The organism is Promicromonospora sp. NPDC110617 (assembly GCF_055598465.1).
Genome location: NZ_JBVKBM010000009.1, coordinates 1 through 55,973 on the forward strand (window position 1 = coordinate 1; position 55,973 = coordinate 55,973).

The 55,973-nt window shown below is 73.5% G+C and carries 50 protein-coding genes; 32 read left to right on the plus strand and 18 right to left on the minus strand.

The annotated features are described in order from the left end of the window. On the plus strand, window positions 1-100 hold a 100-nt coding region (locus tag ACZ7LE_RS27920), incomplete at its 5' end, for an integrase core domain-containing protein (protein WP_470406561.1). 132 nt (window positions 101-232) lie between these two features. Here ACZ7LE_RS27920 and ACZ7LE_RS27925 read toward each other — a convergent pair. The 5 genes from ACZ7LE_RS27925 to ACZ7LE_RS27945 form a co-directional block, all read right to left on the minus strand. Beyond that, entirely contained in the window at window positions 233-1,216 is a 984-nt protein-coding gene (locus ACZ7LE_RS27925) for an amino acid ABC transporter ATP-binding protein (protein WP_470406464.1), read from the minus strand. Next, entirely contained in the window at window positions 1,203-1,862 is a 660-nt protein-coding gene (locus ACZ7LE_RS27930; protein ID WP_470406465.1) for an amino acid ABC transporter permease, read from the minus strand. Before ACZ7LE_RS27930 ends, ACZ7LE_RS27925 begins: the two co-directional genes overlap by 14 nt. Before the next feature lie 53 nt (window positions 1,863-1,915). Beyond that, window positions 1,916-2,710, minus strand: coding sequence for an amino acid ABC transporter substrate-binding protein (locus tag ACZ7LE_RS27935; protein WP_470406466.1), 795 nt, complete (start codon window positions 2,708-2,710; stop codon window positions 1,916-1,918). An 80-nt stretch (window positions 2,711-2,790) separates the two neighbouring features. Further along, window positions 2,791-3,765 (minus strand): helix-turn-helix transcriptional regulator, encoded by a 975-nt coding sequence (locus tag ACZ7LE_RS27940; protein WP_470406562.1) that lies wholly within the window; start codon window positions 3,763-3,765, stop codon window positions 2,791-2,793. A 13-nt stretch (window positions 3,766-3,778) separates the two neighbouring features. Then, window positions 3,779-4,702 carry a cation diffusion facilitator family transporter gene (locus ACZ7LE_RS27945; protein ID WP_470406467.1) on the minus strand — a complete coding sequence of 308 codons (924 nt, stop codon included), beginning with the start codon at window positions 4,700-4,702 and terminating at the stop codon, window positions 3,779-3,781. A 150-nt stretch (window positions 4,703-4,852) separates the two neighbouring features. Here ACZ7LE_RS27945 and ACZ7LE_RS27950 point away from each other — a divergent pair, with 150 nt between their 5' ends. Continuing rightward, window positions 4,853-5,704: a class I SAM-dependent methyltransferase gene (locus tag ACZ7LE_RS27950; protein WP_470406468.1), complete on the plus strand. Its 852-nt coding sequence runs from the start codon at window positions 4,853-4,855 to the stop codon at window positions 5,702-5,704. 36 nt (window positions 5,705-5,740) lie between these two features. Here the strand turns inward: ACZ7LE_RS27950 and ACZ7LE_RS27955 are convergent, their stop codons facing one another. Beyond that, window positions 5,741-9,169, minus strand: a complete 3,429-nt coding sequence (locus ACZ7LE_RS27955; protein WP_470406469.1) for a S41 family peptidase — start codon at window positions 9,167-9,169, stop codon at window positions 5,741-5,743. Window positions 9,170-9,547: 378 nt separating this feature from the next. Here ACZ7LE_RS27955 and ACZ7LE_RS27960 point away from each other — a divergent pair, with 378 nt between their 5' ends. The 7 genes from ACZ7LE_RS27960 to ACZ7LE_RS27990 all read left to right on the plus strand — a co-directional run bounded on the left by ACZ7LE_RS27960 (window position 9,548) and on the right by ACZ7LE_RS27990 (window position 16,939). Continuing rightward, complete coding sequence (locus ACZ7LE_RS27960; protein WP_470406470.1) at window positions 9,548-10,435, plus strand: ABC transporter ATP-binding protein; 888 nt, start codon at window positions 9,548-9,550, stop codon at window positions 10,433-10,435. Window positions 10,436-10,532: 97 nt separating this feature from the next. Further along, window positions 10,533-11,561: an aliphatic sulfonate ABC transporter substrate-binding protein gene (locus tag ACZ7LE_RS27965; protein WP_470406471.1), complete on the plus strand. Its 1,029-nt coding sequence runs from the start codon at window positions 10,533-10,535 to the stop codon at window positions 11,559-11,561. Next, window positions 11,554-12,387, plus strand: coding sequence for an ABC transporter permease (locus ACZ7LE_RS27970; protein WP_470406472.1), 834 nt, complete (start codon window positions 11,554-11,556; stop codon window positions 12,385-12,387). The genes ACZ7LE_RS27965 and ACZ7LE_RS27970 overlap by 8 nt, the downstream gene beginning before the upstream one ends. 2 nt (window positions 12,388-12,389) lie before the next feature. Next, entirely contained in the window at window positions 12,390-14,486 is a 2,097-nt protein-coding gene (acs, locus tag ACZ7LE_RS27975; RefSeq protein ID WP_470406563.1) for an acetate--CoA ligase, read from the plus strand. After that, window positions 14,483-15,805 carry an O-acetylhomoserine aminocarboxypropyltransferase/cysteine synthase family protein gene (locus tag ACZ7LE_RS27980; RefSeq protein ID WP_470406473.1) on the plus strand — a complete coding sequence of 441 codons (1,323 nt, stop codon included), beginning with the start codon at window positions 14,483-14,485 and terminating at the stop codon, window positions 15,803-15,805. Before acs ends, ACZ7LE_RS27980 begins: the two co-directional genes overlap by 4 nt. Beyond that, window positions 15,802-16,293, plus strand: a complete 492-nt coding sequence (locus ACZ7LE_RS27985; protein WP_470406474.1) for a CoA-binding protein — start codon at window positions 15,802-15,804, stop codon at window positions 16,291-16,293. The genes ACZ7LE_RS27980 and ACZ7LE_RS27985 overlap by 4 nt, the downstream gene beginning before the upstream one ends. Before the next feature lie 40 nt (window positions 16,294-16,333). After that, window positions 16,334-16,939, plus strand: a complete 606-nt coding sequence (locus tag ACZ7LE_RS27990; protein WP_470406475.1) for a nucleoside/nucleotide kinase family protein — start codon at window positions 16,334-16,336, stop codon at window positions 16,937-16,939. Between the two features lie 36 nt (window positions 16,940-16,975). On the opposite strand, the gene ACZ7LE_RS27995 is transcribed toward ACZ7LE_RS27990, so the two are convergent. Then, the gene (locus ACZ7LE_RS27995; RefSeq protein ID WP_470406476.1) at window positions 16,976-17,926 is read right to left on the minus strand and encodes a sulfotransferase family protein; all 951 of its coding nucleotides are present in this window, start codon (window positions 17,924-17,926) and stop codon (window positions 16,976-16,978) included. 87 nt (window positions 17,927-18,013) lie between these two features. Then, window positions 18,014-18,766, minus strand: coding sequence for a VOC family protein (locus ACZ7LE_RS28000; protein ID WP_470406477.1), 753 nt, complete (start codon window positions 18,764-18,766; stop codon window positions 18,014-18,016). A 224-nt stretch (window positions 18,767-18,990) separates the two neighbouring features. On the opposite strand from ACZ7LE_RS28000, the gene ACZ7LE_RS28005 reads away from it, so the two are divergent. Next, window positions 18,991-20,088, plus strand: coding sequence for a hypothetical protein (locus ACZ7LE_RS28005; RefSeq protein WP_470406478.1), 1,098 nt, complete (start codon window positions 18,991-18,993; stop codon window positions 20,086-20,088). Here ACZ7LE_RS28005 and ACZ7LE_RS28010 read toward each other — a convergent pair. Further along, complete coding sequence (locus ACZ7LE_RS28010) at window positions 20,070-21,263, minus strand: arsenate-mycothiol transferase ArsC (protein ID WP_470406479.1); 1,194 nt, start codon at window positions 21,261-21,263, stop codon at window positions 20,070-20,072. The genes ACZ7LE_RS28005 and ACZ7LE_RS28010 overlap by 19 nt on opposite strands. A 135-nt stretch (window positions 21,264-21,398) precedes the next feature. Further along, complete coding sequence (locus ACZ7LE_RS28015) at window positions 21,399-22,766, minus strand: NAD(P)/FAD-dependent oxidoreductase (protein ID WP_470406480.1); 1,368 nt, start codon at window positions 22,764-22,766, stop codon at window positions 21,399-21,401. A 40-nt stretch (window positions 22,767-22,806) separates the two neighbouring features. On the opposite strand from ACZ7LE_RS28015, the gene ACZ7LE_RS28020 reads away from it, so the two are divergent. The 3 genes from ACZ7LE_RS28020 (at window position 22,807) to ACZ7LE_RS28030 (ending at window position 26,234) form a co-directional block, all read left to right on the plus strand. Then, window positions 22,807-24,210, plus strand: coding sequence for an amino acid permease (locus tag ACZ7LE_RS28020; protein WP_470406481.1), 1,404 nt, complete (start codon window positions 22,807-22,809; stop codon window positions 24,208-24,210). Between the two features lie 75 nt (window positions 24,211-24,285). Continuing rightward, window positions 24,286-25,461 carry a metallophosphoesterase family protein gene (locus tag ACZ7LE_RS28025; RefSeq protein ID WP_470406482.1) on the plus strand — a complete coding sequence of 392 codons (1,176 nt, stop codon included), beginning with the start codon at window positions 24,286-24,288 and terminating at the stop codon, window positions 25,459-25,461. Window positions 25,462-25,505: 44 nt separating this feature from the next. Further along, the gene (locus tag ACZ7LE_RS28030) at window positions 25,506-26,234 is read left to right on the plus strand and encodes an MOSC domain-containing protein (RefSeq protein ID WP_470406483.1); all 729 of its coding nucleotides are present in this window, start codon (window positions 25,506-25,508) and stop codon (window positions 26,232-26,234) included. A gap of 158 nt (window positions 26,235-26,392) precedes the next feature. On the opposite strand, the gene ACZ7LE_RS28035 is transcribed toward ACZ7LE_RS28030, so the two are convergent. Beyond that, window positions 26,393-26,854, minus strand: a complete 462-nt coding sequence (locus ACZ7LE_RS28035) for a DUF6194 family protein (RefSeq protein ID WP_470406484.1) — start codon at window positions 26,852-26,854, stop codon at window positions 26,393-26,395. 42 nt (window positions 26,855-26,896) lie between these two features. Between ACZ7LE_RS28035 and ACZ7LE_RS28040 the strand changes: the two genes are divergently transcribed. Then, window positions 26,897-27,700: a MerR family transcriptional regulator gene (locus tag ACZ7LE_RS28040; protein ID WP_470406485.1), complete on the plus strand. Its 804-nt coding sequence runs from the start codon at window positions 26,897-26,899 to the stop codon at window positions 27,698-27,700. A gap of 69 nt (window positions 27,701-27,769) precedes the next feature. Here the strand turns inward: ACZ7LE_RS28040 and ACZ7LE_RS28045 are convergent, their stop codons facing one another. Next, on the minus strand, window positions 27,770-28,261 hold the full coding sequence (locus ACZ7LE_RS28045) for a PH domain-containing protein (RefSeq protein ID WP_470406486.1): 492 nt from the start codon (window positions 28,259-28,261) through the stop codon (window positions 27,770-27,772). A 46-nt stretch (window positions 28,262-28,307) separates the two neighbouring features. Beyond that, window positions 28,308-29,009 carry a histidine phosphatase family protein gene (locus tag ACZ7LE_RS28050; protein WP_470406487.1) on the minus strand — a complete coding sequence of 234 codons (702 nt, stop codon included), beginning with the start codon at window positions 29,007-29,009 and terminating at the stop codon, window positions 28,308-28,310. Between the two features lie 145 nt (window positions 29,010-29,154). Between ACZ7LE_RS28050 and ACZ7LE_RS28055 the strand changes: the two genes are divergently transcribed. The 10 genes from ACZ7LE_RS28055 (at window position 29,155) to ACZ7LE_RS28100 (ending at window position 40,121) form a co-directional block, all read left to right on the plus strand. Beyond that, window positions 29,155-30,144: an AraC family transcriptional regulator gene (locus tag ACZ7LE_RS28055; RefSeq protein WP_470406488.1), complete on the plus strand. Its 990-nt coding sequence runs from the start codon at window positions 29,155-29,157 to the stop codon at window positions 30,142-30,144. A gap of 82 nt (window positions 30,145-30,226) precedes the next feature. Further along, window positions 30,227-32,062, plus strand: coding sequence for an FAD-dependent oxidoreductase (locus tag ACZ7LE_RS28060; RefSeq protein WP_470406489.1), 1,836 nt, complete (start codon window positions 30,227-30,229; stop codon window positions 32,060-32,062). Continuing rightward, entirely contained in the window at window positions 32,055-32,936 is an 882-nt protein-coding gene (locus ACZ7LE_RS28065; protein ID WP_470406490.1) for a dioxygenase family protein, read from the plus strand. The genes ACZ7LE_RS28060 and ACZ7LE_RS28065 overlap by 8 nt, the downstream gene beginning before the upstream one ends. A gap of 151 nt (window positions 32,937-33,087) precedes the next feature. Continuing rightward, window positions 33,088-34,395, plus strand: a complete 1,308-nt coding sequence (locus ACZ7LE_RS28070; protein WP_470406491.1) for an ABC transporter substrate-binding protein — start codon at window positions 33,088-33,090, stop codon at window positions 34,393-34,395. Then, a complete protein-coding gene (locus tag ACZ7LE_RS28075) occupies window positions 34,392-35,177 on the plus strand; it encodes an ABC transporter ATP-binding protein (protein WP_470406492.1) in 786 nt (261 codons plus the stop codon). Before ACZ7LE_RS28070 ends, ACZ7LE_RS28075 begins: the two co-directional genes overlap by 4 nt. Beyond that, on the plus strand, window positions 35,174-35,935 hold the full coding sequence (locus ACZ7LE_RS28080) for an ABC transporter ATP-binding protein (protein WP_470406493.1): 762 nt from the start codon (window positions 35,174-35,176) through the stop codon (window positions 35,933-35,935). The genes ACZ7LE_RS28075 and ACZ7LE_RS28080 overlap by 4 nt, the downstream gene beginning before the upstream one ends. Next, on the plus strand, window positions 35,935-36,843 hold the full coding sequence (locus ACZ7LE_RS28085; protein ID WP_470406494.1) for a branched-chain amino acid ABC transporter permease: 909 nt from the start codon (window positions 35,935-35,937) through the stop codon (window positions 36,841-36,843). The genes ACZ7LE_RS28080 and ACZ7LE_RS28085 overlap by 1 nt, the downstream gene beginning before the upstream one ends. Then, a complete protein-coding gene (locus tag ACZ7LE_RS28090; RefSeq protein WP_470406495.1) occupies window positions 36,840-37,841 on the plus strand; it encodes a branched-chain amino acid ABC transporter permease in 1,002 nt (333 codons plus the stop codon). Before ACZ7LE_RS28085 ends, ACZ7LE_RS28090 begins: the two co-directional genes overlap by 4 nt. Window positions 37,842-37,972: 131 nt before the next feature. After that, window positions 37,973-38,113, plus strand: a complete 141-nt coding sequence (locus ACZ7LE_RS28095) for a hypothetical protein (RefSeq protein ID WP_377228178.1) — start codon at window positions 37,973-37,975, stop codon at window positions 38,111-38,113. A gap of 481 nt (window positions 38,114-38,594) precedes the next feature. Next, window positions 38,595-40,121: a class-II fumarase/aspartase family protein gene (locus ACZ7LE_RS28100; RefSeq protein WP_470406496.1), complete on the plus strand. Its 1,527-nt coding sequence runs from the start codon at window positions 38,595-38,597 to the stop codon at window positions 40,119-40,121. Between the two features lie 14 nt (window positions 40,122-40,135). On the opposite strand, the gene ACZ7LE_RS28105 is transcribed toward ACZ7LE_RS28100, so the two are convergent. Continuing rightward, window positions 40,136-40,744, minus strand: coding sequence for a ribonuclease H family protein (locus tag ACZ7LE_RS28105; RefSeq protein WP_470406497.1), 609 nt, complete (start codon window positions 40,742-40,744; stop codon window positions 40,136-40,138). A 130-nt stretch (window positions 40,745-40,874) separates the two neighbouring features. On the opposite strand from ACZ7LE_RS28105, the gene ACZ7LE_RS28110 reads away from it, so the two are divergent. The 4 genes from ACZ7LE_RS28110 (at window position 40,875) to ACZ7LE_RS28125 (ending at window position 46,839) form a co-directional block, all read left to right on the plus strand. Beyond that, on the plus strand, window positions 40,875-42,059 hold the full coding sequence (locus tag ACZ7LE_RS28110; protein WP_470406498.1) for a VIT1/CCC1 transporter family protein: 1,185 nt from the start codon (window positions 40,875-40,877) through the stop codon (window positions 42,057-42,059). A gap of 225 nt (window positions 42,060-42,284) precedes the next feature. After that, entirely contained in the window at window positions 42,285-43,808 is a 1,524-nt protein-coding gene (locus tag ACZ7LE_RS28115) for a hypothetical protein (RefSeq protein WP_470406499.1), read from the plus strand. An 81-nt stretch (window positions 43,809-43,889) separates the two neighbouring features. Next, on the plus strand, window positions 43,890-45,119 hold the full coding sequence (locus ACZ7LE_RS28120; RefSeq protein WP_470406500.1) for a hypothetical protein: 1,230 nt from the start codon (window positions 43,890-43,892) through the stop codon (window positions 45,117-45,119). A gap of 412 nt (window positions 45,120-45,531) precedes the next feature. Continuing rightward, entirely contained in the window at window positions 45,532-46,839 is a 1,308-nt protein-coding gene (locus ACZ7LE_RS28125; protein ID WP_470406501.1) for an MFS transporter, read from the plus strand. 69 nt (window positions 46,840-46,908) lie between these two features. Here the strand turns inward: ACZ7LE_RS28125 and ACZ7LE_RS28130 are convergent, their stop codons facing one another. The 3 genes from ACZ7LE_RS28130 to ACZ7LE_RS28140 all read right to left on the minus strand — a co-directional run bounded on the left by ACZ7LE_RS28130 (window position 46,909) and on the right by ACZ7LE_RS28140 (window position 50,274). Further along, window positions 46,909-48,381 carry a flotillin family protein gene (locus ACZ7LE_RS28130; protein WP_470406502.1) on the minus strand — a complete coding sequence of 491 codons (1,473 nt, stop codon included), beginning with the start codon at window positions 48,379-48,381 and terminating at the stop codon, window positions 46,909-46,911. 100 nt (window positions 48,382-48,481) lie between these two features. Further along, window positions 48,482-48,943 carry an NfeD family protein gene (locus ACZ7LE_RS28135; protein WP_470406503.1) on the minus strand — a complete coding sequence of 154 codons (462 nt, stop codon included), beginning with the start codon at window positions 48,941-48,943 and terminating at the stop codon, window positions 48,482-48,484. Between the two features lie 107 nt (window positions 48,944-49,050). Next, entirely contained in the window at window positions 49,051-50,274 is a 1,224-nt protein-coding gene (locus ACZ7LE_RS28140) for an MFS transporter (protein ID WP_470406504.1), read from the minus strand. A gap of 118 nt (window positions 50,275-50,392) precedes the next feature. Between ACZ7LE_RS28140 and ACZ7LE_RS28145 the strand changes: the two genes are divergently transcribed. Both ACZ7LE_RS28145 and ACZ7LE_RS28150 read left to right on the plus strand, forming a co-directional pair. Beyond that, window positions 50,393-50,704, plus strand: coding sequence for a GNAT family N-acetyltransferase (locus ACZ7LE_RS28145; protein WP_470406505.1), 312 nt, complete (start codon window positions 50,393-50,395; stop codon window positions 50,702-50,704). A 282-nt stretch (window positions 50,705-50,986) separates the two neighbouring features. Next, a complete protein-coding gene (locus ACZ7LE_RS28150; protein ID WP_470406506.1) occupies window positions 50,987-52,600 on the plus strand; it encodes a glycoside hydrolase family 10-like protein in 1,614 nt (537 codons plus the stop codon). A 19-nt stretch (window positions 52,601-52,619) separates the two neighbouring features. Here the strand turns inward: ACZ7LE_RS28150 and ACZ7LE_RS28155 are convergent, their stop codons facing one another. Continuing rightward, complete coding sequence (locus tag ACZ7LE_RS28155; protein ID WP_470406507.1) at window positions 52,620-52,955, minus strand: rhodanese-like domain-containing protein; 336 nt, start codon at window positions 52,953-52,955, stop codon at window positions 52,620-52,622. Window positions 52,956-53,072: 117 nt separating this feature from the next. Here ACZ7LE_RS28155 and pgm point away from each other — a divergent pair, with 117 nt between their 5' ends. Both pgm and ACZ7LE_RS28165 read left to right on the plus strand, forming a co-directional pair. Next, complete coding sequence (gene pgm, locus ACZ7LE_RS28160; RefSeq protein ID WP_470406508.1) at window positions 53,073-54,758, plus strand: phosphoglucomutase (alpha-D-glucose-1,6-bisphosphate-dependent); 1,686 nt, start codon at window positions 53,073-53,075, stop codon at window positions 54,756-54,758. 185 nt (window positions 54,759-54,943) lie between these two features. Next, window positions 54,944-55,954, plus strand: a complete 1,011-nt coding sequence (locus ACZ7LE_RS28165) for a glycoside hydrolase family 6 protein (protein ID WP_470406509.1) — start codon at window positions 54,944-54,946, stop codon at window positions 55,952-55,954. The last annotated feature ends 19 nt before the right edge of the window (window positions 55,955-55,973 follow it).

Consider the following 55,973-nt stretch of genomic DNA (forward strand, 5'->3'; position numbering starts at 1 on the left):
CACATGGCTACACCACTACAACCATCACCGACCACACACCGGCATCGGCGGCCAGACCCCAGCTCAACGCGTTCACAACCTCACGGGGAACTACACCTAGAAGGCGCCCCTCTCATCCCCTTCGAGGCCCGGGTTTCTTCGCTTTGAGGTTGCTCAAAGCGAAGAAACCCGGGCCTCAAAGGGGAGGGGGAACATCGCAGGGGCGGCCCGTCCGTCCGAGGCGTCGGTCCGGTCAGTCCAGGGGGTGCAGGACCCGGTTGAGGAACTGGCGGGTGCGCTCCTCGGCCGGCTTCGTGAAGATCTGCGCGGGCGCGCCGCGCTCGACCACCACGCCGCCGTCGAGGAACAGCACCTGGGACGCGACCTGGCGCGCGAACTGCAGCTCGTGGGTGACCACCACCATGGTCCAGCCCTCCTCGGCGAGCTCCTTCATCACCGTCAGCACCTCGCCCACGAGCTCGGGGTCGAGGGCCGACGTCGGCTCGTCGAACAGCAGCAGGTCCGGCTGGAGCGCGAGCGCGCGCACGATGCCGACGCGCTGCTGCTGGCCGCCGGACAGCTCGTGCGGGTACGCGTCGCGCTTCTCGGCCAGCCCGACCCGGGCCAGCAGCTCCTCGGCCCGGGCGACCGCGGTCTCCCGCGGGACGCGCTGCACCTGGGTGGGGCCCTCGATCACGTTCTCCAGCACCGTGCGGTGCGGGAACAGGTTGTGGTGCTGGAACACCATCGCGGAGCGGTCGCGCAGGGCGGCCCGGTCGGCCTTGGCCTGACGGCGCGCGGCGCGGCGCACCGACCACCCGGACCGGGCGGCGGCCCGGTCGGCCGCGACGTCGTCGGTCGCGGATCCCTCGGCCGCGGTCTCGTCGGCCGGCACGTCGTCCGCCGGCGCGTCCTCGATCGGGGCCTCGTCCGCCCGCGCGTCATCGGCCAGCACGTCGACGGCGCCCGTCCGGCGTCCGAGGGCCGCGGCCTGGGCGCCGAAGTCGACGGCGGGGCCGCCGTCGAACTCCAGCACCCCGGCGTCGGGCGTCTCCAGGCCGTTGAGCGAGCGGAGCACCGTCGTCTTGCCGCTGCCGGAGGCGCCGATCAGCGCGACCACCTCGCCGCGCCGCACGTCCAGGTCGACGCCGCGCAGCACGTGGTTGGTGCCGAACGACTTCTCGATGCCCCGGGCGGTCAGCAGGGTGCCGGCGGGGCGGTCCTCAGTGTGCGACATACCGGTCCAGCCTCTTCTCGAGCGCGTTCTGCCCCGCGGACAGCACCGTGCAGAACAACCAGTAGATGAAGGCCGCCTCGATGTAGATGGTGAGGAACTCGCTCGAGAACGCCGCGATCTCCTGCGCCTTGCGGAACATCTCGGTCACCAGGATGAGCGACGCGAGCGACGTGTCCTTGACCAGCGAGATGAAGGTGTTCGACAGCGGCGGCACCGACACCCGCGCGGCCTGCGGCAGGATGATCCGGCCCAGCGACCGGACCGGCGACATGCCCACGGTCCAGGCCGCCTCCCACTGGCCCTTGGGCACGGACAGGATCGCCGCACGCACCACCTCGGCCGCGTAGCCGCCCACGTTCAGGGAGAACGCGATGATGGCGCTCGGCCACGGGTCCAGGCGGATACCGATCTCCGGCATGCCGTAGAAGATCACGAACAGCTGCACCAGCAGCGGGGTGCCGCGGATCACCGAGACGTACGCCCGGCCGATCCACGACAGCACCGGGTTCGGCGAGAGCCGCAGCAGCGCCACGAGCAGGGCGAGCACCAGCCCGATCGCGAACGACGCCAGGGCGAGCGGGATGGTGCCGGTGAGGCCGCCCTGCAGGAGCGGCCAGAACGAGTCGGCGACGAGCTGCCAGTCCATGTCTCCCTCTCGGCGCCGTCAGCGGTGCCCGGCGGGGAGCGTCACGCGGTACGTCACTCCGAGACGTCCTCGCCGAAGTACTTCTCGCCGAGCTCCGCGAGCGTACCGTCGGCGCGCAGGTCCTCCAGGGCGCCGTCGATCGCCGTGGCGAGCGCCTCGTTCTCCGGCGTCACCACGAAGGCCGACTGCGACTGCTCGTCCGTCTCCGCGGCGACCTTGATGCCGGAGGCGTCCTCGGTGTTCGCGTAGTCGAGGTAGGTGAGGCTGTCGTTGATCGTGGCGTCCACGCGGCCCTGCTCCAGCAGCGCCACGGCCTGCGCCCAGCCCTCGACGGCCTCGACCGTGGCGCCGCTCTCCTTGGCGAGGTCGTTCCAGTTGCTCGTGAGCGACTGGGCGCTGGTCTTGCCGTCCAGGTCGGCGAAGCTGGTGATGTCGTTGTTGTCCGCGGCCACCACGAGCACACCGGTCGACACGGTGTACGGCGTCGAGAAGACGTAGTCGGCCTCGCGCTCCGGGGTGATCGTCACCTGGTTCGCGATGGTGTCGAAGCGGCCCGCGTCCAGGCCTGCGAAGATCGCGTCCCACTGGGTCTCCTGGAACTCGACCTCCACGCCCAGGTTCTCGGCGACCGCCTCGGCGACCTCGACGTCGTACCCGACCAGTTCGTCCGTCTCGTCGTGGTAGCTGAACGGCCGGTACGTGCCCTCGGTCGCGACGACCAGCTTGCCCCCGGACAGCCCGAGCTCGTCGCCCGCGCCACCCGACTCGTCCGAGCTGCCGCAGGCGGTCAGGGCCAGCAGGGCAGCCGAGGCCGCGGTGACCGTGAGGAGGGCGCGGTTGCGAGACATGGTGAGGGCTCCGTTCGACGAGTGGCACACATCAGTCGTGCCGATGCGTGCCCCAAAACTAGCCGATGGCAGTCCTGAACTCACGCACGAGTCCAGGACCGTTCGTTCCGTCGCCACCGGTCCGGCGTGATCCCGTACCGGTCCTTGAACCGGCGGACCAGGTACGTGGCGTCGCGCAGTCCCGTGCGTGCGGCAACGACGGCGAGCGGCAGGTCGGTGTCCCGCAGCATCCGGCGCACCTCGGTCATGCGGCGCTCGGTGATCCACTCCAGCAGGGTGCGCCCCGTGCGCTCGCGGACCGCCGTGGTCAGGTAGCCGGGCGTGTAGCCCAGCGCGCGGGCGACGTCGGCCGCGGAGACCGGGTCCCGGAACGTCGCCTCGATCTCGTCGAAGACGCGCGTCACGAGCGGGTTGGGCGGCGCGGGGGCCGCCGGCGCCAGGCGTCCCGCCGCGATGAGGATCCGCGTCAGCAGGGCGGACGCCGCGTCCCGCGCGCCGAGCCGGCCCGGTGCCGCCAGCTCCTCCGCCAGCTCCGTCAGCCACGCCGACCAGCGCGGGCGCTCGCCCGCCGGGACGTTCGTGGTCGGAGCCGGCGGACGGTCGGCCGGCCCCGGCCCCGGCCCCGCGGGTTCGGCCTCGAACAGCGCCAGGAGCGGGTGGTGCGCCCAGGCCAGCGGCGAGACGGAGGCGAGCGAGGGGACGGCGTCGGGCGTGAACGCCAGCGTCCAGGCCCGCGCGCCGGCGAAGCCCCGGACCGTCCCGGAGTCGATCGTCCGGCCGGGCGGGACGGCGTACAGGTCGCCGTCGTGCGGGACGCCGCCCTCCGGCCCGGAGCCGCGCTCGATGAGCACCAGCACGTAGAAGTCGTGGGCGTGCCGGTGCTCGGGCGGGAGGTGCGGGTGCTCGTCCGCGCCGTCGTGCAGGTCGACGTTCACCGGCGGCATGCCGAGGCGCGGCTGGTACCGGTACACCGGGGTGCCGTCCGGGCGCACCGTGCGGACGCTCGACGGGGTGCGCAGCGGGGGCGGGGCGTCGCCCGCGGGCCGGGGCGCCATCACCGGTCGCACCTCACCGGTCGCCCGGGACCGCGAGCGTGAGCACGGCGTCGACGATCTGCGGCGCGCGTTCGAGCTGCCGCTCCAGGGCGCGCAGGCGCACGGCGACGTGGGACTCGGAGTCGTCGCCCGGCAGGTCGATGCTCGCGACCAGCAGGAGCTGCCGGGGACCGACGAACTCGAGCCGGAGGTAGCCCACGTGGTCCACGCCGGGCAGCGCCTCGACCCGTGCCCGGACCGCCTGGTGGATCTGCTCGTCGGCCACCTCGCCGGTGAGGAACCGCCGGTTGCGGTCGAAGAGCACCCACGCCACCACGCACAGGAGCAGCCCCACGAGCACCGAGCCGGCCGCGTCGTACCGCGCGTCGCCGGTGACCTGGTGCAGCACCATGCCGCCCGCCGCGATCACCAGGCCGACCAGGGCCGCCGAGTCCTCGGCGAGCACCGCGCGCAGGGTCGGGTCGGACGTGCCCAGCGCGTGGTCGAGCAGGTCCCGGCCGAGCGTGCGCGCCTCGGCCCGGGTGCGCCGGTAGGCCTGCACGAACGAGAAGCCTTCCAGGAGGAAGGCCACGGCAAGCACCGCGTAGCCGACGCCGTAGTCGGTGGCCTCCTCGGCCTGACCGAACGCGTGGATGCCGTGGTAGACCGACACCACGCCGCCCGCGACGAAGAGGCCGAGCGCGGCCAGCATCGACCACACGTACGCCTCGCGGCCGTAGCCGAGCGGCCGGTCCTGGTCCGGCGGACGCGCCGCCTTGCGCTCGGCGACCAGCAGGAACACCTCGTTGCCGGTGTCGGCCCAGGAGTGGGCGGCCTCGGCCACCATCGAGGCCGAACCCGTCAGCACCGCCGCGACCGACTTGGCCGCCGCCACCGCGAAGTTGGCGCCGAACGCGATCACCACCGTCAATGCCGAGCCGCTGCGCTCCCGTGCCATGCGTCCCCCTCCGTCGCGACGCCCCCGACGCTACCGACGTTCCGCCCGCCGTGCCGGACGCGCGCCCGCCGTGTTCTGATCGCACGGCCCGACCGAGGATCGTGCGATCGGCACCGACTTCCGTCCTGTCCGCGGCCCGCAGGATGTCCGATGCTGGACGAGCGGCCGGCACGGCCGCCCCGGCGCGTCACGGGCGCGGGCACCACGACGGAAGGCACCCGGATGAACGACAGCACCGTGCGGATCCTCGACCACCGCACCCCGGAGGAACGCGGGCGCGAGTTCCTGCCCGGCATGGGCCGGCCCTGGCTGCTCCCGCTCTACGACACGTTCACCCGGTTCTCCCGCGTGCGGCCCCTGCACGACCGCGCGGCGGCGCTCGCGGACGTCGCCCCGGGCGAGTCCGTGCTGGACCTCGGCTGCGGCACCGCGAACCTCTCGCTCGCCGTGCTGCGCGCGCAGCCGGCCGCGCGGGTCACCGGCCTGGACCCGGACGCCGCGGCGCTGCGCATCGCGGCCCGCAAGGCCGCCCGCCGCCGCGTCCCGCTCACGCTCGTCCAGGGCTTCGCCGACCGGCTCCCCGTCGACGACGGCTCGCTCGACCACGTGGTCTCCGCCCTCGCCCTGCACCATGTGCCCGACGACGCGCGGGTGCAGTTCGGGCACGAGGCGTTCCGCGCGCTCCGGCCGGGCGGGCGGGTGACGATCGTCGACTTCGGCAGTGCGGACGGCTCCGGCGCCGAGCACGGGCACGAGCACGGCGCTGAGCACGGCCAGGGCCGCGGACCCCGGCGCGGCCCCGGCAGCACGGGCGCGTACGGCCGGGTGCGGGGGCACGGCCGCGGGCACGCCGCCGTCGCCGGGAACCCGCACACCGCCCGGAACCTGGAGGGCGGCCTGCTCCGCCTCCTCGCGGACGCCGGGTTCGCCGACGTCCGCGAGGTGGCGCACGTGGAGCACCGCTACGGCCCGATCACGTTCGTGCAGGCGACGCGCCGCTGAGCGGCGCGCCCTCGCGACCGGGCCGGGCGGCACGCGTCACGAGCGGGGGCGCACCCGCGGCTCCGGCAGGGCCGGGGCAGCGGCCGCCGGGGTCTCCTCCAGCAGCCGGAACGCCTCGGCCATGCCCGCCTCGAGCTGCGGGTCCACGTCGGAGAAGTAGTCCGCCGGGGTGTGCCGCACCTCGATGTCGGGGTCCACGCCGTAGTTCTCGACGTCGAAGCCCTTGCCCTCGAGCCACAGCCCGTACCGCGGCTGGGTGATCCCGGTGCCGTCCACGAGATCGAAGCGGCCGTCGATGCCGATCACGCCGCCCCAGGTGCGCACACCGACGACCGGACCGACGCCGAGCGCCTGCGCGGCCGCGTTCACGATGTCGCCGTCGGACCCCGCGTACTCGTTGGTGACGAGCACGACCGGGCCGCGCGGCGCGCGGTCCGGGTAGGAGTTGGGTCGGTCGTAGTGCCGGTTCAGCCCCCAGCCCGCGACGCGCGCGGCGAGCCGGGCGATCACGAGCTGCGAGGTGTGCCCGCCGCCGTTGAAGCGCACGTCCACGACGATGCCCTCGCGGTCCGCGGCGAGCCGCAGGTCGCGGTGGAGCTGGGCCCACCCGGTGCTCACCATGTCCGGGACGTGCACGTAGCCGAGCCGGCCGCCCGACTTCTCGGCGACGTACTCGCGGCGCGACCGCACCCAGTCCTGGTAGCGCAGGTCGGACTCGTTGGCGAGCGGCACGACGACGACGCGCCGGTCCCTGCTCGCGGCCGGGCCGGCCGTGCCGTCCGTCCCGCCGTCCGCCGGGGCCGCCGTCCGCCGCAGGGTCAGCTCGACCGGGATGTCGGCCGCGCCGACCAGGTTCGCCGCCGGGCCGGCCACCGGGTCCACCGGCCGGCCGTCCACCGCGACGATCAGGTCGCCCGGCCGCGCGTCGACGCCCGCGGCGCGCAGCGGGGAGCGCGCTCCCGGGTCGGACGACTCGCTCGGCAGCACCCGGTCGATCCGCCAGCCCTCGGCGGTCCGTGTGAGGTCCGCGCCGAGCAGCCCGAGCTTGCGGGACGAGTCGCCGCGCTCGTGGGGCGACCGCACGTAGGCGTGCGACGTGTTGAGCTCGGCGACGGTCTCCCAGAGCACGTCCTCCAGGTCGTCGTGCGTCGCGACCCGGTCGATCAGCGGGCGCCAGCGCGCCACCGTCCCGGCCCAGTCGACGCCGTTCATGTCCGCGCGCCAGTAGTGGTCGCGCATGATGCGGGCGTTCTCGTCGAACATCTGGTGCCACTGGGCGCGGGGGTCCACCTCGTGGCGGACACGGGACAGGTCGATGTCGAAGGCGCTCGGGTCGTCGTCGCCGGGCTTGCTGGTGGCCGACTGCGCGCTGAGCCCCGACCCGGACCGGATCACCACCCGCTCGCCGTCGCCCGACACCGCGTACGCGGTCACCTTCTCCGCGATGTCCGTGGCCTTGCGCGCCTCGAAGGACCAGAACTGGAGCACGTCGGGCACCGGCTCCCCCTCGGCGCCGGCGTGCCGCGTGCCGAGCACGCCCGCGTCGTCGGTCTCGTGCACCCAGAGCACACCGCCCTTGGCCGCGAGCAGGTCGCGATAGCGTCCCGACGTCACCGGGAACGGCACCACACGCTCCTCGGCGCCGTCGAAGTCGATGTCGGGCGAGGCCCCGCGGGCGTCCTCGTCCGGCTTCCCGTCGCCCGCCGCCGCGTCGTCCGGGCCGGACTTCTTGTCGTCCGGGGTGCTCAGGCGCCAGCCGTCGGCGCTCGGGCCGAACGGCGCCGGCTCGGTCGCGGCCAGCGGGATGAGCCACGGCCGGGTCGCCGCGCTGAACGACAGGGCGAACTCGTGGGAGTCGTAGGACGGGTCGAACGTGCGGTTCGAGAGGAACACGACGTACTTGCCGTCGTCGCTGAACGCCGGCGAGAAGTCGTGGAACCGGCCCGACGTCAGCGGCGTCGCCGTCGGCGTCTCCGCGTGCAGGTCGGCGACGAGCACCTGGTGGTGGTCGCCCTCGGTGCCGGTCGGGCTGGACCAGGCGAGGTACCGACCGTCCGGGGAGAACGCCGGGGACTCCGCCTCGCCGTTCGCCGACCGGCCGAGCGGGACGACGGTGCCCGGCTCCGCGGCGTGCTCGTCCGCGGCGGCGTCGCCGTCGGTCGCGGGGGCGGGCAGCGCGACCACGCTGACCCGGCCGTCGTGCGAGATCGCCGCCACCTTGTCGCCGGCCGGGCTCGCGGCCAGGTGCAGCACCCGGCCGAGCTCGCCGGCCGCGAAGCGCTGCGGTGCGGCATCCGGGTCCACCCCGTCGGTGCCGGGCAGCGTGTGCACCTCCAGCGCGTCCTCCCGGCTCTCGCCGTCCGCGGTCGCGTGCGGCGCGTCCGTGACGACGACGGCGCGGCCGGTGTCGCCGAGCAGCACGGGTTCCCGCACGCGGACGGACGGGTCGGCCACGAGTGCCCGGGCCGGCCCTGCGCGGTGGGTCACCCAGAACGCGGTGCCGAGCCAGCCCACGACGCTCGCGTCGCCGGTCGTGTCGACGGCGAGCCCGTCGACACCCCGTGCCGCCGCGTCCGGGTCCGTCGAGTACGGCTCCGGGAGCGCGCCGGTGAGGGTGATGTCCAGGCGGCGCGGGGTGCCGTCCAGCGCGTCGAGCAGCCAGAGGTCGCCGCGGCTGTGCCACACGATGCGCGCGCCGTCGGACGTCGCGTCGCGGACGTAGCCCTCGGCCTCGGTCTGGGTGGTGAGCAGCCGGGGCCCGTCCGCCTGCGTGCCGGTCGCGAGGCCGTCCCAGACCCAGAGGTTCGCCTGCTCGTCGGCGTGGTCGGGGAACGTCGCCGCGCGGTCGGAGGTGAACACCAGCGCGTCCCCGACCCAGATCGGGTCGTAGGTGCCGGCCTCGTCGTCGGGCAGGGGACGTTCCCACTCGCCCGTGCCCCGGTCGAGCCACAGCACGGAGGCCGTGCCGCCCCGGTACCGCTTCCAGTAGGCGGGCGTGCGGTAGCCCGCCGAGACGAGGGCGGTCGTGCGCCCGCCGTCCGCACCCTGGTGCTCGGCGACACCCCAGGCCGCCCCGTAGCGCGGGGTCTCGACGGTGCCGTCGAGGCCGACCGCGCGCACCACGGTGAGGGAGCGCTCGTACGAGCCGGCGTTGGACGAGACGAGCACCCGGCCGGCGTCGTCCCAGCCGAGGACCGTCGTGGTCGTGCCGCCGAACCAGGTGAGGCGTCGCGTGGCGCCGTCGGCCAGCTCGACCACGTAGGCCTCGGGGTGGCCGTCCTTGTGGGACACGTAGGCGAGGCGCGCGCCGTCGGGGGAGAAGCGGGGGGTCGTCGCGGGCACGTGGTCGCTGGTCAGGCGCCAGGCGCGGCCGCCGGAGACGGGGGCGAGCCAGACGTCGTCGTCGGCCACGAACGCGACCTGGTCACCATGGATGTGGGGGTACCGGAGATAGGGGTGGGTCACCGGCTCAACGTACTCGTGGCACCTGGCGGCGTCACCGGAAATCGCTGACAGCGAGGAGCATGCGAACGCATCCGGTTTCCGCCCGGTCCATATCCTGGTCTCACATCATGGAACGTACTGGTGCCCGCGTTGCATCATCCGCTTCTATGGGGTTCATCGGCATTGCCTGACAAAAGATGACCGAACGCCCCATGGGAGAGGAAAGCCGGATGACGTCACGACGCGCCACGACGGCTGCCTCCGTCCGCAGGTCCTGTCGAATGCGGCAGTGCGCCGGCATGTGACGCTCCCGCAGAGCCTGCCGCCCGGACCGCTCCGGGCCATGTCGGTGCACAGCGACCGCCCCACCGCACGGACCGATCGCAAGGGATGACACCCATGGTTCCCACCGCACCGTCCACAGCCCTGTCCACGGCCTCGCCCGCCGGCCGGGCGGACGCCGCCGCGTCGCCGGCGCTCCCCGTCCGCCTCGACGGCGTCTCGCGCACGTTCGCGGCGCCCGGGCGCGCCGACCGCATCGGCCGCACCGTGCTGAGCGACGTCGACCTCCAGGTCGCGCCGGGTGAGATCGTCGCCGTGCTCGGCCCGTCCGGCTGCGGCAAGTCGACCCTGCTGCGCCAGGTCAGCGGCCTGGACGCGCCGACGTCGGGCAGCGTCACGATCGACGGCGCGCCCGTGGTCGGGGCGGACCCGCGCACCGCCGTCGCCTTCCAGGAGCCCCGCCTGCTGCCGTGGCGCACGCTCACGCAGAACGTCGCGCTGGGCCTCCCGCCGGGCACCGCGAAGGACGCCGGACGGGCGCGCGTGGCGCGGCTGCTCGACCTGGTCGGGCTGGCGACGTCGGCCGGGCTGCGGCCGCGCCAGGTGTCGGGCGGCATGGCGCAGCGCGCCTCGCTCGCCCGGGCGCTGGCCCGCAACCCCGGCGTGCTGCTGCTCGACGAACCCTTCGGCGCGCTCGACGCCCTGACCCGGCTGCGCATGCAGGACCTGCTGCTCGACGTCCACGCGGCGCAGCCCGCGACGATCGTGCTGGTCACGCACGACGTCGAGGAGGCGCTCTACCTCGCCGACCGCGTGGTGCTGCTGCGCACGGTGGCGGACGGCGGGGCGGCCCGCGCCGCCGCGTCCGGCGGCGGGGCGCCGAGCATCGCGCGCATCGTCGATGTGCCGGGCGACCGGCCCCGGGACCGCGCCGCGCGCGACCTGGCCGAGCTCCGCGCGGAGCTGCTCGACGGGCTCGGCGTGCCGACCCATCACGACCGCTGAACCACCGCCGGATCCGAGACCCACCGCCGGCTCCGAGACCCACCGCACCGAACCACCCAGCCCGCCGACCGCCGTCGGGCAGCGAGAGGAAGAACCCATGCGTAACCGTAGGCACACCGTCCTGGCGTCCGGCCTGGCCCTCGTCTCGGCGATGGCGATGAGCGGCTGCGTGGCCGGCGAGGGGTCGGCCGCCGCGGGCGGCGGCGAGGGCGCGGGCGAGTGGAGCACCGACACCCTGAACATCGACTTCGCGACGTACAACCCGCTCAGCCTCGTGGTCCGCGAGCAGGGCTGGCTGGAGGAGGAGCTCGACGGCGTCGAGGTCACCTGGGTGCAGTCGGACGGCTCGAACACGGCGAACGAGAACCTCCGTGCCGAGGCGATCGACTTCGGCTCGACGGCCGGGTCCGCGGCGCTCCTGGCGCGCGCGAACGGGTCCCCGATCCGCACGGTCGACATCTACAGCCAGCCCGAGTGGTCCGCGATCGTGGTTCCCGGCGACTCGAAGATCAAGGACGTCGCGGACCTAGAGGGCGCCTCCGTCGCGGCGACCAAGGGCACCGACCCGTACTTCTTCCTGCTCCAGACCCTGGACGAGGCGGGTATCCCGCTCGACGAGGTCGAGGTGCAGAACCTGCAGCACGCCGACGGCCGGGCCGCGCTCGACAACGGCTCCGTCGACGCGTGGTCGGGCCTGGACCCGATCATGGCGGCGGCCGAGGCGGAGGCCGGCGACAAGCTGATCTACCGCAACATCGACTTCAACACGTACGGGTTCCTCAACGCGCGCGAGGAGTTCGTGGACGAGCACCCGGACGTCACGCAGGCCGTCGTCGACGCCTACGAGCAGGCCCGCGTCTGGGCGCTGGAGAACCCGGAGGAGCTGTCCGCGCTGCTGGCGGAGGTCGCCTCGATCGACCCCGAGGTCGCGTCCACGGTGATCGAGGAGCGCACCGTGCTCGACCTCGACCCCGTCCCGGGCGACAAGCAGCGCGACGTGCTGGCGGTCGTGGGCCCGATCTTCGTCGAGTCGGGCGACGTGGCCGCGCAGAAGGACGTCGACACCGCGCTGGACGAGCTGTTCGCCCCCGAGTTCGCGCAGGAGGCGGTGGCCTCGGATGGCTGACCGACGAGCGGTCGGCGTCGGCCGGGGGGTCACTGTCGACGCCGCGCCGCCGTCCGCCCGCTCCGCGCGCGCCGCCGGCCGGGCCGGGCGGATCGTGCTGGGGCTGCTCGTGCCGGTGGTGCTCCTCGCGGTCTGGTGGGGCGCCACGGCGGCCGGGCTCGTCCCGCCGTACCAGCTCCCGGGCCCTGTGGCCGTGTGGGACGCCGCCGTCGACCTGGTCCAGCGCGGCCAGCTCTGGCACCACGTGGCGATCTCCACGCAGCGCGTGCTCATCGGGTTCGCGCTGGGCGCCGCGGCGGGCCTGGCGATCGGCTCGCTCGTGGGGTTGTCGAAGCTCGGCGACCTGCTGCTTGCGCCGACGCTCGGCGCGATCCGCGCCGTGCCCTCGCTCGCCTGGGTGCCGCTGCTGATCCTGTGGCTCAAGATCGGCGAGGAGTCGAAGATCACGCTCATCGCGATCGGCGCGTTCTTCCCCGTCTACACGACCGTCGCGGCGGCCCTGCGGCACGTGGACCCGCACCTGGTCGAGGCCGGCCGGGCGTTCGGCCTGCGCGGGCTGCGGCTCCTGTCGGCGGTGCAGCTTCCCGCCGTGCTGCCCTCGCTGGTGGCCGGGCTCCGGCTCGCGCTCGCGCAGTCATGGCTGTTCCTCGTGGCCGCCGAGCTCATCGCGTCGTCGATGGGCCTCGGGTTCCTGCTCAACGACTCCCAGCAGAACGGCCGGGTGGACCGCATCCTGCTCGCGATCGTGCTGCTCGCGGTGCTGGGCAAGCTGACCGACGCGCTGATCGGGCTGGCCGAGCGGCGTCTGCTGCGGAGGTGGACGTGACGGTGGCGCGCGGGGCCGTGCCGGACGTCGCGGCCGCGCCGGACGTCGTGGCCGCGCCGGACGTCACCGCCGCGCCGAACGTCACTGCCGAGGCCTACGACCGGGCCGCCGCGGACCCGGTCGCGTTCTGGGCGGAGGCGGCCCGCCGCCTCGACTGGACCACGCCCTGGCACACCGCGCACACGTGGTCGCCGCCGGAGCCGCGGGGTGACGGCGGCGGAGACGCGGGCGCCGACCCCGACGACCTCACCGTCCCGGAGGCCGCCTGGTTCGTGGGCGGTCGGCTGAACGTCGCGGTGAACTGCGCGGACCGGCACGTCGCCGCGGGCCGGGGCGCCCAGGTCGCGCTGCACTGGGAGGGCGAGAACGGCGACCGCACCACGGTCACCTACGCCGACCTGCAGCGCCGCGTCGCGCAGGCGGCGCACGCGCTGACCGCCCTCGGCGTCGGCCCCGGCGACCGTGTGGTGGTCTACCTGCCGGTGCTGGTCGAGACCGTGGTCGTGACGCTCGCCTGCGCCCGGATCGGCGCCGTGCACAGTTTGGTCTTCGGCGGGTTCAGCGCGGAGGCGCTGCGCTTCCGCCTCGCGGACACGGGCGCCAAGCTCCTGGTCACCACCGACGGGCAGTTCCGCCGCGGCGTCGCCACGCCGGTCAAGGCGACCGCCGACGAGGCCGTGGCCGGGCTCGACCACGTGGAGCACGTGCTGGTGATCCGCCGCACGGGCTCCGACGTCGCCCGGACGGACCGCGACGTCTGGTGGCACGAGGTCGTCGACACGGCGCCCGAGGTGCACGAGGCGCAGGCGTTCGACGCCGAGCACCCGCTCTTCATCATCTACACCAGCGGCACCACCGGGAAGCCGAAGGGCCTGGTCCACACGTCGGGCGGGTACCTCACGCACGCGAGCTGGGCGCACTGGGCGCACTTCGACGCGCAGCCCGACGACGTGCACTGGTGCACCGCCGACCTGGCCTGGGTCACGGCGCACACCTACGAGATCTACGGACCGCTCTCCAACGGGCTCACCCAGGTCATCTACGAGGGCACGCCGGACACGCCATCCCGCGAGCGACACCTGGAGATCATCGAGCGCTACGGCGTCACCGTGTACTACACGGCCCCCACGCTGATCCGAACCTTCATGACGTGGTTCGGCGACACGCTGCCGGTACGCGGTGCGCTCGACGGGGACGGCGCCGGCGGCGCCTACGACCTGTCGTCGCTGCGCATCCTCGGCACGGTCGGCGAGGCGATCAACCCCGCCGCGTGGGAGTGGTTCCGGGCGACGTTCGGGCGCGGCGAGCTGCCCGTCGTCGACACGTGGTGGCAGTCCGAGACCGGGGCCGCCATGGTGGCGCCGCTCCCGGGCGTGACGCCGCTGGTCCCCGGCTCGGCCACCCGCGCGCTCCCGGGGATCAAGGTGGCCGTGGTGGACGACGACGGCCACCGTCTCGGGCCCGGCGAGCCCGGCATCCTGGTGGTGACCCGGCCCTGGCCGGGCATGGCGCGCACCGTGTGGCGCGACCCGCGGCGCTACCTCGACTCGTACTGGCGCCGGTTCGCCGGCCGAGGTCCGGCGGGCGCGTACTACGTGGCGGGTGACGGCGCGGTGCTGGACGAGCACGGCAACGTGCACCTGCTGGGCCGCCTGGACGACGTCGTGAACGTGTCCGGGCACCGGCTGTCCACCATCGAGATCGAGTCCGCGCTGGTGGCGCACCCGACCGTCGGCGAGGCCGGCGTCGCGGGCGTGCCGGACCCGGTGACCGGCCAGGCCGTGGCCGCGTTCGTGGTGCCGTCCGGCGTGGGCGTAGGTTGGGCGGGCACGACGTCGCCGGAGGCGGCGGACGCCGCGGCCGCCGAGCTGAGGTCGCAGGTCGCGCGCGAGATCGGCCCGGTGGCGAAGCCGCGGCACGTGATCGTGGTGCCCGAGCTGCCGAAGACGCGGTCGGGAAAGATCATGCGGCGCCTCCTGGCGCAGCTGTGGCAGGGCGAGGAGCTGGGCGACGTCACGTCGCTGCAGAACCCGTGGGCCGTCGAGGACATCCGCGCCGTCCTGGCAGCAGGAGTCGCGGAGAGGAAGGCAGGACGATGACCGAGCACACCTTCGGGTTCCGCACGCGGGCCCTCCACGCCGGGGGTATCCCCGACGCGGCCACCGGGGCGCGGGCGGTGCCGATCTACCAGACCACGTCGTTCGTGTTCCAGGACACGGACGACGCCGCGAACCTCTTCGCGCTGCAGAAGTACGGCAACATCTACTCGCGCATCGGCAACCCGACGGTGGCGGCGCTCGAGGAGCGCATCGCCTCGCTGGAGGGCGGCATCGGCGCGGTCGCGACGGCGTCCGGCATGTCGGCCGAGTTCATCACCTTCGCCGCGCTCGTCGGGGCGGGGGACCACGTGGTCGCGTCCGCGCAGCTCTACGGCGGCACGGTGACGCAGCTCGACGTGACGCTGCGCCGGTTCGGCGTCGAGACCACGTTCGTGCCCGGCACCGACCCCGCGGACTACGCCGCCGCGATCACACCGGAGACCAAGGTGCTGTACACCGAGGTCGTGGCCAACCCGTCCGGCGAGATCGCCGACCTGGAGGGGCTCGCCGAGGTGGCGCACGCCGCGGGCATCCCGCTCGTCGTCGACGCGACGCTGGCGACGCCGTACCTGGTGCGGCCGATCGAGCACGGCGCGGACATCGTGATCCACTCCGTGACCAAGTTCCTCGGCGGGCACGGCACGACGCTGGGCGGCGTCGTCGTCGAGTCCGGGCGGTTCGACTGGGGCAACGGCAAGTTCCCGCAGATGACCGAGCCCGTGCCGTCCTACGGGGACGTGCGCTGGTGGGGCAACTTCGGCGAGTACGGCTTCCTCACCAAGCTGCGCTCCGAGCAGCTCCGCGACATCGGCCCGGCGCTCTCCGCGCAGTCGGCCTTCCAGCTCCTCCAGGGCATCGAGACCCTGCCGCACCGCCTGGACGCGCACCTCGCGAACGCCCGCGCCGTGGCCGAGTGGCTGGACACCGACCCCCGCGTCTCCTACGTGCTCTGGGCCGGCCTGCCCACACACCCGCACCACGAGCGGGCGCAGAAGTACCTGCCGCTGGGACCGGGCTCGGTCTTCGCGTTCGGCCTGCAGGTCCCCGAGAACGCCGACGTGGTGCTCGACGGCCGCGAGGCCGGCCGCCTGTTCATCGAGTCGCTGCAGCTCGCGTCGCACCTGGCGAACGTCGGCGACGCGCGCACCCTGGTGATCCACCCGGCGTCGACCACCCACCAGCAGCTGAGTGCCGAGCAGCTCGAGGCGGCGGGGGTGCCGGAGGACCTCATCCGTATCTCGGTGGGCCTGGAGGACGTCGAGGACATCCTCTGGGACCTCGACCAGGCACTGACCAAGGCGACGGGAGTGAACCGATGAGCGAGGCCACCCGGACCTGGCAGGGCCCGAGCGCCCCGGAGCGCCTGCGGATCCTGCGCTCGACGACGTCGATCGCGATCGTCGGCGCGTCCGCCAACCCGGCGCGCGCGAGCTACTTCGTCGCGACCTACCTGCTCTCCTCGTCCCCGTACGACGTGTACTTCGTGAACCCGCGGGCCACGGAGATCCTGGGGCACCCCGTGTACCCGAGCCTGGCCGACCTGCCCGTCGTGCCCGACCTCGTCGACGTCTTCCGGCGGCACGACGACCTGCCGACCGTCCTGGACGAGACGATCGCGGTCGGGGCGAAGACCCTCTGGCTGCAGCTCGGCTCCTGGCACGAGGACGTGGCGCGCAAGGCCGAGGCCGCCGGGCTGAACGTCGTGATGGACCGGTGCGTCAAGATCGAGCACGCGCGGTTCCACGGCGGGCTGCACCTGGCGGGCTTCGACACGGGCGTGATCAGCTCCCGCCGGGCGGAGCGTTAGGGCTCCCGCCCGCCGCACGATGAGCGCACGTGTCGAACCCGTGAGCGAGCCGCTCCTCGTCGAGCGGCTCGTCCAGCTGGTGCTGGACCGGGGTGCCGCGACCGGCACCCCGGTGCGGCTGCTCGTGGACGGGCACCCGTCCACGGCCCCGGACCGGCTGGCCGACGCGCTCGTCGCGCCGCTGGAGGCCCTCGGCCGGCCCGTCGCGCGGGTCGGGGTGAGCGGCTTTCTCCGCCCGCGGTCCCTGCGCCTCGAGCACGGACGGGAGGACCCGGACAGCCTGCTCGACGGCTGGCTCGACGTCGCCGCGCTCAATCGCGAGGTGCTGACGCGCGTCGTCGAGCGGGGCGAGTACCTGCCCAGCCTGCGCGACCCTGACACCGACCGGGCCACGCGGGCGGGGTACGTCGCCGCTGGTCCCGGCGCCGTCCTGGTGCTCGACGGGGCGCTCGCGATCGGCCGCGGGCTCGACGTGGACGTCGCCGTGCACCTCGCGATCAAGCCCGCGACGCTCCGGCGTCGGACAGCGCCCGACGAGGCGTGGGCGATCCCGGCGTACGAGCGGTACGACCGGGAGATCCAGGGCGTGCCGGACCTGCTGGTCCGGGTCGATCATCCCGAGCGCCCGGCGCTGGTGCACGCCTGAGGCCCGGGTACGCCTGATGCCGGTGCACGCCCGGCGTCAGTCGCCGCTCGCGGCGTTCGCCTCGACGTACCCCCAGCTCTCGCACATCGGGCGCAGCTCGCGCGGGATCGCATCGGGGCGCGGGATGCTGCGCCCGGGCTGGACGGTGCCGCTGCGGATCTTGTCCCGCCAGTCGCCGACGCCCTTGTGGAAGTCGCCGTGGTCCTGCTCGCCGTAGGCGATCATGCCCGGCTCCCACGCCAGGTCGAGGAAGTCGCAGATCCGGTGGAACTCGGCTGCCGGGTCCTCGGTGACGTCCTCGTAGCGCACCGTCAGCCCGGGGAGCCGCTGCCGGACGTCGTCCAGCGCCCGCATGTACTTCAGCGTGTGCAGGACGGCGCGGTTCATGGGCCGTCGCGCCGGGTCGGCGTCGTGCCACGACCGGGCGATCGACACCGGATGGCGCAGCAGGAAGATGAAGCGCGCGTCGGGCCAGCAGGTCGCGAACCGGTCGGCGGCGAACACGTTGCTGGGCGTCTTCTCCACGATGACGTCCTTGCCGCTGCGCAGCAGCTCCCGGTGGAGGATCCGGTCCCAGAGGATGTGCTCGACGTCGGCGGTGTTGTGCCCCAGGGCCTCCATCGCCCTGCGGGCGAGCGGCGTCGTGGGATCGACGGACAGCCGCCGGACGTGCGTCTCGATGGGCGCGTGCACCTTGGAGTGGCTGTCCAGCACCACCCGCAGCAGCGTCGACCCGGACCGGGGTGCGGAGAGAACGAACACCGGGGCCACCAGCAGGCGGTCGGCAGGGTCCCGCGGCGGGCGGATCCGGCCCTTCCCGGGCCGGCCCGCTCCGTTCGTCCCCGCTCCGCCCGTCGCCGCGCCGCCCGTGCCTGTCCCGCGGTCGCGGGCGCGCGGCACGCGGGTGACCCGAAGGCCCGCGTGCTTCTCCAGCGCGGTGGCGCAGCGGCGGGCGAGCTGCGTGCCCGTCCCTCGCACCGTGAGCATCCCGACTCCGTTCGCGCGACTACCGCCATCCACCGTGGCACGGCGGATCGACCTGCGCTTCTCGGAGCCGCAACTTAACCCTCCCGGTCAGAGCACCAGGCAGAACGGGTGGTTCGCCGGGTCGGCGAACACCCGGAAGCCCGAGCCCTCGCCCGGCAGCCGGGTCGCCCCGAGCGACAGCACCGCGGCCTCGCCCGCGTCGAGGTCGGGCACGCCGATGTCCAGGTGCACCTGCTGCGGGTGCGCCGGGTCCGGCCACTGCGGCGCGTTGTAGTTCTCCACCGACTGGAAGAGCAGCGGCCGGGGGCCGCCGAGCATCGCGACGCCGTCCGCGTCGTACGACACGGGGGTGCCCAGGATCCGGGACCAGAACAGCGCGAGGGCGGACGCGTCCGCGCAGTCGAAGGTGGGACCCATGACGGTCACGCCGTCGGACTCCTCCTTGAGGCACAGGTCGAAGGTGTGCCCGGCGAGGTCGGACAGCGTGATCCACCGCTCGTTCTCCCGGAGCACGGTGGCCCCGAGCTCCACCGCCCGGGCGGTCGCGGCGGCCAGGTCGGGCACGTACAGGTCGATGTGCGCCTGCTGGGGGTGCTCCTGTCCCGGCCACTGCGGCGGGACGTGGTCGGGGGCGAGCTGGAACGCGACGTCCCACTGGTCGGGGGTGGTGACGGTGATCCAGTCGTGGTCTGTGAACTTCACGGTCCCGCCGGTCAGGGCCGTCCAGAAGTCGGCCTCGGTGCCGAGGTCGGGGACGTCGAGGACCACCGACTTCACGACGCCCACCCCCTCGGGCTCGGGTCGATCGGTCTCTGCTCCGGCGGGGGTCGATTCGGTCATGGTCCAGCCCTTCGAGAGGTCGTCGCACGAGGAACGCTTCGAACTACTACCTTGCACCCAGCCACCGACACTCCCCACCGGATAAGTTGCGCAGCGCTGTCCACCGGGTTATCCACAGCTCGTACTCCCGGCGACCGGCACCCGCGCGGAGTTATCCACAGATGTTGTCCACAGTCCTGTGAATTGTGTGGTCCGACCCGGTGAGCAGCGGACACACTGTCCCGGTGAACGACACCGTCGCCCTGGCCGAGGCAGCCCTCGCCCGGACCGCCCTCGTCCCGTCGCCGGGCGGCGTCCGCCTGACCGACCCGGTCGACCTGGGCGGCTCCGCGCGCTCGCAGGTGCTCCGCTGCCGGGTCGACGGGGCGGAGCACGGCGCCCCGGCCACGGTGGTCGTCAAGCGCTTCCTGTCCGACGACGGCGCGTTCGTCCGCGAGACCGTCGGCCTGGACCTGTGCCCGGGCACCCCGACCCTGCTCGCGCAGGACCCTGAGCACCACCTGATCGTCATGTCCGACCTCGGCGACCTGCCCACCCTTGCCGACCTGCTCGTCGGTGACGATCGCGATGCGGCGTGGGACGGCGCCCGGACCTGGGCCCGCGCGCTCGGCCGCACGACCGGCGGCTCCCGCGGTCGCGTCGACGAGGCGCGCGGCCGCCTGGCCGCCGCCGAGCCGTGGGACGCCGACGCCGACCTCCGGGCCGGGCTCGACCGCCTGCTCGAGGTGCCCGGCACGGCGGCGCGCCGGGTCGCGATCGAGGCCGAGCTCGCCGCGGTCCAGCACCTGCGCACCCCCGGTGCCGCCGCCATCGTCTCGCCCACGGACACCTGTCCCGACAACGCCGTGCTCGGCCCGGACGGCTGGCGCTTCCTCGACCTGGAGGGCACCGACGTCCAGCACGCCGCGTTCGTCGCCGCGTACGGGCTGCTGCCCTTCGCCACCTGCTGGTGCGTGTTCGACCCGCCGCCCGGCCTCACGGACATGCTCCTCGACGAGCTCACTGCCGGTCTGGCCGAGCACGCGCCCGACATCGTGTCCGAACCTGGCTGGGCCACCTCCGTGCGGCAGGCGTGCGCGATCTACCTGGTCCTCGTCACGGGCTGGCTGTGGAGGAGCACCGTCGCAGGGCGCGAGCTGGTCGGCCCCGCGGGCAGGTCGCCGTCCTACCGGCAGCTCATGGTGTCCCGCTGGCGCTGGGGCGCGCTCAACCTGCGCGACGATCTCCCCGCCCTGGCGGCCGCGTTCGGCGACGCCGCGGCCTGGGCGCTGGACACCTGGGGGCCCGAGGTCGAGCCGGCCGGCTACCGCGCCTTCCGCTGACCCCTGGCGCCGAGCGCTGTCGTGACGACGGTCCACGGCCGTCGGGCGAGCCGGGGGAGCCAGCCGCGCTGCTGCTCGGCCCCGAACGTGCCGTCGGCGGCCAGCGGCTCCGCCGGCGCGACGCCGGACAGCGCGACGTCGTCCGCCACGACGTCGTCCGCCACGACCGCGAACCCGGCGGCGGCCGCCGGCTCGTCCGCCGCGTCGATCTCCGCGACGAGCGCCCGCACCCGCGCGGTGATGTCGTCGACGATCCGCTCGACCTCCTCGATGGGCCGGCCCGCCGGGTCGTCCAAGGGCCAGTCGAGGTAGCGGCGCCCGGGGAAGACGGGACACGCGTCGCCGCAGCCCATCGTCACGATCACCCCGGAGGTGCGCACGATGTCGTCCGTGAGCTCGCGCGGGAACTCGATGAGCCCGTCGAGGCCGCGGCGGGCGAGCACCGTCTCCGTCATCGTGTCGGGCTCGGCCACCGGCCGGGTGCCCGCGGTGCGCACGCGGATGCGGTCGCCCGCGAGGCGCCGCGTGACCGCTGCGGCGATCTGGGACCGGCCGGTGTTGTGCACGCAGACGAACAGCACGTCCCGCGGCGAACCGTGCGTCACCTCGGCCATCGCGGCGAGCCGGTCCGTCGCGAGCCACGCGGTGAGCGCCGGCACCTGCTCGGACGACCGCACCTGCCTGTGCAGCGCGGCGTAGCACTCCCGGACCAGCCGGTCCACGGTCCGGGCGCCCGCGTTGGCGGCGAAGGTGACGGCGAGCGTGTCGGCCAGCCGGTCGAGGAGCGCGTCGTGGTCGTGCGCGTCGAGCGCCGCCTCGCCGGGGTACCGCGGGGCCGCGAGGGCCGCGGACCCGAACCGCGCGATCCCGCGGGACGACACGCGGTAGAGCGCCGCGTCCGCGGGCACGGGCCCGACGACGGCGACCAGCCCCACCGCGACCAGCGCCTCGAGGTGCTCCTCCACCTCCGCGACGGCCCGCGCGGCGGCGACGCCCTGCGGCAGGTCGCCACGCCCTGGCCCGCCCGGGCGCGGGTCCTCCGGCGCGGCGCGCAGCACCAGGTCCTCGGCGGTGCAGCGGCCCGCGGGGTGCGTGAGCAGCCGGGCCAGCAGACGCAACCGCTCGGGGTTCGCCATGGTGAGTTTTTGTGCCGAGCGCAGCTCGTCCGGGGTCATGGGTCTCTCCTTGGCCGACGGCGTTGTGGCCGAGCGCCAGGAGTGAGGCTACCGCGCCGTTTCGCCGGGCAGCGCGCCGAGTCTGTCACCTGAGCGGGTGACGTCCGAGCAGTGGGCAGCGTCCGGGCGGCGTGCTCAAGGCCGCGGGCTCCCCGACCGGGGTGGCCGCACGGTCGGCACGTCGCCCACGATCGGGACGGGGCGCCGGTGGAACGGGAACCCGTACCGCGTCACCAGGCCGGCGAGCACCGTGACGCGGTTGCGGGGACCGACGAGCGACATGATGTGCACGAACAGCCACACGATCCACGCGAGGCCCTTGGTGATCCGCAGCTGCCGGCCCCCGGGCAGGTTGATCTCGGCGATCGCGGCGCGGCGGCCGATCACCGCCATCGTGCCCTTGTCCACGTAGCGCAGCTCCTGCAGGGGCTCGCCGTCGAGCAGGGCGCGGATGTTCCGGCCCGCCACCAGGCCGCCCTGGATCGCGGGCTGGGCGAGCTGCGGCAGGTCCGACGGCGAGACCGCGATGTCGCCCGCGGCGAAGACGCCCGGCAGACCCTCGACCTGCATGTCGTCGCCGATCCTGATCCGGCCGCCCTCGTCCTGCGGCAGGCCCCAGTCGGCCACCTCGTCGTGCACGCGCACCCCGGCGGACCAGACGGTGAGGTCGGCGTGGATCCGGGTGCCGTCGGTGAGCACCACGGCCTCGCGCTCCACGGCCGCGACCCCGGCGCCCAGGTGCAGCGAGACCCCGCGGTGCCGCAGCTCCTGGGTCGCGTACGAACGCAGCTTGGGCGCGAACGACTTGAGGATCTCGCCGCCGCGCTGCACCACCTTGACCTCGAACGCGTCGCCGTGGATCTCCGGGTAGGCGGGCGCGAGGCCCGCGGTGCGCAGCTCGGCGAGCGCGCCCGCCACCTCGACCCCGGTGGCGCCACCGCCCACGACCACGACGCGCAGGCCGTCGTCGGCGCGCTTCGACTTCGCGGCCTTCTCCAGGCGGATGAAGAGGTTGTCGCGGATCCGCATCGCCTGCGAGCGCGAGTACATCGGGAACGCGAACTCCTTGGCGCCCGGCGTGCCGAAGAAGTTGGTGGTGACGCCCGCGGTGACCACGAGGTAGTCGTAGCTGATCCAGTGGTCGTTGAGCAGGCGGATCTTCTTCGCGGCGTGGTCGGCCTCCACCAGGTGCTCGTGGACCACGTGCACGTTCTTCTGCTTGAGGCGCAGGCCGCGGAGGAAGTAGGTGACGTCGCCCGGGTTCAGGCCGCCGGTCGCGACCTGGTAGAGCAGCGGCTGGAAGGTGTTGTAGACGCGGCGGTCGATCAGGGTGATCCGCACGGGCGCGTCCTTCAGCGCCCGGACCGCCGCCATGCCGGCGAACCCGCCGCCCACCACGACCACGTGCGGCAGCGGCTCGGGGTCCTCGCTCAGCGTCTTCTCGAGGCCGTAGTCCTCGTCGTCCTCGGGGGTGTGCACGGGGGTGTGTGCAGATTCGGTCACAGGCACGAGTCTCTCACCGCCCGGGTTACCGTGGTCGGTCGTGAGCACCACCGACCACCAGACCGACCCCGCAGGCTCCGCCGTGCGCCCCGAACAACTGGCCCATGGCCTGCGCACACGCCACCTGACCATGATGGGCCTGGGCTCCGCGATCGGTGCGGGCCTGTTCCTCGGCTCCGGCCTCGGCATCGCCGCCGCGGGTCCGGCGGTCCTCGTGAGCTACGCCATAGCGGGCGCGATCGTGGTGCTCGTCATGCGGATGCTCGCCGAGATGGCGTCGGCGCTCCCGTCGAGCGGCTCGTTCTCCGTCTACGCGGAGGCCGCCCTCGGCCGCTGGGCCGGTTTCCTGCTGGGCTGGCTGTACTGGTTCACGATCGTCATGGTGCTCGGCGTCGAGGTGACCGGCGTCGCCGGGATCGTGCACGGCTGGTGGCCGGCGGTGCCGCAGTGGGCGGTCGCGGCCGCCGTCGTCGCGGTGTTCGGGGCGATCAACCTGGTGGGCGTGCGCCAGTTCGGGGAGGCCGAGTTCTGGTTCGCCACCGTCAAGGTCCTGGCGATCGTCGGCTTCCTCGTGCTCGGCGTGCTGATCGTCGTCGGCGTCGTGCCCGTGAGCGGCAGCGTGCTGGGGGAGTGGGCGTCCTACGGCGGGTTCGCCCCGGCCGGCCTGCCCGGCATCGCCGCCGGCCTGCTCACCGTCGTCTTCGCGTTCGGCGGTATCGAGATCGTCACGATCGCGGCCGCGGAGGCGCGCGACCCGCAGTCGGCGGTGGCGAGCGCCACCCGCACCATCCTGTGGCGCATCCTGTTCTTCTACGTCGGCTCGGTGGCGATCATGGTCGCCCTGATCCCGTGGACCGACGCCGCCCGGCTGGAGTCGCCGTTCGTGTCCGTGCTGGAGATGGCCGGGTTCGACGGCGCTGCGCGGCTCATGGAGGTCGTCGTCGTGCTCGCGCTGCTGAGCGCGTTCAACGCCAACGTGTACGCGACGTCCCGCATGTTGTTCTCGCTCGGCGGCCGCGGTGACGCCCCGGCGCTCGCGACCCGCGTCTCCCGCCGCGACGTCCCATGGGTCGCGGTGCTGGTCTCGGTGTTCTTCGGCGTCGTCGCGGTGCTGCTCAACTACCTGCTGCCGGAGTCGCTGCTCGGGGTGCTGCTCAACGCCGTCGGCTCGGCGCTGCTCGTGGTGTGGCTGCTGGTCGTCGTCTCGCAGCTCCGGCTGCGCCCGCGCCTGGAGGCCGCGGCGGCGGAGCGCGGCGAGACCCTGCGCCTGCGCGCCTGGGGCTACCCGTGGCTGTCGTGGGTCACGCTCGTGGCGCTCGTCGCGGTGGTGGGCCTCATGCTGTCCGACGCCGCCGCCCGGCCGCAGATCGCCGCGACCGCCGGCCTCGTGGTGCTGATCCTGGTGGTGTACGCGATCGCGCGGGCGCTGCGCCGCGTGCGGTAGGCGTTCAGCAGACCGTCACCGGGGGTCCATCCTGCGGTCGGGCGCCCGCCAGCGGGGCCCTCGATCGTCGTCGGCATGACTGAGCACACTGCCGACGGCGTCGACCGCCGGACCTTCCTGTCCCTGAGCAGCCTCGGCGCGGCGGGCGTCGCGACCGTAGCGGCCGCCGGCGGCGCCGCCCCGGCGGAGGCCGTCGAGCTGAGCCGGCACCCGCAGCGGTCGCTGCGGTTCGGCCGGGACGGCAAGTTCAAGATCGTCCAGTTCAACGACACGCAGGACGACGAGAAGATCGACCGGCGCACGCTGGAGCTCATGCGCGCGGTGCTCGACGACGAGCGGCCGGACCTCGTGATCCTCAACGGCGACAACATCACGGGCGGCTGCGACACCCCGCTGGAGATGCACCAGGCGATGAACAACGTGGTGCAGCCCATGGAGGAGCGCGCCGTCCCGTGGGCCATCACCTTCGGCAACCACGACGAGGACTCGACGCCGAACAGCGGCCTGGACGAGGCCGACATGCTGGCCTTCTACCGGTCCTACCGCTACAACGTGAACGGGCCGACGGCGCGCGGCGTCACCGGGCAGGGCAACTCGAACCTGCTGATCGAGGGGCGGGGCGGGCGTCCCGCGTTCAACATCTGGCTGCTCGACTCCGGGCGGTACGCGCCCGACACCCTCGCGGGCCAGGACTTCGACGGCTACCCCCACTGGGACTGGCTGCGCATGGACCAGGTGAAGTGGTACTACGACACGTCGGTGGAGGTGGAGCGCCGCGCGGGCCACGTGGTGCCGGCCCTCATGTTCATCCACATCCCCCTGTGGGAGTACCGGTTCATGTGGTTCGGCTCGGTGGACGGGCGCACGGACGCCGACCACGAGCGCGGCAGGGCCCGGCACCGCATCGAGGGGGAGCGCAACGAGGACGAGTGCCCGGGCCCGTTCAACTCCGGCATGTTCTCGGCGATCCAGCACCGGGGCGACGTCCGCGGCGTGTTCTGCGGCCACGACCACGTGAACACCTACTCGGGCGACTACTACGGCGTGCTGCTCGGGTACGCGGGGAACACCGGGTTCGGCACGTACGGGCTGGGCGGGGCCGAGCGCAACCGCCTGCGCGGCGCGCGGGTCTACGACCTCGACGAGTCGGTCGACGGCGTGCTGGCCGGGACCCGCATGCGGTTCGCCGGCGAGTACGGCATCGACCTGACGGCCGACGACCAGTGGATGGAGCCGCTCCCGCTGCCCTGACCGACACGTCGGAGGGAGCGGGGTGCGGATGAGAAAATGTGCGCATGGCTGAGCTCCTCGCGGTCTGTCGCGTCTACGTCCTGCACCCCGACCCCGGCACGGTGGGGGTCACGGCGATCGACAAGCGTCCCGTGGAGGGTCGCGTCAAGGTGCGGCCCTACGGCCTCTACGCCGACGTGCAGGCCGACCGCGCCAACCACGGCGGCCTCGACCAGGCGGTGTACGCCTACGCCCAGGAGGATGCCGACCACTGGTCCGCCGAGCTGGACCGGGAGGTCACGCCCGGGCTGTTCGGCGAGAACCTGCGGGTCAGCGGCCTCGACGTGAACGGCGCGGTGATCGGCGAGCGGTGGCAGGTCGGCTCGGCGCTGCTGGAGGTCACGCAGCCGCGCACGCCCTGCCAGACCTTCGGACGGCGGCTCGGCGAGCAGCGCTGGGTGCGCCGGTTCACGCAGGCCAACCGTACGGGTGCCTACCTGCGCGTGATCGAGAACGGCGAGCTCGGCGCAGGCGACACCGTCGACGTCGTGCACCACCCCCTGCACGGGGTGACCGTCGCGGACTGGTTCGGCGCGCAGTACGGCCTCGCCCGCGCGGCGGCCGGAGTCGGTCCGGCCGGAGCGGACTCGGCCGCCGCGGACGCGGCCGAACCCGAGACCCTGGAGGAGCTCGCGCAGCGGCTGCTCAACGCGCACGCCGCGGGCGAGATCCGGCTCAGTGTCGACATGCACCGCCGCAGCGAGCAGGCCGCGGCCCGCGCCGTCGTCGACTGACGGGTACCGCCCCGGTTCGCCTGCTTCCTCCTCCCGCCCTCCGGGGTGAACTATGCGCAGCCGGACGGGTAACGCTGACGTAGCACTGCTACCTCTCCGTTACCCACCCGGCTGCGCAAGCTTTCCCCCGGACCTTTCCGCGGCCGCGGCCCCTGGCGTCAGCGGCGACGCTCGAACCGGGTGCGTGCGGCGTCGTGCGCGTCGCGCAGGAGGGCGAGCACGAGGTCGGCGGTCGTAGGTCCGGGGTTGACGACGGACACCCAGCCGGCCGTCCCGTACACGGGGTGCGGCAGCACGACGTCGGCCGTGGCCGGATCCGCGGCTCCCGTGAGTCCTGCCTGCCGCGCCCGCCCGACGTGGATGTTCACCCGCCAGCGTCCGGCGGGGTCGAGGTCGGAGGCGGTGTCGTCCGGGTAGTTCTTGGTGACGATCGTCCCGTACGGCTGCACGTTCCGGGGCATCTGGCCGTCGGGGGCGTAGTAGAAGAACGCGTCGCCCCAGGCCAGGTCGGGAACGTCAGGGTCGCCGGCGGCGGGCGCGACGACGAGGGCGCCGTCGAGCTCGCGGACGGCGTCGATGATCTGCTCGATGGTCAGGCCGGTAGTGTGCTGAAGGTCCATGGTTCAAGCATCACCTTCAAGTGCTTCTGTGGGGTTGAGCGCATGACACCCGAGGAACCGCGGCCGCTCCGCACCGCCGACGTCGCGCGGGAGTCGGGCTGGTCCGTGCAGCAGGTCCGCGATCTGGAGCGGCTCGGCGTCATCCCGGCGGCCACCCGTGGGGCCAACGGCTACCGGTCGTACGGCCCGGTGCACGTCCGGGCGCTGCGCGCGTACCGGGGGCTGGCGAGCGCGGCAGGTCCGGTCGACGCGCGCCGCCTGCTCGCCGAGGCGCTCACCGGGAGCGTGGCCGACGCCGCCGCCGCGATCGGTGCCGTGCACGTCCGGCTGGCCCGGGACCGCGACGAGGCCCTCCGGGCACGGTCGGTGCTCGGCGCCATCCAGCGGGAGGCGATCGAGAGCGAGCGACCCGAGGCTGCCCCCGCGGGCGGCGCCGCACCGGCCGACCCGGCATCAGCCGACCCCGCCGACGTCCTGACGATCACGCAGCTCGCCGCCGCCCTCGGGGTGCGCACGTCCACGCTCCGGTTCTGGGAGCAGGAGGGGCTCGTTGCGCCGGAGCGCGTGACGTCGCTGCGCGCCCGGCAGTACGGGCCGGCCGCCGTCAACGAGGCACGCATCGTGGCGGCGCTGCGCGCCAGCGGCTACGGCGTCCCCGCCGTCCGCGACGTCGTCGTGATGCTGCGCCGCCTCCCCGGCGCCGACGAACTCCCGGGCGCGGACGAGGGGATCGCGCGGGCCGGGCAGATCCTGGACCGCCGCCTCGACCAGATCGCGACCCGCACGGTCGCGCTGCTCCGCGCGGGCACGGACCTGGCCGACCTGATCAACCCCCCACCCAGTTGAGTGCTGGATATCTGCGCTCCTGGCACACAGAAGAGCGCAAATACCCAGCACTCAACGAGGGGGGCGGCGTCAGTCGTCGCTGAGGAGCTTGCCCTGGCGGACCAGGTCCTGGAGGGTGCGCTGCACCTGCTCGACGTCGGGCACGTCGTCGAGCACCATGCCGGGCTGGTCCGTGCCGTCGGAGATCACGAGCGTGCCGCAGCCGAAGATCCGGTCGCTGAGCTGCTTCTCGAACGTGACGTTGTTGATCCGGTAGAGCGGGATGTCCCGGCCGGTCTGCGTCAGGATGCCGGTGCGCAGCGCGACGCGCTGGTTGGTGATGATGTAGCGCGTGGTGCGCCAGCGCAGGAACGGACCCGCGGAGGCGGCCAGGCCGAGCACCACGAGGATCGCCGTCGCGAACCACAGCACGATCGGGTCGACCGGCAGCGGCAGCACCCAGACGGCGATCAGGATCACGATCAGCAGCAGGAGCAGCAGGATCGGCTTGACGACCTTCTTCGGGTGAGTGCGGAGCTGCAACACGATGGTCTCGCCCTCGGCGAGGTGCTCTTCCCTCATGCCGCGAATACTGCCTTACTGCGCCTTTTGGATCTACTGGTTGGATCTATTGGGCGGCCAGGTTCCATCCCTCGATCGTGCGCAGGCTGTGCCCGTACCCCAGCAGGCAGACGGCGGCGGTGCCGAGCTCGAACCGGGCCCCGAGCCGCGGGTCGACGCCGAGCCACACCGTGGCGAGCACCCGCAGCAGGTGCCCGTGCGCCACGAGCAGCACGTCACCGCCGCTCTCCGGCCCCGGCCCCGCCCCCGCCAGCACCAGCTCGGCCCGGGCGATGACCCGCGCAGCGCGTACGGCGACCTGGTCCAGCGTCTCGCCCGGGCGACCGTCGCCGTGCTCGGCGGACGGCGGCAGCACCCGGACGCCGTCGTCGAAGATCTGGAAGTCGCGCCCCAGGATCTCCGAGACGTCGCGCGAGGTGCGGCCGTCGACCGGCCCGTAGTCCCACTCGGCGAGGTCCTCGTCGACGACGGCGCCGGGGTGTCCCGCGAGCTCCGCCGTCCGCCGCGCCCGGGTCCGCGGGGACGTGAAGACGGCCGCGAAGTCGTAGGCGGCCAGGGTCGCCCCCGCGGACCGGGCCTGCGCCTCGCCGGCCGCCGTGAGCGGCAGGTCGGTGCGCCCGGTGTGCTGCCCGCTCGCGCTCCACTCGGTCTCGCCGTGCCGGAGCAGCACGAGCTGCGGGTCGCGCGTGGGCCGCAGGGCGGGGGGCCGGGCCGCGGCGGGCTGGGTCGGCAACGTGTCGTCGGACATGGGACGAGCATCCTGCGTCCGGCGGCCGAGCGCACCCCTGTCCGCCGCCAGCGGCTCTGACCTGGGCGAACACGCCACGGACAACACGCCGGTCGAGGGTGAGGAATCCTGGTGCGCGCCGGGCGCTGCACCTACTGTGGGGCCCGTGAGTCGTGCCACACCGGCGTCGCGCGGCGCCGTCGACCGCTTCTCCACGCGAGGCCTGCCCGCGGCGCGGCGGATCGAGCTGTGGGAGGAGCACAACGCCGACGCCCTGGTGGCGTTGCAGTGCCGCATGCTCGAGGACGACTCGGCGCTGGAGGCCTCCGAGGCGAACCTCCAGCTCGACCGGCTGCACCTGGCGCACGTCGAGGCCAACCCGCACGCCGTGGAGCGCACGGCCCGCACGGTCCGCACGCGCCCCACGGAGTCCGTGGCCCTCTACTTCACGCTCCGGGGCGAGGCGTTCTTCTATCACGACGACGGCGTCCGCCGGCTGCGGCCCGGCCAGCTCCTGGTGTGCGACGCCGACCGGCCTTTCCTGCGCGGCTTCTCCCAGGGGCTGGAGGAGCTGGCGGTCAAGGTGCCGTACGACGTGTTCCGCTCGGCGGGCGGCACCATGCCGCGCACCGCGCAGGTGATCGAGTTCGGCACGCCCTCTCCGGCGGCGGGCGGCAACGCCCACGCCGCGGCGCTCGCCGAGCTGGTCGCCCGTGCCGTGGGTCCCGCCGGCGACGGCTCGGCCGACGAGGCTGCCGTGCTCGACCTCGTCACCGCCGTGCTGGTCCGGCCGGAGGTGCCCGGGGCGCAGGCCGCGGGCGCGCACTTCGCCGCGGCCGAGCGGTACGTGCGGCAGTGGCTGCGCGACCCGACCATGTCGGCCCGCCGCATCGCCGACGCGATCGGCCTGAGCGAGCGGCAGCTCTCGCGGGTGCTCGCCGAGCACGGCACGAGCGTGCCGCGCCTGGTCGCGCGGCGGCGCGTGGAGATGGCGAGCCGGATGCTGCGCATGCCGTCGTACGCGGAGCAGACCGTCGAGGCGATCGGCCGGCGCTGCGGCTTCTCGTCGGCCGCGCAGTTCTCGCGCGTCTTCCGCGAGCAGGCGGGCATGTCGCCGTCCGAGGCCCGGAGGTACGCGCTCGCCGCGCGCCGCTGAGCACGCACCCCGTCTTGATGATTTCCGCCGACTTTCATGGCCGACCCTTTTCCCAGGTCGGAGCGCGCGACACCCTGTGCGCATGCCTGAGTTCGACGACGGTCAGACCGAGACCGCACTGCCCAGCACCGCCACCGGCGCGACACCGGAGGGGCACGGCACGGTGGTCGAGACCGACGTGCTGGTCGTGGGCTCCGGCCCGGCCGGCGCGTCCGCGGCGCTCTTCCTGTCCAGCCTGGGGATCAGCAACATCATGATCACCAAGTACCGCTGGACCGCGAACACGCCCCGCGCGCACATCACCAACCAGCGGACCATCGAGATCTTCCGCGACCTGGGCATCGAGGACCAGGTGCTCGCGGACGCGACGCCGCACGAGCTCGTGGGCGACACGGTCTTCTGCACGACGATCGCGGGCGAGGAGATCGGCCGCATCCTCACCTGGGAGACCCACCCGGCCCGCGAGGCGGACGCACGGCTGGCCTCGCCGTCGCTCACGGTCGACATCCCGCAGACGTACCTCGAGCCGATCCTGGTGAAGAACGCGACCCAGCGCGGCACCCAGTCGCGGTTCTCGACGGAGTACCTGGGCCACACGCAGGACGCCGACGGCGTGAGCACCCGCGTGCTCGACCGCGTCACCGGCACCGAGTACACGATCCGCTCCAAGTACCTGATCGGCGGCGACGGCGCCCGCTCCCAGGTGGCCGCGGACATCGGCCTGCCCATGGAGGGCGCGATGGACATCGCCGGCTCCATGAACATCACGTTCAAGGCCGACCTCACGCACCTCGTGGGGCACCGCCCGTCCGTCCTGTACTGGGTGCTGCAGCCTGGCTCCGACGTCGGCGGCATCGGCGCGGGCCTGGTCCGCATGGTCCGGCCGTGGAACGAGTGGCTCATCGTCTGGGGCTACGACATCGCCGGCGAGCCGCCGCAGCTCGACGACGCCGCGGCGACCGAGATCGTGCGCCAGCTCGTGGGCGTCGAGGACCTGGACGTCGAGATCACGGGCTACTCGCTGTGGGGCAACAACCAGATGTACGCGACGCACCTCCAGCAGGGGCGCGTCTTCTGTGCGGGCGACGCGGTGCACCGGCACCCGCCGAGCAACGGCCTGGGCTCGAACACCTCGGTCCAGGACTCGTACAACCTGGCGTGGAAGATCGCGGCCGTGCTGAACGGCCAGGCGGATCCGTCGCTGCTGGAGACCTACTCGGCCGAGCGTGCGCCCGTCGCCGAGCAGATCGTGCTGCGCGCCAACAAGTCGGGCGGCGAGTTCCGGTTCATGGAGGTGCTCGGGGTCCTGGACGCCGAGACGCCGGAGGCGATGCAGGCCGCGATCGACGAGCGCAAGGCGAACACCCCGGCCGGTGCGGCCAAGCGCGCGGCGCTCGTGGAGGCGATGGACCTCAAGCACTACGAGTTCAACGCGCACGGCGTGGACATGGGCCAGTTCTACACGTCGGCGGCGGTCGTCCCCGACGGTTCTCCTCAGCCTGTGGACGAGCGCGACCCCGAGCTGTACTACAAGCAGTCCACGGTCCCGGGCGCGCGCTTCCCGCACGTCTGGGTGGCCGACGTCGACGGGCACAAGCGCTCGACGCACGACCTGGTCCCGTACGGGCAGTTCACGCTGGTGACCGGCATCGCGGGTGAGGCCTGGGCCGACGCCGCCGCGAAGGTCGCCGAGGAGCTCGGCGTGCCGCTGGAGGCCGTCGTCATCGGGCCGGGCCGCGAGGTCATCGACACCTACTACGACTGGGCGAAGATGCGCGGCGTCGAGGAGTCGGGCGCGATCCTGGTGCGCCCCGACGCGCACGTGGCGTGGCGCGCCCAGACCCTGGCCGACGACCCGGCGGGAGCGCTGGGCGACGCCCTGCGGTCGGTCCTCGGACGGAGCTGTCAGGATGACTGAGCCGGACGCCGAGCAGTCCGCACGCGAGCAGGAGCTGGTCGACCGGGTCGCGGCGTCCTTCGCGGGCGCCGACGACGCGCGGCTGACGGCCGTCCTGCAGTCCCTGACCCGGCACCTGCACGCGTTCCTGCGTGAGGTGCGGCTCACCGAGGACGAGTGGAACCGGGGGATCGAGTTCCTCACCGCCGCGGGGCACATCACCGACGACAAACGGCAGGAGTTCATCCTGCTGTCCGACGTCCTGGGCGCCTCCATGCAGACCATCGCCATCAACAACGCGGCGTACCAGAACGCGACGGAGGCCACGGTCTTCGGCCCGTTCTTCGTGGACGACGCGCCGCGCATCGAGAACGGCGGCGACATCGCGGGCGGCGCGACCGGGCAGCCCTGCTGGGTCGAGGGCACGGTCACCGACACGGCGGGCCGCCCTGTGCCCGGCGCACGCATCGAGGTGTGGGAGGCGGACGAGGACGGCTTCTACGACGTCCAGTACGGCGACGAGCGCACCGCGGGCCGCGCGCACCTCTACTCGGCCGACGACGGCGGGTACCGCTTCTGGGGCGTCACGCCCACGCCGTACCCGATCCCGCACGACGGGCCGGTCGGCGCGCTGCTCGCGGCGTCGGGCCGCTCGCCCCTGCGCGCCGCACACCTGCACTTCATGGTGACGGCGCCCGGGCTGCGCACGCTCGTGACCCACATCTTCGTGCGCGGCGACGAGCTGCTCGCGTCGGACTCGGTGTTCGGCGTCAAGGACTCGCTCGTCATGGACTTCGAGGAGCAGCCCGCGGGCACGCCGACGCCCGACGGCCGCGCGGTCGACGGCACGTGGGCCCGCACCCGCTTCGACGTCGTCCTCGCCCCGGCCGACTGACCCACCCACGCGACCGCACCACCCGCACCACCGGAACCACCAGCACCAAGCACCACCGGCAAGCCGCAATCCCGTGTCAGACGCACAGGTCACCCCGGTGACCTGTGGGTCTGACAACCAGAGGCTCGACGACAGACTTGGAGTGACGACGATGGTTGGCAACGGACGGTTCCTGAACACGCGGACGCTGGTGGTGTGCGCGTCGACGGCAGCGCTGGCGGGCGCCCTGACGGGCTGCGGCGACGTGGGCGGCGGCACGGTCGGCGGCGGCGGGGACGACGACGTCCTGAAGATCGGCTTCGTCTCGACCGAGACGGGCTCGTCGGCGCCGTTCGGCGAGGCCAACACCTACGTGATCGAGTCCATGGAGCAGTGGTTCGCCGACAACCCGGTCACCGTCGACGGCACCGAGCAGTCCGTCGAGATCATCGTGAAGGACTCGCAGTCCGACTCCGCCCGCGCGGGCGAGGTGGCGGCCGAGCTGATCAACGGCGACGGCGTCGACCTGGTGCTCACGTCGTCCACGCCGGACATCACCAACCCTGTCTCGGAGCAGTGCGAGGCCAACTCCGTCCCGTGCATCTCGACGGTCGCGCCCTGGCAGCCGTTCGCGATCCGGGAGGGTGACCAGCCCGCCGACCTCAGGTACAGCTACCACGCGTTCTGGGGCCTGGAGGACGTGTCCGCGGTGTACGCGGACATCTGGAGCCAGGTGGACACCAACCAGAAGGCGGCCGGCCTGTTCCCGAACGACCCGGACGGGCAGGCGTGGAGCGCCAACTTCCCGGCCCTCACGCAGGACACCGGCGTCACGATCGACGACCCCGGCCTGTACCCGAACGGCACCCAGGACTTCTCGGCGCAGCTCTCCGCGTTCGAGGGCCACGACATCCTGGTCGGTGTGCCGATCCCGCCGGACTTCACCACGTTCTGGCAGCAGGCCGGCCAGCAGGGCTACCGGCCCAAGGTGGCGACGATCGGCAAGGCCCTGCTGTTCCCGTCGTCGGTCGAGGCGCTCGGCAACGCGGGCGACGGCCTCACCTCCGAGGTCTGGTGGCACCCGACGGCGCCGTTCACCTCGTCGCTGACCGGGCAGACCGCGCAGGAGCTGGCCGACCAGTACGAGACGGATACGGGCAAGCAGTGGACGCAGCCCCTCGGGTTCGCCGAGGCCCTGTTCGAGATCACGGTCGCCGCCGTCCAGGAGGCCGGCTCCACCGAGCCGGAGGCGATCACCGAGGCCCTCTCCACGCTGGAGGTCTCCACCGTGGTGGGCGACATCGCCTGGGGCGTCGACGACAGCGTGCCGCCCTACGTGGCCAAGACCCCGCTGGTCGGCGGCCAGTGGCGCCTGGCCGACGGCGCGGACGAGGGCAAGAACCCCTACGAGCTCGTGGTGGTCTCCAACACGCTGGCCCCGGAGATCCCGACGGGCGGCGAGGTCGAGCCGCTCCGGTGACCGAACCCCTGCTCCAGGTGACCGGCGTCGCCAAGCGTTTCGGCCGGGTGGTCACGGCCCGCGACGTGTCGTTCGAGGTGTCGGCCGGCGAGGCCCTGGGCCTCGTCGGCCCGAACGGCGCGGGGAAGACCACCCTGCTCGACGTCGTCGCGGGCACCCTGCGGGCCGACGCCGGGACCGTGACGCTGGACGGCCAGGACGTCACCCGGCTCGGCGCGGCGGCTCGTGCCGACCGGGGCGTCGCCCGCTCGTACCAGGTGCCGCGCCCCTTCGCGGGGCTGACCGTGTACGAGAACGTGCTGGTCGGGGCCTCCTTCGCCGGACGACGGCACGGCGGCGCCGGCGCGCGCGGCGCGGCCGCCGACACCCGCGCCCGGGCCTGGCACGCGCTCGAGGTGACGGACCTGACCGGGGCGGCCGACACGCCGTCGGGCAGCCTGCGCCTGCTGGACCGCAAGCGGCTGGAGGTCGCGCGGGCCCTCGCGACCGGGCCGCGCCTGCTCCTGCTGGACGAGATCGCGGGCGGTCTCACCGACCGCGAGCTGCCGCAGGTCGTGGACCTCGTCCGCCGCCTGCGGGACGACGGCGTCGCCGTGGTCTGGATCGAGCACGTGCTGCACGCGCTGCTCGACGTCGTGGACCGCCTGCTGTGCCTCGCCGCCGGCGAGGTGATCGCGCAGGGCGACCCGCACGAGGTGATCCGCAGCCCGCAGGTGGTCGAGGTGTACCTGGGCTCCACCGTCGACTCGGTGCCCGCCGCTCTGCCGGGAGAGCCGGCATGAGCGTCCTGGAGGTCACCGGCCTGGAGGTCCGGTACGGCGACCTGCTCGCCGTCGACGGCGTCGGGCTGACCCTCGCCGAGGGGGAGACGCTCGCCGTGCTGGGCGCCAACGGCGCCGGCAAGTCCACGCTGCTCGCGGCGCTCGCGGGCACCCACCTGCCCACGGCGGGCACCGTGCTGCTCGACGGCGCCCCGGTCACGCGGGTGCCCGCGCACCGGCGGGTGCGGCGCGGCATCGCGCTCGTGCCGGAGGGGCGGCGCCTGTTCCCGTCGCTCACCGTCGAGGAGAACCTGCTCGTGGGCCGCTACCCGCGGCGGCCCGGGCCGTGGGACCTGCGCGCCGTGTACGACGTGTTCCCGCACGTCGCCGAGCTGCGGGACCGGCGCGCCGGCGTGCTGTCCGGTGGGCAGCAGCAGGCCGTCGCGATCGGCCGGGCCCTCCTGACCAACCCGCGCGTGCTGCTGCTCGACGAGGTGTCGCTCGGGCTCGCGCCGTCCGTCGTCACCCGGATCTACGACGCCGTCCGCCGCATCACGACGGAGGGCACCACGGCCCTCGTCGTCGAGCAGGACCTGGACCAGGCGCTGCGCGTGGCCGACCGCGTCCAGTGCCTCCTGGGTGGGCGCACCGTGCTGGAGGCCCCCGCCGCGGGCCTGGACCGCGAGACCGTGGCGGACGCCTACTTCGGCATCGCCCCCGGCCCGACCCCCGCGCCCGGCCCCACCCCGACCCCCGCCCCGAGACCCACGGAGGTCTGATGGACTGGCTCAACGCCGGCGTGCAGGGCGTGCTGCTCGGCGGGCAGTACGCCCTGCTGGCCTGCGGCCTCTCGCTGATCTTCGGCGTGATGCGCATCGTCAACCTGGCGCACGGTGTGCTCGCGGTGCTCGCCGCCTACCTGTCGCTGGTCCTGGTCCAGCAGGGCCTGCCCCTGTGGCTCGCGGTCGCCGTGGTGGTGCCGGTGTTCGCGGCGCTCGGGTACGCGGTGCAGCGCGGGCTGTTCAACCCGGCCCTCGCGCAGGTGCGGGGCGGCGCCGACGGCCGCGCGCGAGGCGCGGGCGGCGCGGGCGACCTCGCGCCGCTGCTGGTGTCGTTCGGCGTCGCCGTGGCACTGACCAGCCTGCTCCAGGAGGTGTTCAGCGCGGACACCCGCACGATCCCCACGGGCGACCTCGCCTCGGCGGGCGTGCCGCTCGGCCCGCTCTCGGTGGGCCTGCTGCCGCTGATCACCCTGGTCGTGGCTGCCGCCGTGATCGCCGGGGTCCAGGTCTTCCTGGCGCGCACGGCCATGGGCCGCGCCATGCGCGCGGTCGCCGACGACGCCGGGGCCGCCGCGATGTACGGCGTCGACCCGAGGCACACCTACGCCGTGGCGACGGCCCTCGCGTTCGCCACGCTGGCGCTCGCGGGCGTGTTCGTCGGCATGAGCACGCAGTTCTCGCCGGGCTACGGCGACCTCGTGCTGCTGTTCGCGTTCGAGGCGGTGATCATCGGCGGGCTCGGGTCGCTGTGGGGCACGCTCCTGGGCGGCATCGTGCTGGGTGTCGCGCAGACCGTCGGCGCCCAGATCGACCCGCAGTCCGGGGTGCTCGCCGGGCACCTCGTCTTCCTCGCCGTGCTGGTGGTCCGGCCCGGCGGCCTGCTGCCGAGGAGCGTGCCGGCATGAGCGCGCCGGACACGGCCGTGGTGCCGACGATCACGCGGGGCGGCCGCGGCTCCCTGATCGGGGGCGGGGTGCTCCTGCTCGTCGTCGTGCTCCTCGCCGCCGTCGTCCCCTACGTCGTGACCCTCGGGGCGCTGTCCAGCCTGGTCATGCTCTTCGCCCTCGTGATACTCGGTACCACCTGGAACCTGCTCGCCGGGTACGGCGGCATGGTGAGCGTGGGCCAGCAGGCGTACGTGGGCGTGGGCGGGTACGCCCTGATCCAGCTCGCCGACGTCGTCGGCGCCCCGCCGTGGGCCGCCGTCCTGGCGGCCGGCCTCGTGGGCGCCGCGCTCGCCCTGCCCACGAGCTACCTGGTGTTCCGCCTCGCGGGCGGATACTTCGCGATCGGCACCTGGGTGGTGGCCGAGGTGTTCCGCCTCGTCACGATGCAGATCGACGGCCTCGGGGGCGGCGGCGGGCTGTCCCTGAGCGCGTTCCGCGGCACCGACCGGGTCGTCCGCGTGGCCTTCGTGTACTGGTTCGCGCTGGCGCTCGTGGTCGCCGTCGTGCTCGGGACCTACCTGCTCATGCGGTCCCGCGTGGGACTCGGGCTCACGGCGATCCGCGACGACCGCGTCGCGGCGAGCAGCCTGGGCGTGGCCGTGGACCGGGGCCGCCGCATCGTCTACGTCGCGGGGTCGGCCGGGGCCGCCCTCGCGGGCGCGCTGATCGCGCTGAGCACGCTCGGCGTCACCCCGGGGTCGATCTACTCCGTGAACTGGACGGCGGCGATGATCTTCATCGTCGTGGTCGGTGGCATCGGCACCATCGAGGGCCCGATCGTGGGGGCCGTCCTCTACTGGGTGCTGCAGCAGGCCCTCGCGCCGCTGGGCACCTGGTACCTGGTGGTGCTCGGCGTGGTGGCGGTGGCCGTGGTGCTTCTCGCGCCGCGCGGGCTGTGGGGGCTGGTGGCAGGGCGGTTCCAGCTCTTCCCCACGACGTACCGGGTGCGGATCTGACGGCGCGGTGAGGCCGACGTCACAGCTGCTTCAGTCGACGCGCGACTCGGTATCAACGAGGATGGATGATCCGCAGACCAGCGGGTGAACCACGTGCAGCGTAGCCGTAAGCCTGCACCGGAGGAGGACCCATGACGGACGCCGACGACGCCCAGTACCACTCCATCGCCAACCCTCGCCGGACCACGCTCATGCACCGGAGCGTGACCGACACGTACGGGTCCCAACACGAGGAACGCGAGACGCCGGCCGACGACGCCGCCGCGGGCTGACCGCGCAGCTGCTCGTCCCGAGCGCTGGTGCCCACGACGGAGGGCCCGGCCGCACGCCACGTCGTGGCGCACGCGGCCGGGCCCTCTGCGTCGTCCGGGCGGCCGAGGTCCGGTCGCCGTCGTCCCGCGATGCGAGACGCCGCAAAGTTCACCCGCACCCGCCCGAAGGCCTGGTCCGGGGCCAGGCGTCACCGAAAATTCATGTGACGGACCTCACTCCCGTTACATTCTGGAAACACTTCCGCTAGCCTGGGGCGCGCATCCTCTCCCACAATTCGGTAGAGCAAGGCAGTACGGCGAGTCGATGCAGGCGCATGAAGCACAGCGAGTTCGGCACGGTGAGCAGGCGGGCTAGGTCCCGCGGCGGCCGGTACGACGTGGAACAGGGAACTCGCCGGCGGCCTGACCCCGAGACGGGGTACGGGCCCAGCAGAGCACGTCCAGTCACGTACGACACAAGAACCGAGTGGGGTTACCAGGGATGAATGGCGAATCGATTCGACACTTCACGGACGGACGCGTTCCCGACGCCGGGATCGCGCACCTCTTCAGCGTCGAGAACCGATTCCAGGCGCGCCTCGACGTCGAGGCCGCACTCGCGCTCGCCGAGGCCGAGATCGGCCTGATCCCGGAGCCGGCCGGTGAGACGATCGCCCGGGCCGCGCAGATCGAGAAGCTGGACCTCGACCGCGTGGCGGCGGAGACGGCGTCCGCCAGCCACCCCCTGATGCCGCTCATCGAGGAGTTCGCCCGCGTGGTCGGGCGCCAGTACGGCGGCTGGGTGCACTGGGGCGCCACGACGCAGAACATCACGCAGACGGCGGACGTGCTCGTGCTGCGCGACGCGCACCGGGCGGTCAAGGACCTGCTCGCCAAGGTGCTGCGCGGCATGTCCAAGCAGGCGGAGGCCTCCGCGGCGGTGCCGATGGCCGGCCGCACGCACAGCCAGCACGCGGTGCCGGTCACGTTCGGCTTCAAGGTCGCCGTGTGGATCGACGAGCTCACGGCGCACACCGACCGGCTCGAGCGCCTCGAGGACCGGCTCTTCCGGGTGCTCATGGGCGGCGCCGTCGGCACGTTCGCGTCGTTCGGTCCCGCGGGGCGCGAGGTCGAGCGCCGGGTCGCCAACCACCTCGGGCTCGGCACCATGCCCGTCCCGTCGCGCGCGATCAACGACGGCATCGTCGAGCTGGTGCTCGTCCTCGGCCAGGTCGCCGGCACGGCCGGCAAGATCGGCAAGGACATCTACTCGATGATGCAGCCGGAGTTCGGCGAGGCGTTCGAGCCCATCCCGGAGGGCACCGTCGGCAGCTCGACGATGCCTCACAAGCGCAACCCGCAGCTCGCCCTCGACCTGCTGTCGATGAGCGCCCAGCTGCGCGCCCTCGCGGCGCCCGCGCTGGAGTCGATGCAGCACGACCACGAGGCGAACGGCGGCATGACCGACCTCCTGGAGTCGACGGTCTCCCGCGCCACCGTCCTGGCCGGCGACATCCTGACCCGCCTGGACGTGATCCTGGACGGCCTGGAGCTGGACGAGCAGCGGATGCGTGCCAACCTGGCGCTGAGCGAGGGCCTCATCGGCTCGGAGTCGCTCATGATGGAGCTGGGCGAGCGCATCGGCCGGCAGAAGGCGCACGAGGTCGTGTACGAGGTGGCGCAGGAGTCCGCCGTGGGCGACGTGCAGTTCCTCGACCTGCTGGTGCGGAACGCGACCGTCAGCGCGTACTTCGACCGGGACGAGATCTGCCGCCTGATCGACCCGAGCGCGTACCTCGGCGAGAGCATCACCATCGCGCACGACATGGCGCAGCACGCCCGTGCGGTGGCCGACCGGCTCGAGTTCAGCGCCCGGACGGCCAAGCCGGTCCCGCTCTTCGTCCGGGAGGCGGCCGACGAGCCCGCCGACGAGGCGGACACCGGGGACGACATCGCCCGCCCGGTCGACGACCGCAGGGTCGCCGCGGCGGCGCGGACCCCGGAGGAGCTCCTGCTCGTCGGTCTGTAGGTCCTGCTCGCCTGCTAGAAGAGGGTGCCTGACTCCCAGGTACGGCCGGCGCCGGTCACGACCGGCGTCGGCCGTGTCACGGGCGGCGTGCCCTCGCGGGCCTCGACGGTGAGGCTCCCGTCCCGCAGCTCGGCGTCGGGGATCATCCCGGCGTCCGGCACCAGCATCTCGCCGACGCCGCCGCGTCCCGCGGCCCACTCCTCCGCCGCGAACCCGGCGAGCTGGTCGACCCGCTCGTTGTACGGGTTGCCCACGTGACCCCGCACCCAGTGGAACCGGACGGGGCCGGTGCGCTCGGTGACGGCGCGGTCGATGTCCTGCACGAGGCCGACGTTCGGCACGGGCTCGCCGGCGGGGGAGCGCCAGCCGTTGCGCTTCCACCCCTCGGACCACTCGGACACGGACCGCACGGCGTACTGCGAGCCGGACTCCACGAGCAGCGGCTCGCTGCCGGGGTGCGCGTCGATGGCGCGGAGCAGAGCTGAGAGTGCGGCGACCTGATCGTTGCCCTGGGCCGCGCCGCCCGAGTCGAACTGCCCGCCCGCGTGGTTGATCCACGCCCATCCGATCGCGCCGCCCGGCGCGGCCGACCCGTGCGTGCTGACGATGATCACGGCGTCCATTGTGCATCCTTCTGCCCGAGAATCCGGACGCCTGGCCGCGGGTGGACGCCGTTCGAGAGTTCGGCACGGCGAAACCGAGGCCAAGGGCCTACGAAACCCATGACCGGCGATCCACGGGCATGATGACTGTGTGCCTCACGTACCTTCCGGCCCCGCCCGTCGCCCGTCCGGCGGCACACCCACGCCCGAGCAGCGCGCCCAGGGGCTGCACCCCTCGCGCCCCCGGACCCGCGCCGACATCCGGCGATGGCGCCGGCTGCTCGCCGACGAGCGGGCCGAGGCGGCGGTCTACCGCGACCTGGCGGGCCGGCGGACCGGGGAGGAGCGGGAGATCCTGCTCGCGCTCGCGCGGGCGGAGAAGCGGCACGAGTCGCACTGGCTCGACCTCCTGGGTGCCGACGTCGGCGCGCCCGTGCGCGGCGACCTGCGGACCCGCGGCCTCGGCTTCCTGGCCCGCCGGTTCGGCGGCGTCTTCGTGCTGGCGCTCGCCCAGCGGGCCGAGGCCCGGTCCTCGTACGCGCACGACGCGGACGCCACCGAGACGATGGCGGCCGACGAGCAGATCCACGAGGAGGTGGTGCGGGCGCTGGCCACCCGCGGCCGCAACCGGCTGTCGGGCACGTTCCGCGCCGCGGTCTTCGGGGCGAACGACGGGCTCGTGTCGAACCTCGCGCTGGTGCTCGGCATCGGCGCCTCCGGCGTCGCGACGAGCACCGTGCTGCTGACCGGGCTCGCGGGCCTCCTCGCGGGCGCGCTGTCGATGGGCGCCGGCGAGTTCGTGTCGGTGCGTTCGCAGCGGGAGCTGCTCGAGGCGTCGTCCCCGTCGCCCACCGCCGACGACGCGCTGCCCCACCTCGACGTCGACGCGAACGAGCTCGCGCTCGTGTACCGGGCGCGGGGCATGGCTGGCGAGGAGGCGACGGCGCGCGCCGACGCCGTGCTCGCGCGGCTCGCCGTGGCGCCCTCGACGGGCGGGCTGCTCCTGGAGCCCGCCGCGGAGAGCGGACCCGACACCGACGTCGACGACCTGGAGACGCACGGGACGGCGTGGGGCGCGGCGGTGTCGTCCTTCCTGTTCTTCGCGTCGGGCGCCGTCGTCCCGGTGCTGCCGTACCTCTTCGGGCTCGACGGGCTCACCGCGGTCGTCGTCGCGACCGTGCTGGTCGGGATCGCGCTGCTGGTGACGGGCGCCGTCGTGGGTCTGCTGTCGGGCACCTCCCCGCTCACCCGGGCACTGCGGCAGATCGCGATCGGGCTCGGCGCGGCCGCCGCCACCTACGTCCTCGGGCTGGTGTTCGGGGCCACCGTCGGGTGATCCCGGAGAGTTCACCCGCCCGGATCGGGCACCCTGCGCATCGCCCGTGATGCCCTGGAATGACCGGGATATCGCGCCTCTTCCGACATACGCCGGTACCCATGCACAATATTCTCGATCCGCAAACCGCAGGTATGTAGTTGCCGAACCTCGGGGCGCACCGCAGATTTAATGTGTATGCATGGCTGCTGAGCGGCCTGTCTCGGGTCGGAGAGCGGGAGACCGATGTCGAAGGACGCACTGACGAGCACGGGGGACCACCTCCGTCGCATCGTCGTGCGCGCCGTCGGCAGCCTCGCCCTCGGTGCCGCGGGCGTCGCGCTCGGCGTCGGCCTCGCGGCCCCGTCCAGCGCCGCCGAGCGCCCGTCGCTCGGCTCGGTGCTCGGCGACACGGTGGAGGCGACGGTCCAGACTGTCGTGCAGACCACGGAGGCGCTCGGGCAGGTCACGAAGATCGACCAGGCCGCGACGGGCGGCACCGCGTCGGCGCCGAAGCCGGCCGCGCCGGGGTCCGCGACCCCCGCGCCGGAGACGTCCGCGCCCGCGGCTGCGCCCGCGCCGAAGCCGTCCGCGCCCGCTGCCGCCGCTCCCGAGCAGGCCCTCGCCGAGCCCGCGCCGTCCTCGGCGGGGAAGCCGGAGCCGGCCGCGCCGTCGTCGGCGGGGACGCCGGCAGCGCCCGTCACCCAGGCCGTCGACGACGTCGTCGCGGCGGTCTCCGGGGGCGTCCTGGAGCCGGTGACGACGCCGGTCCGGACGGCGGTGACGGAGCCGGTGGGCCAGATCGTCGCCGGTGTGGCCGAGCAGCCCGTGGAGCAGGTCGCCGAGGTCGTCGAGCAGGTCTCCGACCCGGTCCTCAAGCCCGTCACGGAGCAGGTCGGCGCCGTCCTGACCCCCGTGACCGAGCCGGTCGGCGAGGTGCTCGCCCCGGTGACGGGCGTCGTCGGGCAGGTCGTCTCGCCACTCGCTCCGGTGCTCGGCGCCTTGACCGAGCCGCTGGCGCCCGTGACGGGCGGACTCCTGACCCCCGTGGCCGACGTGCTCGCCCCCGTGACCGGCGTCGTGGGCGGCGTGACCGCCCCGATCACGCAGGTGCTCAAGCCGGTGACCGACCCGGTCACGGACGCCCTGGCGCCCGTGCTGACGCCGGTCGGCGAGGCGGTCGCCCCCGTCGGCGAGGTGCTCGCCCCGGTCGTCGAGCCGCTGAACCCGATCGTGGAGCCGCTCGTCCCGGTGCCGGGTGTGCTGCCGACCGAGCCGGCCACGGGCGGGCCGGTGGCGGGCGGGCCGACGACGGTGGTCCCGACCCAGCGGGCCGAGGACCCCACAGAGCCGACGTACCCGGGGGCGCTGCAGACCCCCGGTGACGCCGCGGGTGTCGTGGTCTGGACCTCAGCCGGGGTCCAGCACGCGATGCTCGACCTGATGCGTGCGCCCGCCCCTGCGGCCGCCGTCGACACCGCCGACGCGCTGAGCGTCGTGACGGCGGGCGTCGTGGAGACGGGCGGCCCCGGCCTGCTGGGCGCGGGCCTCCCGCTCGCCGTCGGCGGCGTGGGCACCGCGGCGTCCGCCGGGAGCGCCGGCGGCGCCCTGGGCGGTGGCGCCCCGCAGCTCAAGGTGCCGGGCAGCGACGCCCTGGCGGTCCTCTCCGCCCTGCTGGTCTTCCGGGCGCGCTCCTGGCGCGTGTCGACCGACGAGTCGCGCGCCAAGCTGGCGAGCAGCTACACGGACATCCCTGTCTCTCCTGCCTGACCTGGCTGGTCCGCGCACACGTGTGCGGCACCACCCGACGGCGCATGTGCCGTCGGCTCCACGCCAGGCAAGGAGAGACCCATGCACAAGAACTTCCGACGGGCCCTGTACACGGCGCTCGTGACGGGCGGCCTCGTGGTCGTCGGCGCCGGCGCGGCCTACGCCGCGGGTGACGCCCTGCCGGACGCTGCTCAGGGAGCCCCCGGGACGATCGAGGGTGCTGCTTCGCCTGTTGCTGCGCCCGAAGGGCCGGCTGAGGCTGCGGCGGACAGCGGCGCGGCGGACGGCGGTGCGGCGGACGGCGGTGCGGCGGACGGCGGTGCGGCGGACGGCGGCGCGGCGGAGCTCGCTCCGGACGGCGGCGCCGCGGAGGTTGCTCCGGCGGACGACGGCGCCGAGTCCGTCGCGCACGCCGACATCTCCGGTGTCGTCGAGGAGGTCCTTGACGGGACGCTCGGTGCGGACGGTCTGGTCGACGGGATCCTGGAGGGTCTCCTGCCCGTCGGGACCGAGGTGCCCGGCGTCGATCCGGGTGCCGGCGAGCCGGGTACGGAGGAGCCTGGTGTGGGCGAGCCCGGTGTGGGCGAGCCCGGCACGGACAACCCGGGTACAGAGCCCGGCACCGACAACCCGGGCACCGAGCCCGGCACCGACAACCCGGGCACCGAGCCCGGCACCGACGGACCCGGCATCCTGGATCCGGGCGTCCTCGACCCCGACGTGGTCGAACCCGGTACCGGTGAGCCCGGGCCGGGCGAGCCCACGACCGGTGGACCCGGCACCCACGCGCCGGCCGCCCCTGGACAGGGCCGTCCCGGCCGCGACGCGCTCGGGACCGGTGGCTCGCGGCCCGGCCACGAGACAGAACTTCCCGGGGCGGACGGCCCCGGGATCACCCACCCCGCCGAGGACTGGTCCGGCGCCGCGACTCCTGGCGCCGTCGATGCGCCCGGCGCCGCCGCGGCAGACGCCGCGCCTGGTTCGGCCGACGCGGCCGACGCCGACGCGTCGTCCGGCGACCCGGTCCCGGATGCCGGCGCCGAGAACGCCGGCGTCGACCTCAGCTGGGGTGACAAGGCGGTCGTCGTGCCGACGGCCTACGACGGGGCGCTCCTGGCGGGCGGCCCGCACGAGGGCTACCTCGTCGGTACAGCGACCAGGCCCGAGGGGCAGGTGGTGCCGGTGGACGTTCCCGGCGAAACCCTGGCCCAGACGGGCCCCATGATCACGGGGCAGCTCGCGCTGGTCTCGCTCCTTCTGGGGCTGGGCATCGTGGTGCTCCGTATGCGTCGCCGTCGTTACGTGGTGTGAACCACGGAGCGACGGGCGACAACGGCCCGGGCGCGGTCCTGCCGATGAGCTTGTCAAGGGGCTCGTGAGGCGAGACCGGCTCAGCCCGGGTCGGGGAGGTTCGTGAGGTCGGGGCGCCGCTGGGGGGCGCCCCGGCCCACGGACCGGAGTCTGGGGTCGGGACACCGCTGGGGGGTGTCCCGGCCTACGGACCCGAGTCCGGGGTCGGGGCGCCGCTGGGGGGCGGCCCGGCCCACGGACGAGGGTGAACAGAGCGGGAGCTCAGGGCATCGGGGGGTGACCTGGGCGCCCGCTCTGTCATGTCCGGCGTCGGGCCGAGCCGTCTCCAGGCCCGCTCCCGGCGCGAGTGCGGTGTACGTCATATGGGACGAGGCGGCCCGGGCGGGTTGCCCCGGCATACGATCGGACCACCATGCGCCATCTGCTCGCCGACACCACGCCCCTGAAGGTGTCGCCGGACTACCGGCGCCTCTGGTTCGGCCTGTCGATCTCGAACATCGGCACGCAGGTGACCATCGTCGCGGTGGGCCTGCAGGTCTACGCCCTGACCGGGTCCACCCTCGCCGTGGGCGTCCTGGGGCTCTTCTCGCTGGTCCCGCTGGTAGCGCTGGGCCTGTACGGCGGGGCGCTCGTGGACCACTACGACCGGCGCAAGGTCTCGCTCATCTCCTCGGCCGTGCTGTGGCTGGTCGTGGCCGGCATCGCCGCGCAGGCCTGGCTCGACCTCGAGTCCGTGGAGCTGCTGTACGGCCTGGTCGCGGTGCAGAGCGCGGCGTTCGCGATCAACAACCCCGCGCGCTCGGCGATCATCCCGCGGCTGCTGCCCAAGGAGCTCATGCCCGCGGCCAACGCCCTGGCGTCGCTCTCGATGAACGTCGCGCTGACCGGCGGGCCGCTCATCGGCGCGCTCCTCGTCGCCCAGCTCGGCTACGCCTGGGCGTACACGCTGGACATGGTGCTGTTCCTGGCGGCCCTCTGGGCCGTGTTCCGCCTGCCGCCGGTGCTGCCGGAGGGCATGGGCGAGGGCGGGAGTGGGAACGGCCGCAGCCGGGTGGGCGCCGTCGGGCTGCGCTCGGTCCTGGACGGTCTGCGCTACCTCGCCACCCAGCCCAATGTGCGCACCACGTTCCTCGTCGACATCTGCGCCATGGTGCTGTCGTTCCCGCGGGTGCTGTGGCCCGCCGCCGGCGTCATCTACCTGGGCGGCGGCGAGACGACGACGGGTGTGCTCGCCGCGGCCTTCGCCGTCGGCGGCATCCTGGCGAGCGTGTTCTCCGGCGGGCTGACGCGCCTGCGCAAGCAGGGCCAGATCATCGTCTGGGCCATCACCGCGTGGGGCCTGTCGATCGCCGCGTTCGGGCTGGTGCTGGTGCTGGTGGGTCGCGGGTCACCCGACGGGACGATCGTCTGGGCCGTGGTGGCGGCGGGGATCGCGCTCGCGTTCGCCGGCGGGTCGGACAGCATCTCTTCCGTGTTCCGGCAGAGCATCCTGCAGACCGCCACCCCGGACCACATGCGCGGACGGTTGCAGGGCGTGTTCATCGTGGTGGTGGCCGGCGGCCCGCGCCTCGGGGAGATGGTGCTCGGCGCCGAGGCGACTTGGTTCGGCGAGGGCTGGGCGGCCGTGGCCGGCGGGCTCACGTGCGTGGTGCTGCTCTGGCTGATCGTCCGCCTGACGCCGCGGTTCTGGCGCTACGACGCGCGGTACCCGGAGCCCTGACCCTCCTGACGGGTCAGACCCCCAGGTCCCTCGGGGGAGCTGGGGGTCTGACAACTCGTGCGGGGTGGGTCAGTTCTTGTCGGCGACGCTCCCGCCGTCGGCGGTGCCCGCACCGTTGCCGTGGGTGGGACCCGCCAGGCCCGAGATCAACGTGTTGATGTCCACGCCGGTGAGCTGCTTGATGACGCCCTGGCCCTCGCCGAGCACCGCGGCCACGTTCTTGGTGAGCGCCGAGGCCCCGTCGGTCGAGACCACGGTCATGCCCTGGATCGAGGCGATCGGCTCGGCGGCGGCCCGGACGATGTCCGGCAGGCGCTCGATGAGCTCCTGCACCAGCGCGGCCTCGCCGTACTTGCGCAGGGCCTCGGCCTTGGCGTCGGTGGCCGTCGCCTCCGCGAGACCCTCGGCCTCGACGGCGGCGGCGCGCGCCCGGCCCTCGGCCTCGATACCGGCGGCGAGGGCGACCTGCCGGTCGCGCTCGGCCTCACCGGCGCGGCGGACCGCCTCGGCGGACGCCTCAGCGTCCTGCAGCGCCGCCGTCTTGTTCGCCTGGGCGATCGTGGTGCGCTTGAAGGCCTCGGCCTCGGTGGCCGCGTTGTTGGCGTCGCGGCGGGCATTCGCGCCCTGGACCTCGGCGTACGCCTTGGCCTCCGCAGGCTTGCGCACCTCGATGTCGAGGCGCTCCTGCTCCACGCGCGCCTTCTCGGCCATGGCCTCGCGCTCCTGCTGGGCCACGAGCCGGTCCTGCTCGGCCCGGGCGAGCTGGCCGGCGGCCTCCGCCTCGGCGTTCGCCTTGTCGGTCTCCGCCTTGATGGCGGCCTTCTTGAGGTCGAGCGCCTTCTGGCGCTCCGCGATCTGCTCGGCGGCCTCGATCACGGCGAACTCGGACGCGCGGTTCGCCTCGGCCTCGGACACCTCGGCGAGCTGACGCGCGTTGGCGGCCTCGGCGCGGCCGAGGTTCGCGAGGTAGTCCGACCCCGGCGTCGAGATGTCGGAGATGTTCAGCAGGTCGACCTGGAGGCCCTGCTCCGAGAGGTCCGTCTTGGTCGACTGCACCACGCGGTCGGACAGGCCCTTGCGGTCGGAGATGATCTGCTCGATCGTCATGTCGCCGACGATCGACCGCAGCGAGCCCTCCAGGGACTCCTTGATGATCTCGGTGAGCAGGTGCTGCTGGGACAGGAAGCGCTGCGCGGCGCGCCGCACCCCCTCCTCGTCGCCGCGCACCTTGAAGTTGATCGACGCCTTGATCGCGATCTTGATGCGGTTCTTGTCGACGCCCTCGACGGTGATGCCGATCTGCCGCTGCTCCAGCGAGATCGAGAAGCCCTGCTGCAGCACCGGCCACACGAAGGCCCGGCCCCCGACGACCACCCGCTGGCTGGCCGTCTGGGCCTCGGACTTCCCCGCACCACGGCCCACGACGATCAGCGCCTCGTTCGGCGGCACGCGCCGGATCCGGCTCGCGACGAACGCGAGGACGAGGAAGATCGCGAGGACGCCCGCGGCGACGGCGATGACACCTATGAGTTGACCGGTCATTTCGGCTCCTGGGGTGGGGTGTGCCGGCCGAGCCGTCGAGCGGTCCCGGCCGAGGGTGCGTTCGGGGAGGGGCGGGGGACGGGTGGCGCCGGGTCGAGCCTCAGCGCACGGGCTCGACCTTGACGCGGGCACCGTGCTGCTCGACGACGACGACGCGCGTGCCCTGCTCGATCGGCTCGTCCGAGAACGCGAGCCGGGTCTCGAGCTCCGTGGCGGCGTCCAGGGAGACCTCGCCGTGCCCGCGGTCGACGTCGGAGGTCACGCTGCCCTGCGCGCCGACCAGGGAGACCGGGCCGCCGTCCTCGCCGGCCTTGAGGCGCTTGATCAGCACGTTGACCAGGATGATCACCAGGACGGCGACCACGAGGCCCGCCGGGTAGGCCACCCAGACGGGCAGCCCGTTGGACAGGATCACCGTGCCGGTCGCGCCGAAGAGCAGGGCGCCCGCGCCGAGCGACGTGCCCGAGATGGCGCCGTCGGCCAGGTCGAAGAAGTCGCCGAGCAGCAGCGAGGCGAGCGCGAGGGCGAGTCCGAGGAGACCGATGACGATGAAGACGAGCATGCGCGTCCGTTCGTGAAGATTCTGGGAGTCGCCTGCAAGTTATCAGGAAATGGAATGCCATCTCCTGACAAAACGGGTGAACTTCTGCGCCATCGGCGGTGCGGGCGCTACTCCCGTGCCGCGGACTGGCGCCGCAGCGTGCGGGCCGCGGCCAGCGTCAGCAGCGTGGCGAACCAGGCCGCGGCGACGGGCACGAGAAAGCCCGCGGTCGCCCCGGCGTCGTCCACCCGGAGCCCGGCGACGGACGCGCCGAGCGAGGCGCCGATGCCGATCGACGTGCCCACCCACGTCAGGGCCTCGGTGAGCTGGTGCTTGCCGACCATGTCCTGCACCAGGCCGTTGCCGGTGATGACGGTGGGCGCGATGGCCAGGCCGGCCACGAACATCGCGGCCGCCAGCGCCCAGAGCGTGTGGGCGAGGAGGAAGAGGGACACACCCGGGCCGAGCGCGGCCATGCCGATCACGAACCGCCGGACCGCCGGGCTGGTGAAGTGCCGGGCGCCGTAGACCAGCCCCGCGACCATGGAGCCCAGGGCGAAGACCGCGAGCACCAGGCCGGAGGCGCCCTTGCTGCCCTGCTCCTCGGCGAACGCGACGGTGACGACCTCCATGGAGCCGAAGATCATGCCCATGGCCACGAAGACGAGCACCAGCACGGGCATGCCGGGCACGAGGACCACCGGCCGGCGCCGCACCTCGGCGTCGGCGGCCACGACGGCCGGTTCCGTGGACCGTTGCACCAGGAACAGCAGCCCGCCGACGAGCGCCGCGACCCCGGCGACCACCAGGGCGGACGGCGCGGCCACCGCCGTCGCGAGCGTCGTGGCCAGCACCGGGCCCACGATGTAGACCAGCTCGTCGACCGACGACTCCAGCGAGTACGCGGTGTGCAGACCGCGCGGGTCGTCCAGCACCGCGTTCCAGCGGGCCCGGACCATGGAGCCGTACGAGCCCTGGCTGCCGCCGGCGATCGCGGCGAGCGGCCACAGCACCCACTCCGGGGCGCCGAGCACGGCGGCCGTGACGAGCCCGCCCAGCCCGGTGACGGACACGAGCAGCGCGGGCAGCAGCACCTTCCGCTGGCCCCGCCGGTCCACCCAGCGGGCGATCTGCGGAGCGAGGAACGCCTGCGCCAGGCCGAGCACCGCCGCGACGCGGCCCGCCATGGCGTAGCTGTCGTACAGGCCCTGGACCATGAGCACGGCGCCGATGCCGACCATCGACATCGGGAGCCGGGCCAGCGCGCCGGCCGCGGAGAACTTGAGCGCACCTGGGGTGCGGAGTACCGCCGTGTAGGGGTTGGAGCGGGGTGAGGCGGCGGTCTGGGGCACGGGTCGAGTCTCGCACCCACCACTGACACCGGCCCCGCGTCTCCGGGTGACCCGGCTCACGGCACGACCGGCCGGACGGGGCTGGCGACCGGCGGGCCGGTGCCGCACGATGGGCCCCATGACGGACGAACCCCAGGTGACAGTGGTCGACAACCCCGACGAGTCCCGGTTCGAGGTGCGCGTCGACGGCACCCTGGCCGGCTTCGCGGCCTACGAGACGGATCCAGGCGTCGTGTACTTCGTGCACACCGAGGTCTTCGAGGAGTTCGCGGGCCAGGGTCTGGCGGGCCGGCTCGCGCAGGCGGCGCTCGGCATGGTGCGCGAGGCGGGCGACAAGATCGTGCCGCTGTGCCCGTACATCAAGGCCTACGTGCGCAAGCACGCGCCCGAGTACGACGACCTGCTGGGAGCGCCGGTCCCGGAGGTGTGAAAGTAAGTTCCACAATCTCGTTCACTGTGCAAACTTCACATCTGTCGCGACATGTGCGAGAGTTTCCCCACGGCGTCGCCCGGTGGCATTGTTTGTCACCTCAGTGTGGCCGATCGACGCCGGCCAACCTAGCAAAACCACATCACCGAGCACCACGGCACCAACCCCCAGCAGCCAGCACCGGAGGTCAAGCACGTGAGGCACCCCGCCCGCCGTGAGGCGACCGATCTGCCAGCCTATGCGCGCACCACGTCGCTCCTGAAGGAACGGCAGGCGGGGGTGATGTCGGGGATCGGACGCCGGGAGTTCCTCACCATGGCGGCGACGGGCACGGCCGCCGCCGCGATCGGCGTCACGATCGCGGCGCTCGACCCGGCCACGGCGCTCGGCGCCCCGGCCCTGACGGGCAACGCGACGCCGGAGCCGTCGTCGGCCCTCGGCCTCAAGCGCGAACTGCGCGCCATGTGGATCGCCACCGTGGCCAACATCGACTGGCCGTCGACGAGCGGTCTCGACGCGGACGCCCAGAAGGCGGAGTTCCTGCACTGGCTCGACGTGGCCGAGGAGCACCGGCTGAACACCGTGTTCGTGCAGGTGCGGCCCACGGCCGACGCGTTCTACGACAGCCCGTACGAGCCCTGGTCCAAGTACCTGACGGGCACGCAGGGGCAGGACCCGGGCTATGACCCGCTCGCGTTCATGGTCGAGGAGGCGCACCGGCGCAACATCGAGCTGCACGCCTGGTTCAACCCCTACCGCGTCTCGATCGAGGCCGACCTGTCGCAGCTCGTCCCCGAGCACCCGGCGCGGCAGCACGCGGACTGGGTGTGGGAGTACAACGGCCGCCTCTACTTCGATCCGGGCATCCCCGCGGCGCAGGAGCACATTCAGCAGTCGATCCTGCACGCGGTGGAGCACTACGACGTCGACGGCGTGCACTTCGACGACTACTTCTACCCGTACCCGCTGGACGGCCACGTGCTGCCCGACATCGGCACGTACGAGCAGTACGGCGCCGGCTTCGACACGATCGAGGACTGGCGGCGGAACAACGTCGACCACTTCGTCGAGACGATGAGCGTCCGGATCAAGGAGACCAAGCCCTGGGTCAAGTTCGGGATCAGCCCGTTCGGGATCTGGCGCAACGCCACGACCGACCCGCTGGGTTCGGACACCGGCGGGCAGGAGTCGTACGACGACCTCTACGCCGACACCCGCAAGTGGGTGCTCGAGGGCTGGCTCGACTACGTCAACCCGCAGATCTACTGGCAGATCGGGCTCGCGGTGGCCGACTACGCGAAGCTCGTGCCGTGGTGGGCCGAGGTCGCCGCGCAGTCGGGCACGCAGCTCTACGTGGGCGAGGCGCTCTACAAGGTGACGAGCGGGGTCTTCACCGACCCCGACGAGCTCACCAACCACCTCGACCTCTGCCGGGAGGTCAGCCGCGACGTCGGACCGATCCACGGCAACGTCTACTACTCGGCCGTGCACGTGCCGGCGGACCCGCAGGGCGCGATGACCAAGGTCGTCGCCGACCACTACCAGCACCCGGCCCTCGTGCCGCCGATGCCGCACCTGCCCGCCGACCCGGTGGTCACCCCGGTGCTCACCAAGGCCCGCCGCGTGCGCGACGGAGTCCGGATCCACCTGGCCGACATCGGCAACAAGGACGCGCGCGCGACGTCGTTCGCCGTCTACCGGGTGGACGGCGCCGCCGAGTCGGTCGACACGAACGATCCGGCGAACCTCGTGGGCACGTTCCGCGCGGTCAGCGGGCGCGTCCAGTCGTGGCTCGACACCTCGGTGGAGCGGGGCAGGACGTACACCTACGTCGTCACCGCGCTGGACCGGGTCTGGAACGAGACCGACCCGAGCCAGCCGCGGGTCGGCGAGTAGCCCTCGGTCCGGCCGGGGGTCAGCGCTCGACCGGCAGGCCTGCGCCGGCCCAGGCGACGATGCCGCCGTCGAGGTTGGTCGCCTCGAGGCCGACCGCCTCGTTGAGCCACTGGGTGGCGCGCGCGGAGCGGCCGCCGGAGTGGCAGATGACCAGGACCGACGCGTCGGCGTCGAGCTCGCCGTACCGCACGGGCAGGTCGCCCAGCGGGATGTGCACCGCGCCCGGGGCGTGCCCGGCGTCCCACTCGTCCTGCTCGCGCACGTCCAGCAGGACGGTGCCGGCGGGGACGGGGGCGGACGGGTCGAGCTCGCTGGGGTGGAGCGAGGGGATCTCGGGCTGCATCGGCGGGAACATGTCGCCAGCCTACGACGGCGCGGCGGTGCGGGACCGCCGCCGCCCCACGGGTGAGCGGCGGGCGAACGCGGGGCGTGGGCGACGACGGACCCGCCCGGACCTGGCAGTATCGGGCGTATGGATGCGCGTGCCGGAACTCCCGCCCAGCCCAGCGACCTGATCGACGTCGACCGGGTGGTCGGGGCCTACTACGACCTCTCCCCGGACCCGGGCGACCCTGGCCAGCAGGTCGCCTTCGGTACGTCCGGGCACCGCGGGTCGAGCCTCGACCATGCCTTCAACGAGGACCACATCGTGGCGATCACCGCTGCGATCGTGGAGTACCGGCGTGGTCAGGGCACGGACGGGCCCCTGTTCATCGGGCGGGACACGCACGCGCTGTCCTACCCGGCGTGGCGGACGGCACTGGAGGTGCTCGCCGCCGCCGACGTCGACGTCATGGTCGACGCGCGCGACTCGTGGACCCCGACGCCCGCCGTCAGCCAGTCGATCCTGCTGCACAACCAGACGCGGTTCGCCGAGGGGACGCCGGGTCAGGCCGCACCGGGCCTGGGCCTCGCGGACGGCATCGTGGTGACGCCGTCGCACAACCCGCCGCGTGACGGCGGCTTCAAGTACAACCCGCCGCACGGCGGGCCTGCCGACTCCGACGCGACCGGATGGATCGCCGACCGGGCCAACGAGCTCCTGCGCACCGGTGTCGGGCAGGTGAAGCGGGTGCAGCTCGACCAGGCGCTCGCCGCCGAGACCACGCACCGGCACGACTTCCTGTCGACGTACGTGGACGACCTCGCCAACGTGCTCGACCTGGAGGCCATTCGCACCTCCGGGGTCCGGATCGGGGCCGACCCGCTGGGCGGGGCGTCGGTCGAGTACTGGGGCGCGATCGCCGAGCGGTACGACCTCGATCTCACCGTCGTCAACCCGCAGGTCGACCCGCGCTGGTCGTTCATGACGCTGGACTGGGACGGCAAGATCCGCATGGACTGCAGCTCCCCGTACGCCATGGCGTCGCTCGTGCAGCGGATGACTGTCGGCGACGGCCCGGCGCCCTTCGACGTCGCCACCGGCAACGACGCGGACTCCGACCGGCACGGCATCGTCACGGCTGACGGCCTCATGAACCCCAACCACTTCCTCGCCGTGGCGATCGAGTACCTGTACGGCGGCGCGCGCCCGGGCTGGCCCGCCGGCGCGGCGATCGGCAAGACGCTCGTGTCGTCGGCGCTCATCGACAAGGTGGCGCGCGGGCTGGACCGCCGCCTCGTGGAGGTGCCGGTCGGCTTCAAGTGGTTCGTCCCGGGTCTGCTGTCGGGCGAGGTCGGCTTCGGCGGGGAGGAGTCGGCGGGTGCGTCGTTCCTGCGCAAGGACGGCCGTGTCTGGTCCACGGACAAGGACGGCCTGCTGCTCGCGCTGCTCGCCTCGGAGATCCTGGCGACCACCGGCCGGTCACCCTCGGAGCACCACGCCGACCTCGTCGGGCGGTACGGCGAGAGCTGGTACGCCCGCGTCGACGCCGCCGCCACGCGGGAGCAGAAGGCCCGGCTCGGCGCGCTGTCGCCGTCCGACGTCTCGTCCACCACGCTCGCGGGGCAGGCCATCACGGCCAAGCTCACCGAGGCGCCCGGCAATGGTGCGAAGGTCGGCGGGCTCAAGGTCACGACGCGGGACGCGTGGTTCGCCGCGCGGCCCAGCGGCACCGAGGACGTGTACAAGATCTACGCGGAGTCGTTCGTGTCCGAGGAGCACCTCACCCAGGTGCAGGACGCCGCCCGGAAGCTGGTCGACGAGGCGCTGGCCTGACCCCTCCGACGTGTCAGACGTACAGGTCACCCGAGTGACCTGTACGTCTGACAGGTCGTCGATCGTGCCTGGCTCGGCGGCTTAAACGATTCGTGTGGTTCCCCGGCCGGTGGCGTGTTCCTAGCGTCACGCGGGCACGCCTCGGCCGTTCGGCCGGGCGTGGACCCGGACGAACGGAGAGCGCCATGTCCCGTGCACGACGTCGTACCCGAACGGCGGCCCTGGCCGCAGCACTCGCCCTCGTGACCACCGCGACCGTGACGTCGCAGAGCGCCACCGCGGGCGTGACCAGCCTCGGGGTGACGAGCCTCGGCGTCACCAGCCTCGGCGTCACCAGACTCGCGGCGGCGCCCGCGGCGTCCGACCTCTACGTGGACACGAACACCCAGGCGTACGCGGCCTGGGAGGCGGCGAGCGGGACCGACAAGGACCTGCTGGCGAAGATCGCACTGACCCCGCAGTCGTACTGGGTGGGCAACTGGGCGGACGCCGACCACTCCCGCGACGAGGTCGTGGACTACACGGGCCGTGCCGCGGACGCCGGCGCGACCGGCGTGCTGACCGTGTACGCGATCCCCGGCCGCGACTGCGGCAACCACTCCGGCGGCGGGGTGCCCGAGAGCGAGTACGCGCGGTGGGTCGACACGGTGGCGAGCGGTATCGAGGGCAACCCCGTGGTGATCCTCGAACCGGACGCCCTGGCCCAGCTCGGCGACTGCGACGGCCAGGGCGACCGCGTCGGGTACCTGCGGTACGCGGCGGCGTCGCTGACCGACGCTGGCGCGCGGGTCTACGTCGACGCCGGGCATTCGGGCTGGCTGAGCCCGGCGGAGGCCGCGCGCCGGCTGCAGCTGATCGGCTTCTCGGACGCCGTCGGGTTCGCGCTCAACACGTCGAACTACCAGACCACGGCGGCCACACAGGCCTACGCGGAGCAGGTGTCGTCCCAGGTGGGCGGCGCACCCTACGTGATCGACACGTCGCGCAACGGCAACGGTTCCAACGGCGAGTGGTGCAACCCGCGCGGTCGCGCGCTGGGCGAGCAGCCCCGGTTCGTCGACGACGCGACGTCGCTCGACGCGCTGCTGTGGGTCAAGCTCCCCGGCGAGTCGGACGGCGCGTGCAACGGCGGCCCGACGGCCGGCGCCTGGTGGCAGGAGATCGCGCTGGAGCTGGCCCGCAACGCCAGCTGGTGACGGCCGCGCGGCCGGCTCG

Excerpts from the sequence above, each read along its gene's own strand:
- ACZ7LE_RS27925 (WP_470406464.1), bottom strand. The coding sequence starts at position 1,216 with ATGTCGCACACTGAGGACCGCCCCGCCGGCACCCTGCTGACCGCCCGG.
- ACZ7LE_RS27930 (WP_470406465.1), bottom strand. The coding sequence starts at position 1,862 with ATGGACTGGCAGCTCGTCGCCGACTCGTTCTGGCCGCTCCTGCAGGGC.
- ACZ7LE_RS27935 (WP_470406466.1), bottom strand. The coding sequence starts at position 2,710 with ATGTCTCGCAACCGCGCCCTCCTCACGGTCACCGCGGCCTCGGCTGCC.
- ACZ7LE_RS27940 (WP_470406562.1), bottom strand. The coding sequence starts at position 3,765 with ATGGCGCCCCGGCCCGCGGGCGACGCCCCGCCCCCGCTGCGCACCCCG.
- ACZ7LE_RS27945 (WP_470406467.1), bottom strand. The coding sequence starts at position 4,702 with ATGGCACGGGAGCGCAGCGGCTCGGCATTGACGGTGGTGATCGCGTTC.
- ACZ7LE_RS27950 (WP_470406468.1), top strand. The coding sequence starts at position 4,853 with ATGCTGGACGAGCGGCCGGCACGGCCGCCCCGGCGCGTCACGGGCGCG.
- ACZ7LE_RS27960 (WP_470406470.1), top strand. The coding sequence starts at position 9,548 with ATGGTTCCCACCGCACCGTCCACAGCCCTGTCCACGGCCTCGCCCGCC.
- ACZ7LE_RS27965 (WP_470406471.1), top strand. The coding sequence starts at position 10,533 with ATGCGTAACCGTAGGCACACCGTCCTGGCGTCCGGCCTGGCCCTCGTC.
- ACZ7LE_RS27970 (WP_470406472.1), top strand. The coding sequence starts at position 11,554 with ATGGCTGACCGACGAGCGGTCGGCGTCGGCCGGGGGGTCACTGTCGAC.
- ACZ7LE_RS27980 (WP_470406473.1), top strand. The coding sequence starts at position 14,483 with ATGACCGAGCACACCTTCGGGTTCCGCACGCGGGCCCTCCACGCCGGG.
- ACZ7LE_RS27985 (WP_470406474.1), top strand. The coding sequence starts at position 15,802 with ATGAGCGAGGCCACCCGGACCTGGCAGGGCCCGAGCGCCCCGGAGCGC.
- ACZ7LE_RS27995 (WP_470406476.1), bottom strand. The coding sequence starts at position 17,926 with ATGCTCACGGTGCGAGGGACGGGCACGCAGCTCGCCCGCCGCTGCGCC.
- ACZ7LE_RS28000 (WP_470406477.1), bottom strand. The coding sequence starts at position 18,766 with ATGACCGAATCGACCCCCGCCGGAGCAGAGACCGATCGACCCGAGCCC.
- ACZ7LE_RS28010 (WP_470406479.1), bottom strand. The coding sequence starts at position 21,263 with ATGACCCCGGACGAGCTGCGCTCGGCACAAAAACTCACCATGGCGAAC.
- ACZ7LE_RS28025 (WP_470406482.1), top strand. The coding sequence starts at position 24,286 with ATGACTGAGCACACTGCCGACGGCGTCGACCGCCGGACCTTCCTGTCC.
- ACZ7LE_RS28030 (WP_470406483.1), top strand. The coding sequence starts at position 25,506 with ATGGCTGAGCTCCTCGCGGTCTGTCGCGTCTACGTCCTGCACCCCGAC.
- ACZ7LE_RS28035 (WP_470406484.1), bottom strand. The coding sequence starts at position 26,854 with ATGGACCTTCAGCACACTACCGGCCTGACCATCGAGCAGATCATCGAC.
- ACZ7LE_RS28040 (WP_470406485.1), top strand. The coding sequence starts at position 26,897 with ATGACACCCGAGGAACCGCGGCCGCTCCGCACCGCCGACGTCGCGCGG.
- ACZ7LE_RS28045 (WP_470406486.1), bottom strand. The coding sequence starts at position 28,261 with ATGAGGGAAGAGCACCTCGCCGAGGGCGAGACCATCGTGTTGCAGCTC.
- ACZ7LE_RS28050 (WP_470406487.1), bottom strand. The coding sequence starts at position 29,009 with ATGTCCGACGACACGTTGCCGACCCAGCCCGCCGCGGCCCGGCCCCCC.
- ACZ7LE_RS28060 (WP_470406489.1), top strand. The coding sequence starts at position 30,227 with ATGCCTGAGTTCGACGACGGTCAGACCGAGACCGCACTGCCCAGCACC.
- ACZ7LE_RS28065 (WP_470406490.1), top strand. The coding sequence starts at position 32,055 with ATGACTGAGCCGGACGCCGAGCAGTCCGCACGCGAGCAGGAGCTGGTC.
- ACZ7LE_RS28070 (WP_470406491.1), top strand. The coding sequence starts at position 33,088 with ATGGTTGGCAACGGACGGTTCCTGAACACGCGGACGCTGGTGGTGTGC.
- ACZ7LE_RS28080 (WP_470406493.1), top strand. The coding sequence starts at position 35,174 with ATGAGCGTCCTGGAGGTCACCGGCCTGGAGGTCCGGTACGGCGACCTG.
- ACZ7LE_RS28085 (WP_470406494.1), top strand. The coding sequence starts at position 35,935 with ATGGACTGGCTCAACGCCGGCGTGCAGGGCGTGCTGCTCGGCGGGCAG.
- ACZ7LE_RS28090 (WP_470406495.1), top strand. The coding sequence starts at position 36,840 with ATGAGCGCGCCGGACACGGCCGTGGTGCCGACGATCACGCGGGGCGGC.
- ACZ7LE_RS28095 (WP_377228178.1), top strand. The coding sequence starts at position 37,973 with ATGACGGACGCCGACGACGCCCAGTACCACTCCATCGCCAACCCTCGC.
- ACZ7LE_RS28100 (WP_470406496.1), top strand. The coding sequence starts at position 38,595 with ATGAATGGCGAATCGATTCGACACTTCACGGACGGACGCGTTCCCGAC.
- ACZ7LE_RS28105 (WP_470406497.1), bottom strand. The coding sequence starts at position 40,744 with ATGGACGCCGTGATCATCGTCAGCACGCACGGGTCGGCCGCGCCGGGC.
- ACZ7LE_RS28115 (WP_470406499.1), top strand. The coding sequence starts at position 42,285 with ATGTCGAAGGACGCACTGACGAGCACGGGGGACCACCTCCGTCGCATC.
- ACZ7LE_RS28120 (WP_470406500.1), top strand. The coding sequence starts at position 43,890 with ATGCACAAGAACTTCCGACGGGCCCTGTACACGGCGCTCGTGACGGGC.
- ACZ7LE_RS28125 (WP_470406501.1), top strand. The coding sequence starts at position 45,532 with ATGCGCCATCTGCTCGCCGACACCACGCCCCTGAAGGTGTCGCCGGAC.
- ACZ7LE_RS28130 (WP_470406502.1), bottom strand. The coding sequence starts at position 48,381 with ATGACCGGTCAACTCATAGGTGTCATCGCCGTCGCCGCGGGCGTCCTC.
- ACZ7LE_RS28135 (WP_470406503.1), bottom strand. The coding sequence starts at position 48,943 with ATGCTCGTCTTCATCGTCATCGGTCTCCTCGGACTCGCCCTCGCGCTC.
- ACZ7LE_RS28145 (WP_470406505.1), top strand. The coding sequence starts at position 50,393 with ATGACGGACGAACCCCAGGTGACAGTGGTCGACAACCCCGACGAGTCC.
- ACZ7LE_RS28150 (WP_470406506.1), top strand. The coding sequence starts at position 50,987 with ATGTCGGGGATCGGACGCCGGGAGTTCCTCACCATGGCGGCGACGGGC.
- ACZ7LE_RS28155 (WP_470406507.1), bottom strand. The coding sequence starts at position 52,955 with ATGTTCCCGCCGATGCAGCCCGAGATCCCCTCGCTCCACCCCAGCGAG.
- pgm (WP_470406508.1), top strand. The coding sequence starts at position 53,073 with ATGGATGCGCGTGCCGGAACTCCCGCCCAGCCCAGCGACCTGATCGAC.
- ACZ7LE_RS28165 (WP_470406509.1), top strand. The coding sequence starts at position 54,944 with ATGTCCCGTGCACGACGTCGTACCCGAACGGCGGCCCTGGCCGCAGCA.